Below are 54963 nucleotides of genomic sequence, written 5' to 3' on the forward strand. Positions count from 1 at the left end.
CCCGGCCCTGGCCGCCGTCAGTCGCCCCGGCCACCGTCAGTCGCGCGGGCGCAGATGGAGTGCGGCGCCGCTCGTCCCCGGTGCCTCCCGGCCCGGCAGCAGCCGCATGTCGTGGTCGTAGTCGTCGGCGAGCGACCGGAAGCGGAGCGGCTCGTCGGTGAAGAGCGCGTCCAGCCGCCGTCCGTACTCCCGGACGGCCGTCGTGTACCGCTCCTCGGGCAGCTCATTGGCACCGAACACCAGGAACGGGTCGAGCGGTGTGATCCCGGTGAACCAGAACAGGCCGTGCTGGAGCGGATGGAGCACGTCCGCCAGCCGCCCGTGGATGCCCCGGTCGGAGAAGCCCTGTTCCCGCGCCCCGGCGGTCACCGAGAGCAGCGCCCGCCGGCCGCCGAGCGCGCCCCCGCCATAGGGGAGCGGCTGCGACGGGCCGTGGCCGAACTCGTACGTGAACACCCGGTCGATCCAGCCCTTGAGGATCGCCGGCGCGGAGAACCACCAGAGCGGGAACTGAAGAATGATCGCGTCCGACCACCGCACCTTCTCCTGCTCCGCCGCGATCTCCGGGGCCAGCCGGCCGGCCAGCGTCGCCCGTCCCGAGGCACCGAGCACATCGAGCCGCCGGTCCCCGGGGTGGTCCGGGAAGTCGTCGGCGTCCACGGTGGCCTTCCACTTCATCGCGTAGAGGTCGGAGATCCGCACCTCGTGCCCGGCCGCCCGCAGCCGCTCGGCGGCGAAGGCGGTGAGCGAGGCGGTGAGCGACCGGGGTTCGGGGTGGGCGGAGACGATCAGTACGTTCTTCCCCGGCCCGCCGGGCACTCCGGTGATCCCGGCGACCCCGGTGATCCCGGTGGCGGCGTCGGCCGTGGCGTTCGCGGCATCCGTGCCGTTCGAGGTGTTCGTGCCGTTCGTGCCGTTCGTGTCGTTCGTGTTGTTCGAGGCGGGCATGTGCGTCCTGGCAACTGTCATGCCGTCACGTTCTCCCGGCCGCGAGCGGGCAGCCAGTACCTCCTTCGACCGGTGGCACGCCGGTCCTGGTACTGCCAGGGCCACCCATACTGGTCCGATGGACCTCCTCAACCAGCCCGTGTCAGCCCCCGTCACCGGCCCGGTGGGCGGCGGCGGGAGCCGGCCCGGCGACACCCGGCGGGCCCTCGGCGACTTTCTGCGCGCCCGCCGGGAGCGGCTGACGCCCGAGCACATCGGGGTGGCCGCGGGACGCCGCCGGCGGGTGCCCGGGCTGCGGCGCGAGGAGCTGGCCCAGCGCGCCGGGATCAGCGTGGACTACTACGTGCGTCTGGAGCAGGGCCGGGCCACCGCGCCCTCCCCGGAGGTGCTCGACGCGCTCGCCGCCGCGCTGGAGCTGGACGCGGCCGAGCGCCGGCACCTCGCCACCCTGGCCGACCTCCGGCGGGCCCCCGCGCCCCGGCTCCCGGTCGGCCCCCGGCTCCACCGGATCGTCGACGCCCTGGCCCTGCCGGCCTTCGCCACCGACCCGCACACCCGGGTGCGCGCCTGGAACCCCCTGGGCGCCGCGCTGATGGGCGGTCTCGCGGAACCGGGCCGGCGCGACCCCAACCAGGCCCGGTGGATCTTCCTGGATCCCGCCGCCCGGGAGGTCTTCCCGGACTGGGAGGCACGCGCCGCCGAGGCGGCGGGCCAGCTCCGGGTGGCCGCCGGCCGCTACCCCGACGACCGGGAACTGGCCGCGCTCATCACCGGACTGTCCGGGCAGAGCGCCGAGTTCCGGCGGATCTGGGGCGCCGGTGAGGTGACCATGTGCGCCGGGGGCCAGAAACGCGTCCGGCACCCGCTGACCGGGGTGCTGCACCTCGACTACGAGACCCTGCACCTGCCGGCCGGCCCCGGCGAGACCGGTCTGGTCGTGCATGTCTTCAGCCCCGCCGATGACAGCCCCGAGTCCCGCGCGCTCGCCCGCCTCGCCGCCACCCTGCCCCCGCCCGCCGGGCCCGTCCCGGACGCCGGCCGGCCGATGCCTCGCCGGGCGTCCGGGGGAGCCGAGGACTTGATGACCCGAGGAGCGCAGGACCCGATGCCCCGATGACCCGAGGAGCCGAATGACCGCCGTACCCTGTGTCGTTCTCGACATCGGCGGCGTACTGGAGCTCACCCCGGAGACGGGCTGGACGCGCCGCTGGGAGGACCGGCTGGGCCTGCCGCCGGGCACCGTGAACCAGCGGCTGGGGGACGTCTGGCGGGCGGGGAGCCTCGGCCGCGTCAGCGAGCACGACGTGGGCCACGCGGTCGCCTCCCGGCTGGGTCTCGGCATGCGCGACTGCGAGGCGTTCATGGACGACCTCTGGACCGAGTATCTCGGCACGCCGAACGAGGAGCTCATCGACTTCGTACGGGGGCTGCGCGGCCGCTGCCGGCTGGGCATTCTCAGCAACAGCTTCACCGGAGCCCGGGAGCGGGAGTCGGCGCGGTACGGGTTCGACCGGCTGGTGGACCACATCGTCTACTCGCACGAGCTCGGTGTCGCCAAGCCCGACCCGCGCGCCTACGAGGCCGTGCTGTCCGCGCTGGACGCCCGCCCCGAGGACTGCCTCTTCATCGACGACGCCCCGGCCTGCGTGGCGGGCGCCGAGGCGCTGGGCATGCGGGGCGGCCTGTTCGAGGACAACGCCGGGACCATCGCCCGTATCACCCGCCATCTGGACGCGTACGCCACCGGCCCGCGCCCCGTCAGGAGAGACCCAGCAGCCCGGCCAGGTTTCCGCCGAGCACCCGGTCCCGGAGCTCACCGGGCGGGGTGACCCGCTCCACCGTGATGCGGGCGACCACGGGGTCGCCATAAGGGGCGTCCGAGCCGAAGAACGTACGGGTGGGCAGCTCCCGGACGGCGAGACGCACGGCGAAGACCAGGAACAGACGGGTGACGCGGGCGGGGCCGGTGGCGGGAGCACGGCCGGGGGCGCGGGTCGGGAGCGGGATGGCATGCTGAGGGGCGTGGAACTGGACGACCTGGTACGGCTGCGCCGCGCGCGGGACACCATGGACCGGGAGTACGCGCTTCCGCTGGACGTGCTGGCGCTGGCGAAGGTCGCCCTCATGTCGCCCGGCCACTTCTCCCGCAGTTTCCGGGCCGCCTACGGGGAGACGCCGTACGCCTATCTGATGACCCGCCGGATCGAGCGGGCGAAGGCACTGCTGCGGCGCGGCGATCTGAGCGTGACCGAGGTCTGCTTCGCGGTCGGCTGCACCTCGCTGGGCTCCTTCAGTTCGCGCTTCACCGAGCTGGTCGGGGAGAGCCCCCGTGCCTACCGGGCCCGGTGCCATGAGGCGGGCGAGGCGGTCCCGGCGTGCGTGGCCAAGGTGTTCACCCGGCCGCTCAGAGCCGGCCGCACGGCCGGGGCCGGTCCAGAGGACTGAGCCGGTCCTGGGGGCGGCCGGGTGGCGGGCTGACCGGCCGGCGGAGCGATCAGGATCATCGATCAGGATCGGAGAAGCGGATCCGGCCGCCGGCTCGTAGCGTCGGGGCCATGGACACGACGCCGGACACCACCCCTGACAGCACCACGAACACCACGAACACCACGAACACCACGAACAACGGGGGCCCCACGGACATCAAGCTCGCCCAGTGCTTCATCGCGGTCGACGACCACGACAAGGCACTCGCCTTCTACTGCGGCGCCCTCGGTCTGGAGGTGCGCAACGACGTGGCGTTCGAGGGGATGCGCTGGGTGACCGTGGGGTCGCCGACGCAGCCGGAGGTGGAGATCGTCCTCGAACCGCCGCTGGCCGACCCGGGTGCCTCACCCGCCGACCGGAGGACCATGGCGGAGCTGCTGGCCAAGGGCCTGCTGCGCGGGGTGATCTTCTCCACCGACGACTGCGACGCCACCTTCGAGCGCGTCCGGGCCGCCGGCGGCGAGGTGCTCCAGGAGCCGATCGACCAGCCGTACGGCGTCCGGGACTGTGCCTTCCGTGATCCGGCCGGCAATATGCTCCGTTTCACCCAGCGCCGCGAGCGGTGAGCGCCACCCGCGCCGGGGCTCCCGGGCCCCGGCGCGGATGAGCACACCGGCACCCGGCGGCGCGGGACCGAGCCGGGGGACACCGGTCGTGGCCGCGCGGGCGGCCCGGCCCATCCGGTCCCGCCCACCCGAGGGGAGACACGATGAGCAGCACGGATCCACGGACGACGGCGGCGGATCCACGGACGGCGGCGGATCCGCGGTCGACCGCGCCGCACACCGCCGACAGCCACGACCTGATCCGCGTGCACGGCGCGCGTGTCAACAACCTCAAGGACATCAGCGTCGAGATCCCGAAGCGCCGGCTCACGGTGTTCACCGGGATCTCCGGCTCGGGCAAGAGCTCGCTGGTGTTCGGCACCATCGCCGCCGAGTCGCAGCGGCTGATCAACGAGACCTACAGCGCCTTCGTCCAGGGCTTCATGCCGTCGCTCGCCCGGCCCGAGGTCGATGTGCTCGAAGGACTGACCACGGCGATCATCGTGGACCAGGAGCGGATCGGCGCCGACCCCCGCTCCACGGTCGGCACCGCCACCGACGCCAGCGCCATGCTGCGGATCCTCTTCAGCAGGCTCGGGCAGCCGCAGATCGGCCCGCCCGGCGCCTTCTCCTTCAACGTTCCCTCGGTCCGGGCGAGCGGCGCGATCACGGTCGAGCGCGGGGCCGGCAAGACCGTGAAGCAGACCTTCACCCGGGTCGGCGGCATGTGCCCGCGCTGCGAGGGCCGGGGCACGGTCTCGGACATCGACCTCACCCAGCTCTACGACGACACCAAGTCGATCGCCGGGGGCGCGCTCACCATCCCCGGCTGGAAGGCGGACAGCTGGTGGACGGTCCGGATCTACGCCGAGTCGGGCTTCCTCGACGCGGACAAGCCGATCCGGGAGTTCACCGAGCAGGAGATGCGCGACTTCCTCCACCGGGAGCCGACCAAGGTGAAGGTCGAGGGCATCAACCTCACCTACGAGGGGCTGATCCCCAAGATCCGCAAGTCCTTCCTGGCCAAGGACCGGGAGGCGATGCAGCCGCACATCCGGGCGTTCGTGGACCGGGCGGTCACCTTCACCGCCTGTCCCGAGTGCGACGGCACCCGGCTCAGCGGGGCGGCCCGGTCCTCGCGGATCGGGGAGCTGAACATCGCCGACGCCTGCGCGATGCAGATCAGCGATCTGGCCGAATGGGTACGCGGCCTGACGGACCCGGCGGTGGCGCCGCTGCTCGCGGCGCTGCGCGAGACGCTGGACTCGTTCGTGGAGATCGGCCTCGGCTATCTCTCGCTCGACCGCCCGTCGGGCACCCTGTCGGGCGGCGAGGCCCAGCGCGTCAAGATGATCCGCCATCTCGGCTCCTCGCTCACCGATGTCACCTATGTCTTCGACGAGCCCACCACCGGACTGCACCCCCATGACATCCAGCGGATGAACAACCTGCTGCTCCGGCTGCGGGACAAGGGGAACACCGTGCTGGTCGTGGAGCACAAGCCGGAGGTCATCGCCATCGCCGACCATGTGGTGGACCTCGGCCCTGGGGCCGGCACGGAGGGCGGCGCCGTCTGTTTCGAGGGCACCGTGGCGGGGCTGCGCGCCGGCACCACCCTCACCGGGCGCCATCTGGACGACCGGGCGGCGCTGAAGGGGACGGTACGGAAGCCCGCCGGCGCCCTGGAGATCCGCGGCGCCACGGCGAACAACCTGCGCGAGGTCGACGTCGACCTCCCGCTGGGGGTGCTGGTCGTCGTCACCGGGGTCGCCGGTTCCGGGAAGAGTTCGCTGCTGCACGGGGAACTGCTCCGGCAGCCGGGCGCGGCGGATGCCGGGGTGGTCTCGATCGACCAGGGCGGGATCCGCGGCTCCCGGCGGAGCAACCCGGCGACCTACACCGGGCTGCTCGACCCCATCCGCAAGGCGTTCGCCAAGGCCAACGGCGTGAAGCCGGCGCTGTTCAGCGCCAACTCCGAGGGTGCCTGCCCGGCCTGCAACGGCGCCGGGGTGATCTACACCGACCTGGCGATGATGGCCGGGGTCGCCTCCACCTGCGAGGAGTGCGGGGGCAAGCGGTTCCAGGCGGCGGTACTGGAACACCGCTTCGGCGGCCGGGACATCAGCGAGGTGCTGGCGATGCCGGTGACCGAGGCCGAGGAGTTCTTCGGCGCGGGCGAGTCGCGGGTGCCCGCGGCGCACCGGATCCTGGCCCGGCTCAGTGATGTGGGGCTCGGCTACCTCAGCCTCGGCCAGCCGCTCACCACGCTCTCCGGCGGCGAGCGGCAGCGGCTGAAGCTGGCCACGCACATGGCCGAGCAGGGCGGTGTCTATGTGCTGGACGAGCCGACCGCGGGGCTGCACCTCGCGGACGTCGAGCAGTTGCTCGGCCTGCTCGACCGGCTGGTGGACTCCGGCAAGTCGGTCATCGTGATCGAGCACCACCAGGCCGTCATGGCGCACGCCGACTGGATCATCGACCTCGGCCCCGGCGCCGGCCACGACGGCGGCCGGGTCGTCTTCGAGGGCACCCCCGCCGACCTGGTCGCCGCCCGCTCCACCCTGACCGGCGAGCACCTCGCGGAGTACGTCGCCGCCACCTGACCGGCCCGCCCCCGGGTTACGGGTGCCCCGGCATCCGCCCCGGGGCCGCCGGACCGCCCGGCCCGCCCGGCGGAGGCGGGCCCGGGCACTCGCCCCCGCGCGGCCGGGGCGGGCCCGGGCACCCGCACCACGCGGAGCCCCGCGCCCACCGGCACGCGCAGGCCCGGACACGCGCCCACCGGGCGGCAGGCCCCGGACACCCGCGTCACACGGGCACCCGGCACGGGCGGGCCCGGGCCTCGCACCACCCCTGGGCCCCGGGCCCGCGGGCACCCCGGCCCCCGGCTCAGCCCCGCTCCGGCTCCACCGGCAGCCACAACTCGGCGTCGGCCTCCTTCCCGTCCGGCGAGAGCCGGGTGCGGAGGATCTCCGGGCCGGGGCGGCTGCGGTACGGGTTGGCCGGGAACCACTCGGTGAACACGTCCCGCCACAGTTCCTGGACGGCCTCCGGCATGGGCCCGGAGGCGGTGAACACGGCCCAGGTGCCGGCCGGGACGGCCAGGGCGGCCGTGCCCTCGGGGGCGTCCCCGGAGGCGGACGTGATCACCCCCTGGTAGTAGTCGAGTTCGGTGCCCTCGGCGCGGCTCGGGTCCAGATCGTCGCAGACCGCGACGATGCCCCGGGGCTCCTGGTCCGACAGCTCCGCCAGCCGCTCCGTGGTCTCCGGCGGTATCCCCCGCGTGAAGTCGATGATCGCCTGGTTCGGCCCCCTGTGCACCAGAGGTACCCGGGCCCTGGGACCCACGACGGTGAACGCCGCCCGGTCCTCGACGCGATAGCGCATGCTGCTGCTCCCTTCGACGGTGAGACGGAAGGCCAGCCGGGGCTGGGAGACGAGCGCGGCACCGGTACGGCGGGCCTCGCCCGGACCGACCCCGTGCATCGCGCGGAACGCCCGGGCGAACGACTCGCCCGAGCCGTAGCCGTAGCGCACCGCGATCACCAGCAGCGACTCACGTCCGGCGAGCACCTCGGCGCCCGCGACGGTGAGCCGCCGGCGCCGTACGTACTCCGACAGCGGCATCCCCGCCAGGGCGGAGAACATCCGGCGCAGGTGGTACTCCGAGGTGGCCGCCACCCGCGCCAGCCCGCCCACGTCGACGACCTGGTCGAGATGGCGCTCGATGTGCTCCATCGCCTGGTTGAGCCGCTCCAGCACCCCTTGGTCCTTCCCCTTCGGTGAGCACCACGCTAGAAAGCCGGCCCCCCGCCGCACCCGACATTCCCTGCCCGATCATGTCGGGTGCCCCCGGCGGTACCCCGCCGGGGGCACCCGGCGCGGCACCCGGCCGGGCCTCCGGGGGAGCGCCGGAACCGGATCCGGTGGAGCACCCCGGGGAGTGGCTCCGCTCAGGGCTCGCCACAGCCGGCCGGGCCCGTGCACGGCCCGACCGGTCCGTCCGCGTCCCGGGACACCGGTTCGCGGACCCCGCACCCCGCGCACCGGAACAGGCCGGTCACCCGCTCGTACGCGCACTCATGGCCGCCGGACCCGTCGGCACGGCGGAGTGTCCGGTCAGGTGGCCAGGTCCAGCCATTCCCCGACGGCCAGCACATGGGCGCGCCGTCCGGCGTGCGCGCGCAGTTCGTTCTCCGGGTCGGGGACCTCGGCATAGCCCGCGATCTTGTCCGGCTGCTCCGGCTCGTAGTGGATCGGCACCGCGTACCGGGCGTCGAGGATCTCCGCGGCCGCGGCGGCCTGCCTCGGGTCCAGCGCGGCGGGCAGCGGGCTCGGCGGCCGCAGGTGCGGCGCGTCGACCACGGCGCCGTTGGCGGGCAGGAACGCCGCGTCGAACGGGCTGAACCGGCGCGCGATGAGCCACCAGTAGCCGTGGAACATCGTGTCGCCGCCGTGGAAGATCCGCTGCCCGTCGGCCTCCACCACCCAGTTCAGCTGCGGGTCGCCCAGTCCGTCGACGGCCGGGACCGCGGTGACGCGGAACGGCCCGATGTCGTGGGTGGACCAGGCGTCCACGACCTGGACGGCCAGCCGGTGCCGCGCCAGTTCGCTCTCGGCCGGCAGGGTCGTCACGTTGTCCGTGTCGTCGCCGTGGCCGGGCGCCGGTCGCAGCACCGGCGCCCCCGGCGTCAGTACGTCCGCGAGCGCGGTCGCGTCGGTGTGGTCCCGGTGCAGATGGGTGACCAGCGCGGCGGCGACCTCCCCGCTCGGCGCTGCCAGCCACTCGCCGGGCTTCCACCCCGTGAACAGCGGTGAGAGGTCCCGCACATAGTCGATCACCAGTCGCCTGCCGCCCGCCTCGATCTCCAGTCCGGCCCAGCCCAGTCGTCGCACCCGCATCGCGCACTCCTTCGTCTCGGTGGCGGCAGAATTTAGCGTACGAACGTTCTCCAAGTAAATAGCGGACGCTCGTACGCTAAGCTTGCCGTCATGTCACCACGACGCTCGGCAGCCGAGGCGCGGGCCACCAAGGGCCGGATTCTCGGCCGTGCCGCCGAGATCGCCTCCGAGGAAGGGCTGGACGGCATCACCATCGGCCGGCTCGCCGAGGAGCTGGAGATGAGCAAGTCCGGAGTGCACAAGCACTTCGGCACCAAGGAGACACTGCAGATCTCCACGCTGGACAAGGCCTTCGTGGACTTCTGGCACCGGGTGGTCGAACCGGCGCTGGGAGAGCCGCCGGGCCTGCGGCGGCTGCGCGTGGTGTGCGCCAACTCCGTGGGTTATCTGGAAGCGCCGCTGCTGCCCGGCGGCTGCCTGATGACCGCGGCGCTCACCGAGTACGACGGCCGTCCCGGCCGGGTCCGCGACGCGGTGGCCGAGGTGTGGTCGCGCTGGCGGGAACAGCTCCGCGCCGACCTGGCCGCGGCGGTGGAGAAGGGTGAACTGCCCGCCGGGTTCGACATCGACCAGGCGCTGTTCGAGATCGTCGCCGCCGGGCTGGCGCTGAACGCGGCCATGCAGCTCCAGCACGACCGGTCGGCCGCGGGCCGGGCCCGCCGCGCGATCGACCGGGCCCTGAACCAGTCCTGACCGCGCGCCGGACACGGGCCGGCGGCGTCACCGTCGCGGCCACCCCCGCCGCCCGGACGCGACCGCCCGCGGCCGCCGACGGCCGCAGACCCGGACAAGCTGCCGCCGGCCCCTCGGCGGGACCCGGGGCATTCCCGTGATCCCGGCCCGGCGCGGAGCCGGCCGTGAGTACGGGCACCGCGCCACCGGCCTCGGCGCGGACGCGCCGCGCCGCTCCGCTCCCGTCGGGAACTCCGCCGGCGCCGGCCGCCGCCACAACCGGTTCCGCCGCTCCCTCGGGGATGCGGCATCCGACTACGACCAGTGGGCCGGGGCGATCGCTCGACACCTTTGCATAAGCGTGCATGACTGCGTATAGTCATGCCATCAGTGCGAGCGGACCGATGGCAGGAGAAGGGGCCGATGGCAGTACGTGTGGCAGTCGCCGGAGCGAGCGGGTACGCGGGCGGGGAGCTGCTCCGTCTGCTGCTCGGCCACCCCGGGGTGGAGATCGGCGCGCTCACCGGCCACTCCAGCGCGGGGCAGCCGCTCGGGGCGCTCCAGCCGCAGCTGGTCCCGCTGGCCGACCGGGTGCTGGAGCCGACCGGGGCCGGGGTGCTGGCCGGGCACGACGTGGTCTTCCTGGCGCTGCCGCACGGGCAGTCGGCCGCCGTCGCGGCGGAGCTGGGCGACGAGGCGCTGGTGATCGACCTGGGCGCCGACTTCCGGCTGAGCCGGGCGGCGGACTGGGAGCGGTTCTACGGCACCCCGCACGCCGGGACCTGGCCGTACGGGCTGCCCGAGCTGCCCGGGGCGCGGGCCGCGCTGGCCGGCACCCGGCGGATCGCGGTGCCGGGGTGTTACCCGACCGCCGTGTCGCTGGCGCTCTTCCCCGCGTACGCCGCCGGGCTCGCCGAGCCCGAGGCGGTGGTGGTCGCCGCCTCCGGGACCTCCGGCGCGGGCAAGGCGCTCAAGCCGCACCTGCTCGGCGCCGAGGTCATCGGCTCCATGTCCCCGTACGGCGTCGGCGGCGGCCACCGGCACACCCCGGAGATGGCGCAGAACCTGAGCGCCGCCGCCGGAGAACCGGTCGGCGTCTCCTTCACCCCGACCCTGGCCCCGATGGCCCGGGGCATCCTCGCCACCTGCACCGCCAAGGCGCGGCCGGGCGTCACCGGGGCCGACGTACGGACGGCGTACCAGAAGGCGTACGCGGACGAGCCGTTCGTCCGGCTGCTGCCCGCCGGCCAGTGGCCGGCCACCGCCTCGGTGCTCGGCTCCAACGCCGTACAGCTCCAGGTGACCCTGGACCCCGCCGCCGGCCGGATCATCGCCATCAGCGCCATCGACAACCTCACCAAGGGCACCGCGGGCGGCGCGGTGCAGAGCATGAACATCGCCCTCGGACTTCCCGAGGAGACCGGACTCACCACGATCGGAGTGGCACCGTGAGCGTCACCGCAGCGAAGGGATTCACGGCGGCGGGCATCGCCGCCGGAATCAAGGACGGCGGCAAGCCGGATCTGGCCCTCGTGGTCAACACCGGCCCCCGCCGCGCCGCCGCGGGCGTCTTCACCTCGAACCGCGTCAAGGCCGCCCCGGTGCTCTGGTCCCAGCAGGTGCTGGCCGACGGCGAGCTGACCGCCGTGGTGCTCAACTCGGGCGGCGCCAACGCCTGCACAGGGCCGCAGGGCTTCCAGGACACCCACGCCACCGCCGAGAAGGTCGCCGAAGTGCTGGAGACCGGCGCCGGCGAGGTCGCGGTCGCCTCCACCGGCCTGATCGGCGTCACCCTGCCCATGGACCGGCTGCTCCCCGGCATCGAGAAGGCGGCCGCCGAACTCTCCGGGTACGGCGGCGAGAAGGCCGCCATCGCCATCAAGACCACCGACACCGTGCACAAGACCGCCGTCGCCGCCCGGGACGGCTGGACCGTCGGCGGCATGGCCAAGGGCGCCGGCATGCTCGCCCCCGGCCTCGCCACCATGCTGGTGGTCCTCACCACCGACGCCGACCTGGACGCGGCGGTGCTCGACCGGGCGCTGCGGGACGCCACCCGGGTCACCTTCGACCGGGTCGACTCCGACGGCTGCATGTCCACCAACGACACCGTGCTGCTCCTGGCCTCCGGCGCCTCGGGCACCGCCCCGGAGTACGCCGACTTCGCGGCGGCGGTCCGGGAGGTCTGCGACGACCTCGGGCGGCAGCTGATCGGGGACGCCGAGGGCGCCTCCAAGGACATCAAGGTCGAGGTGATCAACGCCGCGACCGAGGAGGACGCCGTGGAGGTCGGCCGCTCCATCGCCCGCAACAACCTGCTCAAGTGCGCCCTGCACGGCGAGGACCCCAACTGGGGCCGGGTGCTCTCGGCCATCGGCACCACCTCGGCCGCCTTCGAACCCGACGCGCTCAATGTCGCCATCAACGGCGTCTGGGTGTGCAAGGGCGGCTCCATCGGTGACGACCGGGACCTGGTCGACATGCGCTACCGGGAGGTCCGGATCACCGCCGACCTCGCCGCCGGCTCCGCCACCGCCACCATCTGGACCAACGACCTCACCGCCGACTATGTCCACGAGAACAGCGCCTACAGCTCATGACCGCCGCCGGAACCACCCGCAAGCACACCGCGCTTCCCAAGGCGCAGACCCTCATCGAGGCACTGCCCTGGCTCACCCGCCACCACGGCAGGACCGTCGTGATCAAATTCGGTGGCAACGCCATGGTCGACGAGGAGCTGAAGGCGGCCTTCGCCCAGGACGTGGTCTTCCTCCGGCACGCCGGGCTCCGGCCCGTCGTGGTGCACGGCGGCGGCCCCCAGATCAGCGCCCAGCTCGACAAACACGGCCTGGTCAGCGAGTTCAAGGCCGGGCTGCGGGTCACCACCCCCGAGGCGATGGACGTCGTACGGATGGTGCTCGCCGGACAGGTCCAGCGCGAGCTGGTCGGGCTGCTCAACGAACACGGCCCGTTCGCCGTCGGCCTCACCGGCGAGGACGCCCACACCCTCACCGCCACCCGGCACCGGCCACTCGTCGACGGCGAACCGGTCGACATCGGCCGGGTCGGCGAGATCACCGCGATCGACACCGGCGCCATCGAGGCCCTGCTCGCGGACGGCCGCATCCCGGTCGTCTCCTCGATCGCCCGCTCCCAGGACGACGGACATGTCTACAACGTCAATGCTGATACGGCGGCTGCGGCTCTCGCTGCGGCGCTGGGCGCCGAGACCCTGATGGTCCTCACCGATGTGGAGGGGCTGTACGAGGACTGGCCGCGCAGCGACGAGGTGATCAGCCGCCTCACCGCCTCCGAGCTGGAGAAACTGCTGCCCGAGCTGTCCAGCGGAATGGTCCCCAAGATGCGCGGCTGCCTCCACGCCGTCCGCAACGGCGTCACCACCGCCCGGGTCATCGACGGCCGGGTGCAGCACTCCATCCTGCTGGAGATCTTCACCGACGAGGGCATCGGCACCATGGTCGTCCCCGACGGCCCGCCCGCGGCCGCGCCCGGGCCCGGGCGCGATGTCCCGGCCACGGCTGGTCCCGGAGCCGATGTCCCGGCCACGGCCGCACCCGACGCACAGGGGGAAGCATGACCGCCACCACCGCCTCCGGCGCCGGTACGGAGGCCGGCGGCAACTCCGCGCTGGCCGGGCGCTGGGGAGCCGCCCTGATGGACAACTACGGCACCCCCGCGCTCGCGCTCGTACGCGGGGAGGGCGCCACCGTCTGGGACGCCGACGGCACCGCGTACACCGACTTCGTCGGCGGCATCGCGGTCAACGCCCTCGGCCACGCCCATCCGGCGGTGGTGGCGGCGGTGACCGGCCAGATCCAGCGGCTCGGCCACATCTCCAACCTCTTCACCGCCGAACCCACGGTCGCCCTCGCGGAGCGGCTGCTCCGGCTCTCCGGCCGGGAGGGACGGGTCTTCTTCTGCAACTCCGGCGCCGAGGCCAATGAGGCGGCCTTCAAGATCGGCCGGCTGACCGGCCGGACCCGGATGGTCGCCACCACCGGCGGTTTCCACGGCCGCACCATGGGCGCCCTGGCCCTCACCGGGCAGCCCGCCAAACAGCGGCCGTTCCTGCCGCTGCCCGGCGAGGTCACCCATGTGCCCTACGGCGACACCGACGCCCTGCGCGCGGCCGTCACCGAGGAGACCGCGCTGCTGGTCCTGGAGCCGATCCAGGGCGAGAGCGGCGTGGTCGTCCCGCCGCCCGGCTACCTCCAGGCCGCCCGGGAGATCACCCGCGCCACCGGCACCCTGCTGGTCCTCGACGAGGTGCAGACCGGGATCGGCCGCTGCGGCCACTGGTTCGAGCACCAGGCGCACGGCGTGGAGCCCGATGTGGTCACGCTCGCCAAGGGCCTGGGCGGCGGCCTGCCGCTCGGCGCCGCGGTCGCCTTCGGCCCGGCCGCCGCGCTGCTCCGCCCCGGCCAGCACGGCACCACCTTCGGCGGCAACCCGGTCGCCTGCGCCGCCGGGCTCGCCGTCCTGGACACCCTGGGCGCCGACGGGGCGCTCGACCGTGTCAAGCGGCTCGGGGAGAGACTGCGCGCCGGGATCGAGGCCCTGGACCACCGGCTGGTCTCCCACGTCCGCGGTGCCGGACTGCTGCTGGGTATCGTGCTCACCGAGCCCCTCGCACCCCAGGTGCAGCAGGCGGCTCAGGACGCCGGCTTCCTGGTGAACGCGCCCGCCCCCGATGTCGTACGGCTGATGCCGCCGCTGATCATCGGCGATGACGCGGTGGACGCCTTCCTGCGGGCCCTGCCCGGCGTCCTCAGCAGCGTGGACGGGGAAGCACGAGCCGGAGAATGAGACGACGACGATGAGCGAGGCACAGGAGATCGAGCAGACCGGGCGGGCCGAGCGGACCGGACAGGCCGAGCAGACCGAGCAGACCGAACACGGGGGGCCGTCCGTGCCGCAGACCCGGATGGCACGCCACCGCCGGATCGTGGACATCCTCAACCGGCAACCGGTCCGCTCCCAGAGCCAGCTGGCCCGGCTGCTCGCGGACGACGGGCTGAGCGTCACCCAGGCGACGCTCTCCCGCGACCTCGACGAACTGGGCGCGGTCAAGATCCGCAACACCGGTGGTGAGCTGATCTACGCGGTGCCCAGCGAGGGCGGCTTCCGCACCCCGCAGGCGCCGCTGGGGGAGTCGGCCAAGGAGGAGCGGATGCGCCGCCTCTCCGGCGAACTGCTGATCTCCGCCGAGGCCTCCGCCAACCTGGTGGTCCTCCGCACCCCGCCCGGCGCGGCCCAGTTCCTCGCCTCCGCCATCGACCAGGCCGAACTGCACGCCATCCTCGGCACCATCGCGGGCGACGACACCCTGCTGCTCATCTCCCGCGACCCCGCCGGCGGCCAGGCCCTCGCCGACCACCTCCTCCGCCTGGCCCAGCGGGAGCGGTAGCGGGGCAGCGGGCCGTACGGGGACGAGCACCGGGCTCGTACGCCCCGGCCCCGGACGCGGCCCGGTCCGGCTCCCGGTCCCGGCGGCCGCCCGCTCAGCAGGCGGCCACCGGAACCAGCGACACCAGGCGCCCGGGCGGCACCGTGCGCAGGGACCGTACGGCGCCGGAAACTCTTGGTGCCGGTACCCGGCAGCCCGTAGGAACGCTCCGTCGAGGTCCGGTGATACCCCGGGCAGACGCCGGAGACCACGACCGTCCGACCGTCGTCGGTCACCCGCTGGGTGAAGCGGGCGGTCACCCGCCCCGGGCCCCTCGCGCGGTACGGGAGGTCCGCCTCGTGCCGGGCGCGGGGGGAATCAGCCGTCATGCCGCCGCACCCCTGTGCGTGCGCTCCATCTGCGTCCTGCCGCTCCTGCCGCACCTGCTGCTTCCGCCGCTCCGTCCCCTGCCCCGCCCGGTGCCTGTCGGGGCCACCGGCGCTCCCCGGGTGCTCCGGACCGCCCAGCGCCTCCAGTCCTCCGAGCCCGAAGATTCGGGCGGTGATCTCGTCCCGGTCGGCGTTGCGCAGGGTCTCGATCTCGTAGCCCGCGCTCTTCAGCGACGCCGCCGGCGCCCCGAGGTCCGCCGTGACCGCCTCGTCCAGCGGTGCGAAGCGGTGGGCCGCCTCCGGGACGTTGCCCACGCCGGTGAGCAACGCCTTGCGCGGTTCCGCCATGTGCCCTTCCCGTCGTGGGGGCCATGCTGCCACCGCGACGGGCGGGGGGTGCGGGATCCGGGCAACCCGGCGGCCGCGGTGCGGTGCCCGGGACCGGCCCGTCGGCGCGCGCACCCGGGCTCAGTACCGCACCAGTGCCGTCTCCCCGTCGCGCGTGCCGATCGCCAGGTGCGGGCGGGCGGCGGGGCGGGCCCAGGCGAGGAGGCGGCGCATCGTGGCGACCGGCACCGAGACGCACCCGGCGGTGGCCCCGGTGCCGTCGGCGTGCAGAAAGATGCCCGCGCCCCGGCCGCGTACCGGACGGGCGTAGTTGTAACCGATCACCAGGGCATGGGCGTACTGCCGCTCATAGGTGATCAGGTGTTCCGCCTCGGCCGCCCGGCAGTCGGCGGGCAGGCCCTCCACCCAGCGGTTGTACGCGCGGGACGCGGTGTCCTGGCACCACCAGGAGCGCTCGGTCACCCGGCGGTGCGGAAGCGCGGTGCGCGGCGGGGGCGGCTGGATGCCGAAGGCGTACGGCAGTGGGAAGAGCCCGGTCGGCGTGGTGGAGGTGCCCTGCACCCGCCGCTCGCCCGCCACCAGACCCCCGGCCCCGAAGCGCGCCGGGGCCGTACCCGCCCGGACCCAGCGGCCACCGCGCCGGTCCCACCAGGTGAGCGTCCCGGCGGTGCTGCCCGTGGTGGCCGCCTCGGCGGTGATCAGCTGGCGGCCGCCGCCGGTGTCGGCCATCCGGTCCGGCAGCGGCAGCTCCCGGGGGCCGGCCGAGGCGGGTGCGGGCGGCGCCAGCAGCGCGGCGGCGAGCAGCGGGGCGGCCAGGGCGGCCGGGCGGAGGCGCATGGCCGCCACCGTAGGCGCGGCCCGTGCCCCGTGCCGCCGGACTCCGCCGGGTGGCGGTATCCGGTCCCGCCGCCCGCCCGTGTGCCCGTTCGCCCGCCGCCGGGGCGCGGACGAGACGGCCCCGTCGGGAAGCCCCTGGGAGCCCTTTGACAATCCATACGGAGGACTGCATAGTTATACCTGTCAGCGCATGCATCGTAAGGAGAACCCCGTGACCGAGCGCGTCGTACTCGCCTACTCGGGCGGTCTGGACACCTCCGTCGCCATCGGCTGGATCGCCGAGGAGACGGGTGCCGAGGTCATCGCCGTGGCCGTGGACGTCGGCCAGGGCGGCGAGGATCTGGACGTCATCCGCAAGCGCGCGCTCGCCTGCGGTGCGGTGGAGGCCGAGGTCGCGGACGCCCGGAACGAGTTCGCCGACGAGTACTGCCTGCCGGCCATCAAGGCCAACGCCCTGTACATGGACCGCTATCCGCTGGTCTCGGCGCTCTCCCGGCCGGCCATCGTCAAGCACCTGGTCGCCGCCGCCCACAAGCACGGCGCCACCACGGTGGCCCACGGCTGCACCGGCAAGGGCAACGACCAGGTGCGGTTCGAGGCCGGCATCCAGGCGCTCGGCCCGGGGCTGAAGTGCATCGCGCCGGTCCGGGACTACGCCATGACCCGGGACAAGGCCATCGCCTTCGCGGAGCGGGCCGGGCTGCCGATCGCTACCAGCAAGAAGTCCCCGTACTCCATCGACCAGAACGTCTTCGGACGGGCCGTCGAGACCGGGTTCCTGGAGGACATCTGGAACGGCCCGATCGAGGACATCTACGAGTACACCGCCGACCCCGCCACCCCGCGTGAGGCCGACGAGGTGGTCATCACCTTCGAGGCGGGCGTCCCGGTGGCGATCGACGGCACACCGGTCACCGTCCTCCAGGCCATCCAGCAGCTCAACGAGCGGGCCGGCGCCCAGGGCATCGGCCGGATCGACATGGTCGAGGACCGGCTGGTCGGCATCAAGTCCCGCGAGGTCTACGAGGCCCCCGGCGCCATCGCGCTGATCACCGCCCACCAGGAGCTGGAGAACGTCACCGTCGAGCGCGAACTCGCCCGGTACAAGCGGCAGGTGGAGCAGCGCTGGGGCGAACTGGTCTACGACGGCCTCTGGTTCTCGCCGCTCAAGCGGGCCCTGGACGGCTTCGTGGACGAGGCCAGCCGGCATGTCTCCGGCGACATCCGGATGACCCTGCACGGCGGCCGGGCGGTGGTCACCGGCCGGAAGTCCGAGCAGTCGCTCTACGACTTCAACCTGGCGACCTACGACTCCGGCGACACCTTCGACCAGTCCAAGGCCCAGGGCTTCATCGACATCTTCGCGCTGTCGTCGAAGATCGCCGCCAAGCGTGACCTGAGCTGACCCCGGCTCGTTCGGCCGGTGTCCGGTGTCCGGTGTCCGGTGTCCGGTGTCCGGTGTCCGGTGTCCGGGGCCGGGTGCCCGGTGGCCAGTGGCCAGTGGCCAGTGGTCGGTGGTCGGTGGCCGGTGGCCGGGCGCCGGGCCTTCCGGCGCCATGACCGGCGACCCGCCGCCGGACCTCCGGGCGCGACGCCCCGGCTCTCCACCCCGACCTCAACGCTTTCGATCCCGAGATCCCGAGTTCTCATCCGGGCGGTTCCATCCGCCCGGGCCTTCCGAGGAGCTGCGCAGTGAGCACCCATCACGGTGATGTCCCCGACGGCGACGCCCCGGCCGGTGACGTCCGGCTCTGGGGCGGCCGGTTCGCCGACGGCCCCGCCGAGGCGCTGGCCCGGCTCTCGGCCTCCGTGCACTTCGACTGGCGCCTCGCGCCGTACGACATCGCCGGCTCCCGGGCCCACGCCCGCGTCCTGCACGGGGCGGGGCTGCTGACCGCCGACGAGCTGGAGCGGATGCTCGCCGGGCTCGACCGGCTGGAGCGGGACGTCGCGGACGGATCCTTCACCGGCACGGTGGCCGACGAGGACGTGCACACCGCCCTGGAGCGCGGCCTCCTGGAGCGGCTCGGCGCCGAGCTGGGCGGCAAGCTGCGGGCCGGCCGGTCCCGCAACGACCAGGTGGCCACGCTCTTCCGGATGTATCTGCGGGACCACGCCCGGACCCTCGGCGGGCTGCTGGCCGACTTCCAGGACGCCCTGGTGGGTCTCGCCGAGGCGCACCCGGACGTCGCCATGCCGGGGCGTACGCACCTCCAGCACGCCCAGCCGGTGCTCTTCGCCCACCATGTGCTCGCCCATGTCCAGGCGCTCTCCCGGGACGCCGAGCGGCTGCGCCAGTGGGACAAGCGGACGGCGGTCTCCCCGTACGGCTCCGGCGCGCTGGCCGGTTCCTCGCTCGGCCTCGATCCGCGGGCGGTCGCCCGGGACCTGGGATTCGAGCAGGGCAGTGTGGGCAACTCCATCGACGGCACCGCCTCCCGGGACTTCGTGGCGGAGTTCGCCTTCATCACGGCGATGATCGGGGTGAACCTCTCCCGGATCGCGGAGGAGGTGATCATCTGGAACACGAAGGAGTTCTCCTTCGTCACCCTGCACGACGCCTTCTCGACCGGCTCCTCGATCATGCCGCAGAAGAAGAATCCGGACATCGCGGAGCTGGCCCGGGGCAAGTCCGGCCGGTTGATCGGCAATCTGACCGGGCTGCTCGCCACCCTGAAGGCGCTGCCGCTCGCCTACAACCGGGACCTCCAGGAGGACAAGGAGCCGGTCTTCGACTCCTGCGACCAGCTGGAGATCCTGCTGCCGGCGCTCACCGGGATGATGGCCACGCTCACCGTCAACCGGCAGCGGATGGAGGAGCTGGCCCCGGCCGGGTTCTCGCTCGCCACCGACATCGCCGAGTGGCTGGTCCGGCAGGGCGTCCCGTTCCGGGTGGCGCACGAGGTGGCCGGGGAGTGCGTCAAGGAGTGCGAGGCGCTCGGCATCGAGCTGGACGAGCTCACCGACGAGCAGTTCGCGAAGATCTCCGGGCATCTGACCCCCGAGGTCCGTACCGTGCTGAGCGTCCCGGGCGCCCTGGCCTCCCGGGACGGCCGGGGCGGCACCGCGCCCTCCGCCGTGGCCGTCCAGCTCACCGAGGTCAAGGCCGATCTGGTCGTCCAGCACGCCTGGGCCGACGCGCGGAAGTAGCCGGGCGGCCCGGCGGAAGCCTCGGCGGCCGGGACGGCACGCGGACGTGACCGGGACGCCGGGACAACGGGCCGACACGGCGGAAGCGGCCCGTCCGCCCTGGCCGATAGCGGGGAAGCGGCCCGTCCGCCCCGGGTCGTCCCGGCACCCGTCGCCTCCGTGACCGGCACACTGGGCCCATGACACGCCAGGAGCCCCCGGAACGGACCCCCGACGGACACTTCGTCGTCATCGGCGGGCGGCGGTGGCGAGCGACCGATCCGGCCCTTCCGGAGGAGACCGCCGCCCGCCTGCGGAGCCACCTCATGGCGGCCCGCCGGGCGGTGGGCGCCGCCTTGCGGGCCCGGGACGAGGCGGGCGAGGCGGCCGCCCGGGCCCGGGTCCACACCGCCAAACTGGCGCTCGGGGAGCGCGGCACCCCGTGGTGGGAGCAGAGCGATCCGGCCCGGCGGCGCCGCTGGGAGCAGGGCCTCAAGGAGCTCGACGACCACCAGGACGGCGACCGCCAGGACGGCGACCCCTAGGACGGAAGCCGGACCGGGTCGGAAGCCGGACCGGACCGGGTCGGTGCGGACCGGGACGGACCGGGTCGGGTCGCACCGGGGCGGGACCTCCGGCGGAGCGCCGCCCCGGCGACCGGAGACCGGCGACTAGCGCGTCTTCTGGTCGACGTCGCGCTGGAACTGCCGGGAGCAGTCGTCCCGGTCGGCCTGGGTCTTGGCGTGCTCGACGCAGTCGCTGTAACTCTTGAACTCGTCGCTGTTCAGGACCGAGAGACCGATGGCGGCGACCACGACCGAGCCGATCAGCGCGAGCGCGCCCAGCACGATGCCCGCGACGGCCATCCCGCGGTGCCGGGCCCGGCCGCCGCGTGCCCGGCGGGCGCCGACGATGCCCAGGATCAGCGCCAGGAGGCCGAGGATCACGCCGCCGAACACCGACCAGAACAGCAGCAGGCCGATGACGCCCAGCACGAGCGCGGCGATCGCCATGCCGTTGCCGCGCACGGGAGCGGGCGCGGGTTCCTGCGGGCCGCCGGCCGGGTAGGGCTGGTACCGGCCCGGCTCGGCCGCGCCCTCCCTCGGGCCACCGCTGTAGTCCTCGAACGACATGCCGCCTCCCTGGCTGCCTGATCGCGGGTCCCGATGACCGCGCAGGTGCGGCTCCGATACCCCGATCGACGGGCCGGACACCCGCCGTCCTCCGGCCGCCCGGCCCGCCCCCCCGGCCGGCCGTGCCGCGCCGTCCCCCGGCCGCCCGGCTCGCCCCCCGGCCGCACGGCCCGCGCCGCCGTCCCCGGGCCCGGCCCGTGCCGCACCGTCCTCCGGTCGCCCCGGATCGGCCCGGGCCGGCCCGGGCCGGCCGAGGCTCGTCCGGCGCCGGGACCCCCGGGAGCGAGACGTCCGGGATACTTATGAGACACACATGTCTCATTCCGAGTAGGGTTGTCTCATGACTGTCGATCGTGAGCAGGTGCTGCGCACCGCCGCCGCCCTTCTCTCCCGCAGGGCGACCGCCACCATGGACGAGGTCGCCCGGGCCGCCGGCATCGGGCGCGCCACCCTGCACCGGCACTTCGCCGGCCGGGACGCGCTGGTCCGGGCGCTGGAGCAGCTGGGCATCGCGGAGTGCGAGGCCGCCGTCGCGGTCGCCCGGCTGGACGAGGGCAGCGCCGAGGACGCGCTGCGGCGGCTGGTGGCGGGGTTCGAACCGGTCGCCGGGCTGCTGTCCTTCCTGGTCACCGAGAACCAGCTCTTCGAGGACGGCGAGCTGAACGAGGGCTGGGCCCGGCTGGACGCCCGGATCTCCGCCCTCTTCCGGCGCGGCCAGGAGCGCGGCGAGTTCCGGATCGACCTCACCCCCGCCTGGCTCACCGAGGCGCTCTACGGCCTCGTCGGCACCTGTGCCTGGTGCGCCCAGGACGGGCGGGTCGCCGCCAAGGACTTCCAGTACATGATCACCGAGTTGCTGCTCGGTGGAGCGCGCAGGAGCGTGGAACCATGACCCGTACCGATCACACCGGCCGGACCGGCCCCTCCGGCGGGGGCGCCGACCCGGCCCACCGGCCGGGCCGCTGGCTGGCGCTCGGTGTCCTCGTCCTGGCCGTCCTGCTGGTGGCCGTCGACGCCACCGTGCTCGGCCTCGCCACCCCGTTCCTGAGCGAGGACCTCAAGCCCTCCGGCACCCAACTGCTCTGGATCGGTGACGTCTACTCCTTCGTCATCGCCGGACTGCTGGTCTCCATGGGCAGCCTCGGAGACCGGATCGGCCGCAAGAAGCTGCTGCTCAGCGGCGCGGTGGCGTTCGGAGCCGTCTCCGCCCTCAACGCCTACGCCACCAGTCCCGAGATGATGATCGTCGCCCGGGCGCTGCTCGGCGTGGCCGGCGCCACCCTGATGCCGTCCACCCTGGCGCTGATCCGCAACATCTTCCACGACCCGCGCGAGCGCAGCCTCGCCGTCGGTGTCTGGGGCGCCATGGCCTCGGCCGGCGCGGCGGTCGGCCCGGTGGTCGGCGGCTTCCTGCTGGAGCACTTCTGGTGGGGTTCGGTCTTCCTGATCAACCTGCCGGTGATGGCCGTACTGGTGCTGGTCGGCGCCAAGCTGATCCCCGAGTCGAAGAACCCGGCGCCGGGCCCCTGGGACCTGCTCAGCGTCGTCCTGTCGCTGGTCGGCATGGTCGCCGTGGTGTACGCGATCAAGGAGGCGGCCGTCCACGGCTTCCGTGCCGACGCGATCGGCGCGGCCGTGCTCGGTGTCGCCGCCCTCGTCTGGTTCGTCCGCCGTCAGCTCACCCTCCCGGCCCCGCTGCTGGACATGCGCCTCTTCCGGAACCGGGGCTTCTCCGGCGCGGTCCTCGCGGACCTGCTCACCATCCTGGGCCTCTCCGGACTGGTCTTCTTCCTCTCCCAGTTCCTCCAGTTGGTCCAGGGCCGTCATCCGCTGGAGGCCGGCCTGGCCGAACTGCCCGCCGCCGTCGGCGCGGTGGTGGCGGGCCTGGTCGCCGGCAGCGCCGCCCGCCGCTTCTCGGTGCGCTCGGTGGTCGCGGGCGGGCTCGCCGCCGTCGGCCTGGCGCTCGCCGTGCTGACCCTGCTGGACCGGAGCTCCGGCTATCCGGTGCTGGGTGCCTCGCTGCTGGTGGTGGGCCTCGGCGCGGGCTTCGCGTTCACCGTCACTGCGGACGTGATCCTCTCCAGCGTGCCCAAGGAGCAGGCGGGCTCGGCGTCGGCCGTCTCCGAGACGGCGTACGAACTCGGCGCCGCGCTCGGCATCGCGCTGCTGGGCTCCATCGTGACCGGCGTCTACCGGGGCTTCGCCCTGCCGCGCGGCGTCCCGGCCGGGGCCGCTTCGGCCGCCCATGAGTCGCTGGGCGGCGCGGTGGAGGCGTCGGCCGACCTGCCGGACGGTGCCACGGCGGGGGCGCTGCTCACCGCCGCCCAGGACGCGTTCACCGAGGGGCTGCGTACCGCGGCGGGTGTGGGCGCGGCGGTGCTGCTGGCCACCGCGGTCGCCGCCTGGTTCCTGCTCCGGGGCCAGCGGCTGGCGGACGGCGTCGAGCACCCCTGACAGTCCCGTACGGCCCCTGCCCGGCCCCGTACCCGGCCGCCGAACGCACGGACCGGGTACGGGACGGGCGTCCTGGTACGCGGAGGATCCTCCGGTACGCCAAGGGGGCCGCGCTCCACCAGGAACGCGGCCCCCTTGGTGTACCCGCCGGTTACGCGGCCTTGGCCTTGGTGGCGTACATGTCCACGTACTCCTGGCCGGAGAGCCGCATGACCTCGGCCATCACCGAGTCGGTCACCGCCCGCAGCACATAGCGGTCGCGGTCCATGCCCTCGTACCGGGAGAACTCCATCGGCTCCCCGAACCGCACCCGCACCTTGCCGGGGCGGGGGAATCCGGTGCCGCCCGGCTGGAGCTTGTCGGTGCCGATCACCGCGAACGGCACCACCGGCGCGTCCGTCATCAGCGTCAGCCGCGCGATTCCGGTACGGCCCCGGTAGAGCCGGCCGTCGGGGGAGCGGGTGCCCTCCGGGTAGATGGCGAACATCCGCCCCTCCTCCAGGATCCGCCGCCCCGTCATCAGCGCGGCCACTCCGCCGTTGGCGCCGTCCCGGTCCACCGGGACCATGCCGACCCCGGTGAAGAACCAGGCCATCAGCCGGCCCTTGAGGCCCTTGCCGGTGACGTACTCGTCCTTGCCGATGAAGCTGACCTGGCGCTCACAGATGATCGAGAGCACGAGCGAGTCGATGAAGGTGAGGTGATTGCCCGCCAGGATGACCGGCCCGGTGCCGGGAATGTTCTCCGCGCACTCCACCTGTGGGCGGAACATCAGGCGCATGACCGGGCCGAGCACTGCCTTGATGAGCGCGAAGCGGGACAACGAGTCCTCCGGTTCATCCGGTTCATCCGGTTTTCGAGTGTGAGGTACGGGCCGGCCGGGAGCGGCACGGACCGTGCAGAGGAGGACGATACTCGCGGGTCACCCCCTCCCGCACATCGGGTTCACCGAGCCCATACGCGTTGTTGACCTCCGTTTTCCACTTGTTCGCTCCGGGTCTGCCGCCCGGGAAGCCCTGGCTCCTACCATCGCCCGGACACCGGCGTACGCCGGAGACGATGGGGTAGCGAACCCCGGGACCCGCCGACGGGTCACCCGAACGGAACATCACGAGGAGCCTTCATGACACAGGGTGCGCGCGGAATCCCGGCGCGGCGGAGCGTGCTGGGAGCGGCGGTGCTCGGCTCGGCCGCCACCGTGGCAGCCGGGACGGCCGCCCCCGCCGCGGCGGCGACCGGCATCGCCGGAACGGCGGCCGGCGCCGCCGCCGGGACGGCCGCCGCCCGGAGCGGCGCGGCGAGCGGCTCGTACCGCCGGCTGCCGGTGCCGACGATCATCGCGCACCGGGGTGTCAGCGGACAGCGCCCCGAGCACACCCTGGGCTCGTACCAGCTCGCCCTGGAACTGGGCGCGCACCTCATCGAGCAGGACGTCGTGCCCACCCGGGACGGCCATCTGGTCTGCCGCCACGAGAACGACATCACCGGAACGACGGATGTGGCCGACCGCCCCGAGTTCGCCGCCCGCAAGACCACCAAGACGGTCGACGGGGCCAAGCTGACCGGCTGGTTCACCGAGGACTTCACCCTCGCCGAGCTGAAGACGCTGCGGGCCAAGGAGCGCATCCCGGCCGTCCGCCAGCGAAACACCCTCTACGACGGCCGCTGGGACGTGCCCACCCTCGAGGAGGTACTGCGCTGGGCCGAGCGGGAGGGCCGGCGGCGCGGGCACCCGGTCTGGCTGTACATCGAGACCAAGCACCCCACCTACTTCCGGAAGCTGGGTCTCGGCCTGGAGGAGCGGCTCGCCGGGCTGCTGCGCCGGTACGGGCGCCACCGCGCCGACGGCGCCACCCTGCTCCAGTCCTTCGAGCCAAGCAGCCTCCGGCGGCTGGCCGGGCTGGTCCGCACCCCCCGGGTCCTGCTGCTCGACGCGGCGGCCACCCGGCCCTGGGACTTCACCGAGGCCAAGGACCCGCGCACGGTGGCCGACCTCATCACCCCGGCCGGGCTCAAGGAGGTCGCCTCCTACGCGCAGGGCATCGGCCCCACCCTGGACCTGATCATCCCCAAGGGCGCCGACGGGCGGCTGGGCCGGCCGACCTCCCTGGTGCGGGACGCCCACGCCCGGGGGCTGATCCTCCACCCGTACACCATGCGGAACGAGAACTCCTTCCTGCCCGCCGACTTCCGGCGCGGCTCCGATCCGGCGGCGTACGGGGACGTGTTCGGCGCCTACCGGACGTATCTGGCCACCGGCATCGACGGGGTCTTCACCGACAACTGCGACACCGGCCTGCTCGCGGCGGCGGACTTCCACGAGGGGGACCGCGAGCACGGCCACTGAGCCGGACGCTCCCGCCCCGGGCCCCGGACCACCCGGGGCCCGGCCCCCTGACCACCCGGGCCCGAGCCCCCGGACCACCTGGGGCCGAGCCCCTGGACCACCCGGGGTGCGGGCCCTGGACCACCTGGGGGACCGGACATCCGGCCTCCCTGGCCCCCCGGGCCCTGGCCACCTGGGGCCCGGCCCCCCCGGGCCGCCTCCGTCCGGGGGACCCAGGCGTCAGCCGGGCAGCGCGCGCACCCCCCGGACGGGTGGTTTGCCGGCCTCATGGCAACCGGAGGCGGGGGAGCGGTCGTCCGGGCGGGCATGACAGCCCGCCAGGCGCCCCACCCCGCCTCCCGCACCGGCCCCGGCCGCACGCCCCCGGCCGCCGGACACCGCACGCCCCCGCCCACCGGGCATCGCGCACCCGCGCCCGCCGCGCTCCGGACGGCCCGCCCGGCCGCCCGCACCGGCCCGCTGCCCGAACCGTTCACCACGCTCACCCGGCTGCTCGCCGCCGAGTCGCGGGCCGAGGCGGCAGCGGCGGGCATCGACCCGGCCGACCTGGAACAGGCCGTCTGGCTCCGGCTCCTGGAGCGGCTCCACACCGGTACGGGGGTCCCCGAGCGCCCCGCCGACTGGCTGCGCCGGGCCGTACGCGCCGAGGTCCGCCGCGCCCGGCGCACCGCCGTCCAGGAACGCCCGTACGGCCCCGGCCGCGAGCCGGCGCCCGGCCCCGGGGCGGCGCAGGCCGAGGCGGAGCCCGAACCGGCCGCGCTCTCCGCCGAGCGGCGCCGGGCGCTCCGTACCGCCATCGACCGCACGCCCGTGCGGTGCCGCCGGCTGCTGACCGCGATGTTGTCGCCGAAAGACCCCACCTACCGAGAAATCGCAGGAGAGTTGGGTATCTCACAGGGAAGTCTGGGGCCGATGCGTTCCCGTTGCCTGGGATGTTTGCGCAGAATGCTCGCGGCAGGGGTTGCCGCTCCGCCGCCGAGGGAAGGGAGCGGTAGACCGACAGGGCGCATCAGATGAGCCGGAGGCATGCACACATGGGCATGAGCGTGACCATCTCAGCGGCGGGAGCGCAGGACGCCGAGCAGATCCTCAAGCTTCAGTATCTGTGCTACCAGAGCGAGGCCGAGCTCTACGGCGACTACTCCATCGAGCCGCTGGTGCAGACCCTGGCCGACCTCACGGAAGAACTCGGCCGCGGCCACGCCCTGGTGGCCCGGCTCGGGGACGAGGTGGTCGCCTCCGTGCGCGGTGAGGCCGACGAGACCGGCACGGTCACCATCGCCCATCTGATCGTCCACCCCCGGCTGCGCCGGCACGGCCTGGGCGGCCGGCTGCTGGACGCCATCGAGGCCCACTTCGCCGGCGACCCCGCGCCCGCCGCCAAGCGCTTCCAGCTCCGCGCCGGTCACCGCAGCGAGGGCAATCTGCGGCTGTACCGGAAGAAGGGGTACGCCGCCGTGGGCACCCGCGAGGTCGGCCCCCGGCTCACCCTGGTCACCCTGGAGAAGGCGGCCTGACGATCCGGCACCCGGCGGGCGCGCCGGGGCCGGTCCGCCTCGCACGGGTGCCCGGCCGTCCGGGCGTCAGGCGTCGGCCGCCAGCCGTGCGAGCGCGCGTACGGCCGGCCCGGCGTCAGACGGCGGCGGGCCGGGCGTCCTCGGCGGACGGGCGGCGCGAGCGGCGCAGCCAGAGGATGCCGGTCACGGGGAGCAGCACCGGGATGAAGACATAGCCGTAGCCGTACTTGGACCAGACCGTGGCGTCCGGGAAGGCGCCCGGGTCCAGCAGGGTCCAGGTGCCCACGGCCAGCACACCGGCCAGCTCGGCGGCGCAGCAGGCCAGCGCCGCCCGGCGGGCCGTCTCGCCGCCCCGGACCAGGGTGTAGGTGATGAAGGCGTAGACCACGGCGGCGACCGCCGACAGCGAGTACGCCAGCGGCGCCCGGTGGAACTCGGTGGCGATCTGGTAGACCGAGCGCGAGACCGCCCCCACCGACATCACGCCGTACAGCCAGACGAGCAGGATGCCCGGCCCCTTCACCAGCCGGTTGCCGCCCCCGGTGGGGCCCTTCGCCCCGGCCGTGGTGGTTCCGCTGCCGCCGTTGCCCGTGTCGTCCCCGGGTGCGGTGCCGGTCATGTCAGCCCTTCCAGATGTCGTAGAGGCGCACTTCCAGCACCGCCAGCACGATCGCGCCCGCCGCCACGGTCGCCGAACCCCAGCGGCTCCGCTCCACCAGCGACATGAACCCCGCCGCCGGGATCGCGCAGAGCGCCCCGATCAGATACGCCACGAAGATCGCCGTGCCCTCGTCGGCCCGCGCGCCCTGCGCCAGCCGTACGACGCCGACCACCAGCTGCGCCAGCGCCAGCACGGTCACCACGGCCATGCCGATGAAGTGCCAGTCCTTGGTCGGCTGGTCCCGGTAGGCGGCGAATCCGCACCAGGCGGCGAGGGCGAGGGCGGCCGCCGAGAGGGCGGCCGTCAGGGCGTCGAGCATGGGCCCGAGAGTATTACGGTCCCCGGACAGTGCTCCGCCCGGCCCCGTGCGCCGCCGCCAGTGGTCCAGTCGTCCGGGCGGGCGCCCGGGCACCGTGGCCTTGGCCACAAACCGCCCCCGCCCCGGTCCGGCCCGTCCGCCGAACCGGGGCGTCCCGGATGGGCATACCCGCAGCTCACCACCCGTGAAGTGGAGATCTGCCGGTGAGCTTTCCGGTCGGAGGGCGTCCGAATGGCGTGCGTTCGACGTCCGCTATTCGGACAAGATTCCGATGCTCGTCGGGCCTTCTGGTTTACTGACCCGCATGACCACGACGAGCAGCCGCACCCTTGCGACCGAGGCGATCACGACGCCCGGTGCTCGTTGTATGTGTCGAATGTGCGCCTTCTGAGGGCCCCTGCCTGAGCCTCGCGCCCCGAAGCGAGACCCGACAGCCGGGCCTCGTCCGCCTCCCGCCGACGGGAGCCGCGGACCGGGCCAGCCCCCGCGCACGCGCCGTCCCGGCCACCCGCCGACCCCAGCCGTGCCACGTCCGAACGACGACTCCCGTGCCGGCGGACCCCGCGCCGCGCACTCGACAGTGACGGAAACCCTGTGATCACCACCAAGGGCCTGACCAAGGTCTATGAATCGCGAGGCCGCCAGGTCACCGCTCTGGACGGCGTCGATCTGCACGTCCGCGAGGGCGAGGTCTTCGGCGTCATCGGTCAGAGCGGCGCCGGCAAGTCCTCGCTGATCCGCTGCGTCAATCTGCTGGAGCGCCCCACCGCCGGCACCGTGACGGTCGACGGCGTCGACCTCACCGCACTGGCCGGCCGGGGCCGCCGCGCGAACAAGGACCTGCGCGCCGCGCGCACCCGTATCGGCATGGTCTTCCAGCACTTCAACCTGCTGTCCTCGCGCACCGTCCAGGACAACATCGAACTGCCGCTGGAGATCCTCGGCGTCTCCGGGGCGGAGCGCTCCCGGCGCGCCCTGGAACTGCTCGACCTCGTCGGGCTCGGGGACAAGGCCCGCGCCTACCCCGCCCAGCTCTCCGGCGGACAGAAGCAGCGGGTGGGCATCGCCCGCGCGCTGGCCGGCAACCCCAAGGTCCTGCTCTCGGACGAGGCCACCAGCGCGCTCGACCCGGAGACCACCCGCTCCATCCTCCAGCTGCTGCGCGACCTCAACCAGCAGCTCGGGCTGACCGTCCTCCTCATCACCCATGAGATGGAGGTGGTCAAGACGATCTGCGACTCGGCCGCCCTGATGCGCAAGGGACGGATCGTGGAGTCCGGCGGGGTCACCGAACTGCTCGCCACCCCCGGCTCCGAGCTGGCCCGCGAGCTGTTCCCGGTCGGCGGTACGGCCTCCGGCCCGGACCGTACAGTCATCGACGTCACCTTCCACGGGGACTCCGCCACCCAGCCGGTGATCTCGCAGCTCTCCCGCACCTACAACGTCGACATCTCGATCCTCGGCGCCGCGATGGACACCGTCGCGGGCCGCCAGATCGGCCGGATGCGGATCGAGCTGCCCGGGCGGTACGAGGAGAACGTCGTCCCGGTCGGCTTCCTGCGCGAGCAGGGGCTCCAGGTCGACGTGCTCGACCCGGCCGAGCTGGCCGCCGAGGCCGCCGCCCCGACCGGCCTGGTCACCAGTGCCGCCACCACCGCCGAGGTCGTCGGCGGAACCGCGGACGGGGACACGCCCCCGGAGGCGACCACGGCCGCGGACACGGACGCCGCCCCGGGCCCGGACTCGGCCCCGGCCGCGGACACCGAGACGGAGGCCGCCCCGGAGGAGACCGCCGGGAAGGACCCGGCCGCCAGCGCGGACCGGAGTCCCGCACTCGTCAAGGAGAACGCCAAGTGAGCTGGTCGGAGATGCAGCCCCTGCTGTCCCAGGGGACCATCGACACCCTGTACATGGTGCTGTGGGCCACCGTCGTCTCGGTCCTCGGCGGGCTGCCGCTCGGGGTTCTGCTGGTCCTCACCGACAAGGGCGGACTGCTGCGGAACGCCGTGGTGAACAAGGTCGTCGGCGCGATCGTGAACATCGGCCGCTCGCTGCCGTTCATCATTCTGCTGATCGCCCTGATCCCCTTCACCACCCTGGTGGTGGGCACCTTCATCGGCCCCACCGCGATGATCGTGCCGCTGGCCATCGGCGCCATCCCGTTCTTCGCCCGGCTGGTGGAGACCGCGATCCGCGAGGTGGACCACGGTCTGGTGGAGGCGGTCCAGTCGATGGGCGGCTCCATCCCGACCATCATCCGCAAGGTGCTGCTGCCGCAGGCGCTGCCCTCGCTGGTCTCGGCGGTGACCACCACCGTGATCGTGCTCGTCGGCTACTCCGCGATGGCCGGCGCGGTCGGCGGCGAGGGCCTCGGCTCCAAGGCCATCACCTACGGCTACCAGCGCTTCGACACCCAGTTCATGCTGGTCACCGTCGTCGTACTGATCGCGATCGTCACCGTGGTGCAGCTCGTCGGCGACCTGATCGTTCGGCTGCTGGCCCGCCGGGGGCGCACCGCCTCCTGAACCCGGCCCGGGCGCCCCACCGGCACCCCGTGCCGTAACCCAAGGCTTTCCTCCCTTCCGGTACGCCGCTCCGGCGGCCCGCCGGTCACCGGACGGCCCGGCCCCGCCGGACCGTCCGCCCCGAACCCCGCACTCCTTGTCCGGGCGTTGTCCGTTCCACCAGAAAGAGGCACTTTTCGTGCGTAAGAACCTGAAGCTCACCGCGGCCGCCGCCGCGACCGCCGCGCTGGCCCTCGGCCTCACCGCCTGCGGCACCGCCTCCGACCCGGCCGCCAAGTCCGGCGGCAAGGCCGACGAGTCCAAGCCGCTCGTCGTCGCCGCGTCCCCGACGCCGCACGCCGACATCCTCAACTTCGTCAAGGACAACCTGGCCGAGAAGGCCGGCCTCAAGCTGGAGGTGAAGGAGTTCACGGACTACGTCCTGCCGAACACCGCCACCCAGCAGGGCCAGGTCGACGCCAACTACTTCCAGCACAAGCCGTACCTGGACGACTTCAACAAGAAGAACAACACCACCATCGTCCCGGTGGTCAACGTCCACCTGGAGCCCCTCGGCCTCTACTCCCGGAAGCTGAAGGACCTCAAGGAGCTGAAGGCCGGCCAGACGGTGGCCGTGCCCAACGACACCACCAACGAGGGCCGGGCGCTCAAGCTGCTCGCGGACAACGGGCTCATCACCCTCAAGCCGGGCGTCGGCGCGGGCGGCAAGCTCTCCGACATCACCGACAAGAAGGGTCTGGAGTTCAAGGAGCTGGAGGCCGCCACCGTGCCCCGCGCCCTGAACGACGTGGACGCCGCCGTGGTCAACGGCAACTACGCCATCGAGGCCAAGCTCAGCCCGGCCAAGGACGCCCTCGCCATCGAGAAGCCCGAGGGCAACCCGTACGCCAACTTCCTCGCCGTGAAGAAGGGCAACGAGCAGGACCCGCGCGTCCAGAAGCTCGCCAAGCTCCTCAACTCGCCCGAGGTGAAGAAGTACATCGAGGACCACTACAAGGACGGCTCGATCATCCCCGCCTTCGGCCCGGTCAAGTAACCCGGTCGCCCGCCCGCCCCTCCCGGCCGGGCGGCGTGACCGGACAGGCCGGCGGTCCCCTGGTCAGGGGGTGCCGCCGACGGCTCCGGCAGCGGGTTCCGCGTGCCTCTCCGGTGCGCGGGACCCGCTGAGCCGTGCCCGGCGCCGAAGGCCCCGGCGGCCCGCGAGGACCCCGGCCCGCCGGCCCCCGGAGCCCCTGGTCGGACGATCCCCCAAGCCCCAGGTCCGGCGACCCCGAAGCCCCTGGTCAGACGAGTCCGGAGCCCCCGGCCCGCCGGCCGCCGAAACCCCCGGTCCGCCGATCCCCACCCGGCCTGCGCCGGGTCCCGTTCATGCTGCATGCTGTCCGTTCACGGCCTTTACGGACGGTCGTCGTCTTCGGTCCCCGGCATGGAGCTGCGCATGACTACCACCTTTCCGGACATCTCCATCAACACGGACCGGTTGGTGCTGCGGGCCTACGAGGAGGCCGACATCCCGGCGCTGACCGAGATGATGAACGACGAGCTGATCACCGCCTGGACCTCCGCGCCGTACCCGTACACCACCGCCGACTCCGAGGAGTGGGTCCGCCGCACCGCGCCCGCCGAGCGCACCGAGGGACGCGGGGTCGTGCTCGCCGTCATCGAGTTCCTCACCCAGCGGCTCGTCGGCACCGTCCACCTCCGGGCCGTCGACTGGCGGGTCCGCGCCGCCCAGGTCGGCTGTGTCACCGCCTCCTGGGCCCGGGGCGAGGGGTACGCCACCGAGTCCCTCCTCGCCACCGCCCGGTGGCTCTTCCGCGCCCAGCGCTTCGAGCGCCTCGAACTGCGCACCGCCGCCGGCAACACCGCCTCCCAGCAGGTCGCCCAGAAGATCGGCTGCGTCAGCGAGGGCGTCCTGCGCAGCGCCTGGATAGCCCGCACGCCCACCGAGGACGGGCGCTGGACCGACACCAGGACCGATCTGATCGTCTGGAGCCTGCTGCCGGAGGACCTGGAGGGCGTCACCGGACAGCCGGCCGAGGCGCGCCGCTCCGGACACCCGGGGTTCCGGGAGTGGAACTGACGGGCCGCCGTACGGGATAGTCTCGCCCCCGTACGAAGGTCGTACGAGCCGTACCATCCGGTGCGGGACCCGCGTACGCCCCCGCACGGCCCGGACCGGCCACCGAGCCGCGCCGCACGGGAGCCCGGGAGGCCCGGAGCCGCACGGCACCGGTACCTTTCCCTCTCCCGGCCGGAGTCGTACGACCCCGGTACGCCCGCCCCGCCCGTACCACCCCCGCCCGTACCCTCCTGGGGCGGCACCACTGGCCCCCGCTTCACGAAACCTCGACAACCAGGAGACAGACGACGATGGCCGACCGGGTCACGGTGATCGGCTGGGACGGCTCCCCCCTCACCGCCGCCGCGCGGTCGGCCCTCTCCGCGGCCACTCTGGTGGCCGGCGCCGCCCATCATCTGACGCTCCCGGAGGTCCCGCCCACCGCCGAACGGGTGCGCCTGGGCAGCCTCGGCCTGGCCGCCCGCCGGATCGCCGGCCACCGGGGCACCGCCGTCGTCCTCGCCGACGGGGACCCGGGTTTCTTCGGTGTCGTCCGCACCCTGCGCGCCCCCGAACACGGCCTGGAGGTCGAGGTGGTGCCCGCCGTCTCCTCGGTCGCCGCGGCCTTCGCCCGGGCCGGGATGCCCTGGGACGACGCCCAGATCGTGGTCGCCCACACCCGTACGCTCCGCCGCGCGGTCAACGTCTGCCGCGCCCACCCCAAGGTCGCCGTCCTCACCTCGCCCGGCGCCGGGCCCGCCGAACTCGCCCTGCTCCTGGAGGGCGTCCACCGCACCTTCGTCATCTGCGAGGAACTCGGCACCGACCGTGAGCAGGTCACCGTCCTCACCTCCGAGAAGGCCGCCGATCACGCCTGGCACGACCCCAATGTGGTGATCGTCGTGGGCGGCCCGCCGGTCACCGCCTCCGGGCCCGGCTGGCTGATGGGCCGCGAGCCCGGACCGGTACGCGGCTGGGGCCTGCCCGCGCACACCTACGGGGGCGAGCTCTCCGCCGGCGAGTCCGCCGGGCTGCGCGCCGCCCAGCTCGCCCGTCTCGGGCCGCGCCCCGGCGACCTGGTCTGGGACATCGGCAGCGGGGCGGGCGCGTTCGCGGTGGAGGCCGCGCGCTTCGGGGCCGCCGTCATCGCCGTGGACGCCGAACCGGCCGCCCTGGCCCGCGCCGAGGCCGCCGCCCGGCACTTCGGCGTCCAGCTCCAGGCCGTGGCCGGCCGCGCCCCGCACGTACTGGAACGGCTGCCGGAGCCGGACGTGGTGCGCGTCGGCGGCGGGGGAGCGGCCGTGGTCGCGGCCTGCGCCGACCGGCGCCCCGAGCGGATCGTCGCCCATGCCTCCACCCGGGACGAGGCCGAGGCGCTCGCCACCGCGCTCTCCGACGGCGGGTACGCCGTCGAATCCGTGCTGCTCCAGTCCGTCGATCTGGACCCGGGGGTCTGGACGGAGCGCGACCGCTCGGTGATCTTCCTGCTCTCCGGCCGCCGCCCCGCCCCCACCGCCTAGCCCCGGCACCCCCGGCCCGGCCGCCCGGTCTCCATCGCCCGGCCCGCACCGCCCGGACCTGCCGTCCGTACCGCCCCGTGACCGTGCCGCCACGGGGCGGCGGGTAGGCTGGCCGATCGTCGTACCGCATCCGGGCAGTTCACCCGGCGGCGACCGGGGAACCGCACGACGTGGCGCAGCACACAGGTCCTCATGGCCGATCACGCCGCCATCGTGGCGGAAGCCCGCGAGAATACGTGGGGGCCGCGTGCCGACGTGCCGCGTGGCGCGCACGCTCGTTCTTACAAGCGGGCGGACGGGCGAAGGGTCTGAAGGAGCACAACCAATGGGCGAGGGGTACCGCATGACTGAGACCGGCCAGTTCCCGGGCGAGGGGCAGCCGGAGCGCGCGGGCACGGTCGGGCAGCCGGGCGTCGCCGCTCCCGGCGCCTACGCCTATCTGGACCCCTCGGACGCCGCCGATGACGACGACCTCCTGCTGATGCCGGGGTCCCAGGGCGCCTGGACCGAGGGCCAGAGCCAGACCGGCAGCATCGCCGTCCCGGCCTACGCCCAGGAGGCGCCGCGCCCCATGACTCCGGCGGAGACCGTACCGGGCGCGCACGAGACCGGCGGCCGTGACTCCGGCTCGGTGGACCTCGGCGGGGTACGGATGCCCGTGCCCGCGCAGGCCCCGGCGCCCGCCCGCCGTCCGCTCCACATGGGCCCCCCGGTGCCCGAGGCCACCAGCGGGGTGGTCCGTTCGCTCGCCGACCGGGGGCCCGCCGGCGCGCCGCATCCGATGCCGGTCCGGACGCCGGGCCCGCCGACCACCGGGCCCGAGTACCTGGACATCGACCCCGAGCAGCCGGCGCCCACCTCGGTCGCCCCCTCGCTCCAGGGTGCCGGGCCCTGGGCTCCGGAGGCCCCGGTCCTCCCGGTGCCCGAGCCGCAGCCGGTACGGGCCCCGGAGCCGGCCGTCCAGGTGGCCGGGCCCGGCCCTGTCCTCCCGGAGGCCGAGGTCGCCGGGGGTGTCGTCCCCGAGGCGGCCGGGGCCGTGGCTGTCGGAAGCGCGGCCGAGTCCGCCGCCCCGGTGGCGGAGTCCGGTGCGGTGGAGGCCGCTCCGGAGGCCGTGGCCGTGCCCGAGGAGACCGTCCCGGTGGAGGCCGCTCCGGCGCCGGTCGAGCCGGCCGCCGTGATGCCGGAGTTCGTTCCGGCCCCGGTCGAGCCCGCCGCCCCGGTGCCCGAGGCCGTGGCGCCCGGCATGCCGGCCGTGCCCGCTGTGGTGGCCGAGGCCGTTCCGGCCCCGGCCGAGGCCGCCGCCGGACCCGAGGCCGTGGCGCCGGAGGCTCCCGAGCCCGAGCCCGAGCTCGCGCCCGCGTCCGAGGCGGTGGCTCCCGAGCCCGCGCCCGAGGCTCCCGACACCCTGACCGCGCCCGGCGCGGTGGCGGAGCCGGCCCCGGCCGCCGAGCCCGCGCCGGCCCCGGCACCCGCCGCCCCGGCCGCCGGAGCCGGGCCCGAGGCGGGCGCCGAGCTCGTCGCCCCCGGGCCCGAGGCAGCGGCCGACCTCGCGGAAACGGTCGCCCCTGAACAGGTGCCCGCCCCGGCCGAGGTGCCCGCCGAACAGCCCGCCCCAGTCGGCCCGGTCGCCGCGCCGCTGCCCGAGGCCGCGGTCGCCGGTCCCGAGCCCGTCGCCCCGGTCGCCGGGCCGGCCGTCCCCGCTCAGCGCGACGGTTCCGCGCTGCCGGCCGAGGCCGGGCTGCCCGCCCAGCCGGTGGCCGAGCAGCCGGTGACCGGTGCCCCGGGAGCGGCCACCGCCCAGGCGGTCCCGGTGGCGGAGGCCCGGGTGGCCCTCGCCGTCGAAGAGCCCGCCACGGGGACGGACCCCGCCACCGGGCCCCCGGCCGTTTCCGCACCGGTGACCCCCGCGCCCGCCGGGGCCCCGGCTCCGGAGGTGCCCGTCGCGCCCGCCGCCGAGGAGCCGCAGCCGCTTCCGGAGGTGCCCGCCGCCCCGGTGGAGGCCGCCGCCGAAGGCCCGGAGGCCACCGCCGAGCCGGAGCCCGCCCCGGTACAGCCGGAGCCCGTCGCCACGCCCGCGCAGGCCGTACCGGTCGCGCAGGACGTCCCGGCCGCGCCCGAGTGGCCGCTGCCGGCCGACCAGATCGCCATGGCCGCCCCCCAGCAGCCCGCCGTACTGGCGGAGGAGCCGACCGCCACCGCCCCGGAGGCCACCCGGGCCGCCGAGCCCGACGGCCCCCGGGAGGGCACACCCGCCGAGGCGCCCCTGGCCCCCGAGGTACCCCTGGCCCCCGAGCCCACCGCCCCGGAGGACGTCGCGGCCCCCGAGGACATCCCCGTGTCCGAGGACGCCGGGGACGTCCCCCAGGACGCCCCCGGCGACGCCTCCGTACCCGCGCCCGGGTACGCGGAGGCCGAGCGGGAGGCCGTGCTCCGGGTGATGCGGGAGCGGCGCGACATCCGCAACGGCTTCCGCAGCGACCCGATCCCGCACGAGGTGCTGCTCCGGGTCCTGGAGGCGGCCCACACCGCGCCCAGCGTCGGCCACTCGCAGCCCTGGGACTTCGTGGTCATCCGCTCCGCCGAGACCCGCCGCACCATGCACGAGCTGGCCCAGCGGCAGCGCGAGGCGTACGCGAAGTCGCTGCCCAAGGGCCGGGCCAAGCAGTTCAAGGCCCTCAAGATCGAGGCCATCCTCGACACCCCGGTGAACATCGTGGTCACCGCCGACCCCACCCGGGGCGGCCGCCACACCCTCGGCCGGCACACCCAGCCGCAGATGGCCCCGTACTCCTCCGCCCTCGCCGTCGAGAACCTCTGGCTCGCCGCGCGCGCCGAGGGCCTCGGCGTCGGCTGGGTCAGCTTCTTCGACGAGCGGGAGATGGTCCGGGCGCTCGGCCTGCCCGAGCACCTGGAGGTCGTCGCGTACCTCTGCGTCGGTTACGTCGACGAGTTCCCCGACGAGCCGGAGCTGGCCCAGGCCGGCTGGTCGAAGCGCCGCCCGCTCTCCTGGGTCGTCCACGAGGAGACGTACGGCCGCCGCGCCCTGCCCGGCGAGGAGCCGCACGACCTGCTCCGGGAGACCGTCGCCCATGTCCGCCCGCTGGACGCCAAGGCGCTCGGCGAGGCCTGGGAGCGGCAGAAGCGGATGACCAAGCCGGCCGGCGCGCTCGGCATGCTGGAGATCATCTCGGCGCAGCTCTGCGGGCTCTCCCGGATGTGCCCGCCGCCCATCCCGGAGCCGGCCGCCGTCGCGATCTTCGCGGGCGACCACGGGGTGCACGCCCAGGGCGTGACCGCCTGGCCGCAGGAGGTGACCGGCCAGATGGTGGCCAACTTCCTCGGCGGCGGCGCGGTCTGCAACGCCTTCGCCAACCAGGTGGGCGCCGAGGTCTGCGTGGTGGACGTCGGCGTCGCCGGCGAGCTGCCCGCCACCCCCGGACTGCTGCCCCGCAAGGTGCGCCCGGGCACCGCCGACTTCACCACCGGCCCGGCGCTCGGCAGGGAGGAGGTGCTGGCCGCGATCGAGGTCGGCATCGAGACCGCCCGCGATCTGGTCACCGCCGGCAACAAGGCACTGATCACCGGCGAGATGGGCATCGCCAACACCACCGCGTCGGCCGCCCTGATCTCCGTCTACACCGGGGCCGACCCCGCCGAGGTCACCGGCCGGGGCACCGGCATCAACGACGAGATGCACGCCCGCAAGGTGGACGTGGTCCGCCGGGCGCTGGAGCTGCACCGGCCCGACCCGGCCGACCCGATCGGCGTGCTCGCGGCGATCGGTGGCCTCGAACACGCGGCCCTGGTCGGCTTCATCCTGGGCGGCGCCTCGCTGCGTACGCCGGTGCTGCTCGACGGGGTGAGCGCGGGCGCCGCCGCCCTGGTGGCCCGGGCCGTCGCCCCGGAGGCCCTGGCCGCCTGCATCGCGGGCCACCGCAGCGCCGAGCCCGGCCATGTGGCCGCGCTCAACAAGCTGGGCCTGCGCCCGCTGGTGGACCTGGACCTCCGGCTCGGCGAGGGCACCGGCGCCCTGCTGGCCCTGCCGGTGGTGCAGAGCGCGGCCCGCGCCATGCACGAGGTCGCCACCTTTGACTCCGCCGGGGTCACCGAGAAGTAGCGGCCCGGACCACCGCGCCCGCCCGGCCGCTCCCCGCGCGGCCGGGCGGCCGGGCGCGGCACCGGCGGGACCCGCGCCACCGCCCTGGCGGACCACCTGCCCTGGCGGATCACTCGCCCCGGCTGAACACCGCAGCGGCCGGCCACCCACGACGGAGGGCCCGTACCCGCCCCCGCCCGGGCCGTCCCGCCCGCTCCGGCTGCACGGCGGCGTACCCGCCGGCTCCCGGGAGCGCACCCGGCGCCCCACGACCCCCGCCCGTCCCGGCCCCGTAAGGTGGTCGGCAACGCGCCACCCCGTCCCACCAGCCGCTTCGCCGCCGCAGCGGCCGCCTCTCCCGCCGTACCCCCCCCGCACAGTCCCGCCGAGGAGCCGTACCGTCATGGCCGAACACGCCGAGCCGCCCGCCTACCCCGTCGGCCTCCGCCTCGCCGGGCGCCGGGTCGTCGTCCTCGGCGGCGGCCAGGTCGCCCAGCGGCGGCTGCCCGCCCTGGTCGCGGCCGGGGCCGACGTCACCCTGGTCTCGCCGTCCGCCACCCCCTCCGTGGAGGCGATGGCCGAGGCGGGCGAGATCCGCTGGGAGCGCCGCCGGTACGAGGAGGGTGACATCGGCGCCGCCTGGTACGCGCTGGTCGCCACCACCGACCGGGAGGCCAACGACCGCGCCTCGGCCGAGGCCGAGCGGACCAAGACCTGGTGCGTGCGCGCCGACGACGCCGAGGCGGCCACCGCCTGGACCCCGGCCACCGGCCGCAGCGACGGGGTGACCGTCGCCGTGCTGACCGGTCATGACCCGCGCCGCTCGGCCGCCGTGCGGGACGCGGTGGTGGAGGGGCTGCGGGACGGCTCCCTGGCCGCCCCCCAGCACCGGGCCCGGGATCCCTTCGTCGCCCTGGTCGGCGGCGGCCCCGGCGACCCGGACCTGATCACGGTCCGGGGCCGCCGGCTGCTCGCCCAGGCCGACGTGATCATCGCGGACCGGCTCGGGCCGCGCGACCTGCTCGACGAACTGCCGCCGCACGTCGAGGTGATCGACGCGGCGAAGATCCCGTACGGCCGGTTCATGGCCCAGGAGGCGATCAACCAGGCGCTGATCGACCACGCCAAGCAGGGGAAGTCGGTGGTACGCCTCAAGGGCGGCGACCCGTTCGTCTTCGGCCGTGGCATGGAGGAGGCCCAGGCGCTGGCGGAGGCCGGCATCCCGTGCACCGTGGTGCCCGGCATCTCCAGCTCCATCTCGGTGCCGGGCGCCGCCGGTATCCCGGTCACCCACCGGGGGGTGGCGCACGAGTTCACCGTGGTCAGTGGGCATGTGGCACCGGAGGACCCGCGCTCGCTGGTCGACTGGGCGGCGCTGGCCAGGCTGCGCGGCACCCTGGTCGTCCTGATGGGCGTGGACAAGATCGGCGCCATCGCGGCGGCCCTGGTGGCGCACGGCAGGGCGCCCGGCACCCCGGTCGCCCTGGTGCAGGAGGGCACCACGGCGGCCCAGCGGCGGATCGACGCCACCCTGGCGACGGTGGCCGAGCGGGTGCGGGCGGAGGAGGTGCGACCGCCGGCGGTGATCGTCATCGGGGACGTCGTCACCGAGGCCCCCGACAAGCGCACCGCCCCGGCACCCGCCCCATAGCCCACCCGGAGGCCGCCGGTACGGCCCCGACCGGCCCCGGCCCACACAGACCCACCCGCCGCACAGAACCAGGCGGAATCGGTACATAACGACAACGGCAACGACAATGAGAACGAGGCGGAGCGGAACCCCCGTGGCTGAACTCATCACCATCGACCGGCCGGACGACCCTCGCCTGTACGACTACACCGACCTCACCGACGTCGAACTGCGCCGCCGCCGCGAGCCCGCCGAGGGCCTCTTCATCGCCGAGGGCGAGAAGGTCATCCGCCGCGCCCTCCAGGCTGGTTACCCGATGCGTTCGATGCTGCTCTCCGCCAAGTGGCTCGACACCATGCGGGACGTCATCGACGCCTCACCGGCCCCGGTGTACGTGATCGATCCGGAGCTGGCCGCGCGGGTCACCGGCTACCACGTCCACCGGGGGGCGCTCGCCTCGATGGCCCGCAAGCCGCTGCCCGAGGCCGGCCGGCTGCTCGCCGGGGCCCGGCGGGTGGCGGTCATGGAGTCGGTCAACGACCACACCAACATCGGCGCCATCTTCCGCAGCGCCGCCGCCCTCGGGATGGACGCGGTCCTGCTGTCGCCGGACTGCGCCGACCCCCTCTACCGCCGCTCGGTGAAGGTCTCCATGGGGGCCGTCTTCGCCGTCCCGTACGCCCGCCTCACCGACTGGCCCAGGGATCTGAACGCGGTACGGGAAGCGGGCTTCCAACTGCTGGCGCTCACCCCCGGCGCGGAGGCCGTCGCCATGGACGAGGCCGCCCCGCACCGGCTGCCGAAGGTCGCCCTGATGCTGGGCGCGGAAGGGGACGGGCTCTCCGCCCGGGCCCTGCGGGCCGCCGACACCCGGGTGCGCATCCCGATGGCGCTCGGCGTCGACTCGCTCAATGTCGGCGCGGCGGCCGCGGTGGCGTTCTACGCGGTGGCCACCGGCCGCCCGGAGTCCTGAGCCGGCCCCCCGCCACAGGCGGAGCCGGGCCCCTCCCGCAAGAGCCCTCCTGGACCCTCCTGGAATCCCCCGGCAGCGGCCCTCAGGGCCCTCAGCCCGACAACCCCTGCGCCGCCGCGATGCCCAGCAGCACGATCAGCGTCACCACGACGAAGACGAAGAGCCGCTGGCGCAGCAGCCGGGGGTTGGCCGGCCGGAGCGGTCCGCCGCCGGGCCGGGAGCCGGGACGGCCGCCGCCCCCCGTACGGGAGGGAGTGCGCGGTCCGGCTCCCCGGGGCCCCGGATCGCGGCCCGCCGGACCCCTCGGCGGGGCGGTACGGGGGCCGCTCGCGGGGCGCGGCGGGGGAGTCCGCTGGGGCCGGCCGGGGCCGCCGCCCCGCTCGGTGTACCGCTCGTCCAGCCGGCCGGTCGGCCGGTCGTCCACCACCCGGACCGGACGCGGGGCCGGCGGCCGCCCGTCGGAGAGTCCCTGCGCCTCCCGGGCGGCGATCTCCTTGAGCCGCATGGACAGTTGCAGGGTGCTGGGACGTTCCTCCGGGTCCTTCGCCAGACAGGCCTGGACGAGCGGGGCGAGGGCGTCCGGCACCCCCAGGAGCTGCGGCTCCTCGTGCACCACCCGGTAGAGCATGACCTCGGAACTGCCGTGCCCGAAGGGGGAGTCGCCCATCGCCGCGTACGCCAGGGTGGCGCCGAGCGCGAAGACGTCGGTCGCCGGGGTCACCACCGCGCCCCGCACCTGCTCGGGCGCGAGGAAGCCGGGCGAGCCCACCGCCGTGCCGACATGGGTGAGGGTGGAGGCCCCGGTGGCCCAGGCGATCCCGAAGTCGATGATCCTGGGGCCCTTGGGGGAGAGCAGGATGTTGGAGGGCTTGAGGTCCCGGTGCACCACCCCGGCCTCATGGACGGCGACCAGGCCCTCGGAGAGCGCGGCGCCGACCGCCGCCACGTCGGCCGCCCGCAGCGGGCCCTCCTCGGCGACCTTGTCGTGCAGCGAGGGCCCCGGCACGTACTGCGTGGCGAACCAGGGGCGCTCCGCCTCCAGATCGGCGGCCACCAGCCGCGCCGTACAGCCGCCGCGGATCCGCCGCGCGGCCGACACCTCGCGGGCGAACCGCGACCTGAACTCCTGGTCCTCGGCGAGATCCGGCCGGATGACCTTGAGCGCCACCCGCTGCCCGCGCCGGTCGGAGCCCAGATAGACGACACCCATGCCGCCGGCTCCGAGCCGCCGGTGCAGCCGGAACGAGCCGACGACCCGCGGATCCTCGCGCCGGAGCCGCATCATCGCCATGTTCGTCCCCTACCTACGGCGGGGGAACCGGCCCCGCCCCGCTGACCGCGGTCGTCCGTCTGACGGGCCCCAGCTTACGTACCCCCGCCCGGGCGCGCTCATAGGCCGCGCCCTCGCGCGCGGATCGTTTGTCAGTGTCCGGCGCGAGACTTGAGGAGGGGTCAGCGACCCCGGCCCGCCGGCCTGCGGCGGAGCGCGCCGGGCCAAAGATCCACTCCCACAGGGGTATTGGATCATCGTCGACCGGCTCTCCGGGGGGCGCCGCCACCGCGTGGCACCCGGCCCGGGCGCACCGGGCGGTGGCCTCCGGGGGCGGTCACCGGGGGGACCGGGCCGCCCGAAGAGGGGGGACGAACGTGAGCGAAGTCACCCGGACCGGTGTCGTCGCGCGTCCGGCGCACGGAGCCTCCTCCCGGGACCGCCGTACGGCCGCTCCGGGCCGGCCGGTCCCGCCGGGGCGGGGCACCCGCCCCCGGCGCCCCCTCCGGGAAGACCCCCAGAAAGGCCCCGGGGCTGGCGCCCCGTCTCCACCCAGCGGAGTACACGCCGGGGCGGCGGCTCATCCTCGGGGAGGCCCGGCAAAGGGTACGCGGGCATGACGCCGACGAGGTGCCGTCTCCCTAGAGTTGAAGTCAAGCGGCGGGTGAGCACTCGTCCCCCGGGCCAGTAGCCCGCCGCCGTCAGACCGACAGGATCGACATCTGCGTCCGACAGGATCTACAGGAGAAGCAGCCATGGCGGAGACGGCATCGCGGACGATGGCCGGCGCACGCGGACGAAAGCCATTCGTCTCGTCCGGCGTCCGTCCGTCCGGCCGGCGCCATCCACTGGTCGCCACGGCAATGGTTCTTCCTCTCGCGGCACTGCTCGTGGTCGCCTTCGGCGGCTGGGACGCGGTGGTCGCACAAGCGTCGTCCGTGGGCATGATGCTGGGGCGCTGAGCGGCGCCCCGGGGTCCGGAAGAGCGGTCCGGGCCCGGGACATCCAGCCACTACCCCGTGGGGACGGGGGTGCGGCGGACGGCAGTGGTGGCCGATCGGCTGGGGAGCCGGTCGGCCACCACTTCTTGCTGCCCGCTTCCGCTGCTCCTCGCTGCCCCCTGGCGGCGTGCTCCCGCTGCTCCCCGGGCCGTACGCTCCCGCTGCCCCGCTGCCCCGCTGCCCCGCTGCCCCGCTGCCCCGCTGCCCCGCTGCCCCGCTGCCCCCGCTGCTTGCTGGCCACGGCCCTTCTCCTGCGGGCTGTCCCTCTCCCCGCGGCCTTCCCGCTGCCTTTCCGCCGCTCTCCTCCCGCACGCCGCCCTTCTCCTGCTCGCGGCCCGCCCTCCGGCGCCGCGTAGGCTCCCTCCCATGCCGCCGGAGTCCGCCACCCCCCTCCACCGGGAACTCGCCGCCGTGGCGCGGGAGGCCGCGCACCTGTCCCGGCCGCACCACCCCTGCCCGGCCTGCGCCGCCCCGCCGCGCACCCGCGGCCCGGCGGGGACCCTCACGCCCCCCGAGCCGGCCGTGCTCGCGGACCGGCCCGACGGGACGGTGGTACGGCACGGGGCCGCCGTCGCCAAGGCGCACGCGCCCGGCACCGGGGGCCCCGACCACCGCGTCCGGCTCGCCGTCGCCGGCCACCCCCGCCTGGCCGGGGTCCTGCTGCCACCGCTGGCACCGGAGGACCCGCCCGTCGGCGCCCCCCGCGACCGGCCGGTCTCGGTCTGGCCCTACGGCACCCCCGTCGACCCGGACGACCCGGCCGCCGCCCCCTGGGAGGCGGCCGGCACCCTGCTGGCGCGCCTCCACTCCGTACCGCCCGGTGCGCTGCCAGGCCCGCTGCCGCCGATGCGGGGCCCGGCCAAGGCGGCCCGGGCCATGGCGCGGCTCGCGGCGGCGGGCGACCGGCTGCCGGCCGCCGCCCCGGTGCGCGCGGCCTGGCGCCGGCTGCCCGGCTGGGCCAGGGGCGAGGCGCCCGCGCCCGGCCCGGCGGCCCTCTGCCACGGCGACTTCCACCTCGGCCAGCTCGTCCGCCACCCGGTGCCCGGCGGCCCCTGGCTGCTCATCGACGTGGACGACCTGGGCACCGGCGACCCCGCCTGGGATTTGGCCCGCCCCGCCGCCTGGTACGCCACCGGACTGCTGGCCCCGGCCGACTGGGCCCGGTTCCTCGGCGCCTACCGGGCGGCCGGCGGCCCCGCCGTACCGCCCGGCGACGACAGCGACCCCTGGCCCCGGCTCGACGCGCCCGCCAGGGCGCTCACCGTCCAGACCGCCGCGCTGGCCGTCGCCAAGTGCGCGGCGGCGGGCCGGGCCCCGGACGACGCCGAGGCCGCGATGGTCGACGCCTGCGCCCGGATCGCGGAACTGCCCGCCCGGTCCGCGCCGTCCTCCCCCACGTAGGGTGAGCCCACCATTCGTACGGCGAGGAGTTGAGCCGAGCATGCAGTGTCCGAAGTGCCACGCGCCCATGCACACGTACAACCGCAACGGCGTCCAGATCGAGCAGTGCAGCGGCTGCCGGGGGATATTCCTGGACTACGGGGAGCTGGAGGCACTGACCCGGCTGGAGTCCCAGTGGACCCAGCAGGCGCCGCCGCCCGCGCCCCCGGCCCCCGGCGGCTACCCGGCCCCCGCCGCCCCCGCCTGGGGTGCCCCGCACCACGGCGGCCACCACGGCCATCACGGGCACCACGGTCACCGGGGCTTCGGCCGGATGCTGTTCTCCTCCTGAGCCTCGCGCCCTGAGCCGCCTCGTCCCGCGCCCCGGAGGTCTTCCCACCGGGCCGCGGGACGGCGCCGCACCACGGGCACGGACACCCCGCACCCGGTCACGGCTCAGAGGCACAGGCACAGGCTCACCCGCGCACCCGGCACCGCGGGCGGAGCACGCAGAACCCCCGGCCGTCGGGGACGGCCGGGGGTTCCGGATGGTGCGCGATACTGGGATTGAACCAGTGACCTCTTCCGTGTCAGGGAAGCGCTCTCCCGCTGAGCTAATCGCGCGGGACGAGACATCGCTCTCGGCCGGACCGGACGAACCGGTACGACCGCCGAAGATCTCGAAGGTGCTGCGGTGATGCCGCGTGCGCGATACTGGGATTGAACCAGTGACCTCTTCCGTGTCAGGGAAGCGCTCTCCCGCTGAGCTAATCGCGCGGGGACCCTCGCGGGTCGGTGGACGATACTGGGATTGAACCAGTGACCTCTTCCGTGTCAGGGAAGCGCTCTCCCGCTGAGCTAATCGTCCTTGGAGGTGGAGACGGGATTTGAACCCGTGTAGACGGCTTTGCAGGCCGTTGCCTCGCCTCTCGGCCACTCCACCAGGAGCTGCGGGGGTTCGGGAAGATCCCCCACGTCGAGCGGACGACGAGATTCGAACTCGCGACCCTCACCTTGGCAAGGTGATGCTCTACCAACTGAGCCACGTCCGCTTGTCGTTTCCGGTCCGGCTGCGCGTCCCGGCGACGTGTTGAACTCTAGCGGATTCCCGGGCCAGCACAAAAACGCGTTTGCCCAGCGTGCTGCGGCCGCTCCGGCCCGGTACCCCCGCCGACCTGCGGCGGCCCCGCTCCCGGCGGCCCCGCCATAGACTCGCAACCGTGCCCGACCTCGCTCCCCTGGCCCGCTTCGGCGGCCTGCTCGCCACCGATCTGCGCGATGTCACCAGTGACCCCGCGGCGCTCGACTCCGCCGGTTTCTGGGCCGTCGCGGCGGACTTCGAGGGGCGGCTGACCTGCGCCCGCTTCGGTGACGTCCGCCCCGCCCCGGTGCCCGCGCCGCTCCCCGGGGCCTGGCGCGGACCGGCCGCGGGCGACTGGACGTCCTCGCTCGACCGCGTCGCGTACACCGCGGGTGTCCGCCGGATCCGGGAGCACATCGCGGCCGGCGAGGTCTACCAGGCCAATCTCTGCCGGGTGCTCTCGGCGCCGCTGGCCGACCCGGTCTCCGACGTCGACGCCCTGACCGCCCTGCTGGCCCGCGGCAACCCGGCCCCCTATGCCGGAACGATCCGCCTCCCGGCGCACGGGGTGGAGATCGCCACCGCCTCGCCCGAGCTCTATCTCCGCCGGGACGGCCGTACCGTCGAGTCCGGGCCGATCAAGGGCACCGGGCGGACCGCCGCCGACCTGCTGGAGAAGGACCGCGCCGAGAACGTGATGATCGTCGACCTGGTCCGCAACGACCTGGGCCGGGTCTGCGCCACCGGCACCGTGACCGTGCCCCGGCTCTGCGCCGTGGAGCCGCACCCCGGCCTGGTGCACCTGGTCTCCACGGTGCGCGGCCGGCTGGCCGACCGGGCCGGCTGGGCGGAGCTGCTGGCCGCCACCTTCCCGCCCGGCTCCGTCACCGGTGCCCCCAAGTCCAGCGCCCTGCGGATCATCGAGGCGCTGGAGCCGGCCCCGCGCGGCCCGTACTGCGGCGGCATCGGCTGGGTGGACGCCGACCGGGGCGCGGGGGAGCTGGCCGTCGGCATACGGACCTTCTGGATCGACCGGGCGGCGGGCGCCCTGCGGTTCGGCACCGGCGCCGGAATCACCTGGGGCTCCGACCCGGAGCGGGAGTGGGCCGAGACCGAGCTGAAGGCGGCCCGGTTGCTCGGGGTAGCGTCGGGCACTCATCAGGCGACCGAGGCGAGCGGAGGGACCATCCGATGAAACTCTGGGTCAACGGCGGGCTGCGGACGGCGGACGACGCCACCGTGTCCGTACTGGACCACGGGATGACCGTGGGCGACGGGATCTTCGAGACCCTCAAGGCCGAGAACGGGCGGCTCTTCGCGCTCGACCTCCACCTGGACCGGCTCGCCCGCTCCGCCCGGGGGCTCGGCCTGCCCGAGCCGGACCGGGACGAGATCCGGCGCGCCTGCGCCGCCGTCCTGGACGCCAACCCGATGCCGCTCGGCCGGCTCCGGATCACCTTCACCGGCGGCATCGCGCCGCTCGGCTCGGACCGGGGTGACGCCGGGCCGACCGTGGTCGTCGCCATCGGCGAGACCAGCCGCCGTCCGGACAGCACGGCCGTCGTCACCGTCCCCTGGACACGCAACGAGCGCGGCGCCCTGACCGGGCTGAAGACCACCTCGTACGCCGAGAACGTCGTCGCCCTCGCCCGGGCCCACGAACAGGGCGCGTCCGAGGCCCTGTTCGGCAACACGGCCGACCGGCTCTGCGAGGGCACCGGATCCAATGTCTTCGTGGTCCTGGACGGGCGGATCCACACCCCGCCGCTCTCCTCCGGCTGCCTCGCCGGCATCACCCGCGCCCTGACCGTCGAGTGGACCGGCGCCGAGGAGACCGACCTCCCGCTCGACGTGCTGGAGCGGGCCGACGAGATCTTCCTGACCTCCACCCTCCGGGACGTCCAGGCCGTCCACCGGGTCGACGGCCGCGAACTCCCGGGCGCTCCGGGCCCGGTGACCGCCAAGGCCATGCGGATCTTCACCGAGCGCGCCGCCCGGTTCGGCGGCTGAGCCACCGCCCGGGGCCGACGGGCCCGAGGATCCGGCCCGGACCCCGGCCGTGTCGCTCCCGGGCCGGGCGGGAGGCCGGGCGGGGCTTCGGGCGTCCCGGCCGCCGGGTGGAGGAAGCGGCCGGGACAAACGGGATGACGTACGCCCGGCCGGCGGGTAGAACACCCCTGATGACCACCACCCTGCGGCCGGCCGGGCCGCTTCAGCAGTCCGCCGACGGCACCGCCGCGCGGACCTTCGAGGTCTGTGTCAACAGCCGCCCCGTCGGGGAGATCGAACTCGGCACCTCCGCCGGATTCGGCCCGGCGGCCGGCGAGATCCGCTCGCTCCGGATCGACGAGGCCGACCGCCGCCGGGGGCGCGGCACCGTGGCCGCGCTCGCCGCCGAGGAGGTGCTGCGCGGCTGGCGGTGCGAACAGGTCCTCGTCTCGATCCCGGCCGCCGCCACCGCCGCCCACCACCTGGCCGCCGCCCTCGGCTACACCGAGCGCGGCCGCAATATGTCCAAGCCGCTCACCACCGCCCCCGAGCCGCTCCCGGGGCTGACCGTCCGCCCCATGACGGAGGCGGAGTTCGAGGACTTCGCGGGGGAGTCGCGGGAGGGCTTCGCCCGCGACTGGATCGAGCGCGGCGTGCCGGAGGCGCAGGCTCGGGCCAAGGCGGAGACCAGCCAGCGGGAGCTGCTGCCCGACGGCCTCGCCACCGAGGGCGCGGTCCTGCGGGTCGTCACCGGGGCGGACGGCCGAGTGGTGGGCCGGCTCTGGACCGGGGAGCGCGAGCGGAGCCCGGGGGAGCGGATGGGGTACGTGTACGACATCGAGGTCGCCGCGGACCAGCGGGGCCGGGGGATCGGCCGGGCCCTGATGGGATGCGCCGAGCGGACCGGGCTGGAGCGGGGGTACCGCCACCTCGGGCTGCATGTCTTCGCGGACAACCCGCCGGCGCTGCGGCTCTACACCTCGCTCGGGTACGAGACCACGTACATCAACAGCTACAAACCGCTGCTCTGACCGTCCCGGTGTGCCCCGGCCCCCGGCCCCGCCTCCGGGGACGGACGGGCTCAGCCGGCGGCGAGCAGCCGGTCCGCGATCGCCTCGATCCGCTCGCGCAGCCCCTCCTGGCTCTTGCCGCCGTCCAGCCGCTCCCCGCCGATCACATAGGTCGGGGTCCCGGTGACCCCGATCGCCCGGCCCTCGGCCTGATCGGCGTCGACCACCAGCAGATGCCGGCCGTCGATCAGGGCGGTGTCGAACTCCTCGGCCTCCAGGCCCAGTTCGCCGGCGGTCGCCAGCAGATACGGCTCCCCCCGGCGGCCCAGCTCGGCGGTCCCGGCGAGCAGCGCCTCCGCGTACGGCCACCCCTTGCCCTGCGCCTCGGCCTCCTCGAAGGCCTGCGCGGCGGCATAGGCGTGCCGGTGCTTCTCCAGCGGGAAGTGGCGCAGCCGTACCTCCAGGCGGTCGCCGTACCGGGCCCGCAGCGCGCGCAGGTCGCCCAGCGCGGCATGGCAGTCGGGGCACTGGAGGTCGCACCAGACGTCGAGAACGGCGGGACCGGGTGCGGGGGTGGTGGAGGCATCAGTCATGGCGGCAGTCTTTCAGCCGTCCCGCCCCCCGGCTCCATCGGCACCGGCCCGATCGGCACCGGGCCTCCGCCACCCGGTCCGGAGGGCGAAGGGCGTCCCGGAGGAGAGGAGCGGGGTGTCCCGGAGGAGGAGCGCGCCCCGGAGATCCCCCTGAGGTCTTCCGGCGCCATGGCCGCTCCGCCGCCCGGCGGTGCAGGATGGAAGGGACGTACCGCCGCACGCCCTGGAGGAGCGGATGCTTGCCGAGACCGTATGTTCCGCCGTGTCCGCGGCCGGGCTGGGCCTCGCGGCCGTCACGGCGTACCGGAAGCGGTTCCTGACCGCCGCCCGGATCGCGGGCTACGCCCTGGTCCCGGTGGGTCTTGTCCTCACCGGGGCGGTGGCGTGGCTGGCCCGTACCGCCTTCAGCCCGGCGGCCTGGACGGGCTTCGGGCTGCTGGGAGCGGCCTGGCTGCTGTTCCTGATCACCCGGGCCGTGGAGCGGCGCCGGGGCGGCTCCACCCGGGCCGAGCGCCGGGCGGCCCGGTCCGCCGGCCGGGAGGCGGTCGCCCCCGGGGCGTCGGCGCCCTCCCTGGGGGGCGGAGCCGGTCCGGCGGCGCGCCCGGCCGGGAAGCGGCCGGCCACCGAGCCGGCCGACGACTTCAGCGACATCGAGGCCATCCTCAAGAAGCACGGCATCTGATCATCTGATCCACGACGGAAGTCCGCCGGAAGCCCGCTGCGGCCCCGCCCCTTCGGAGGTGCGCCCCGGCGGTGGACGCGGGTGGACGCTGGTGGGCCCAAGCGCTCATACCGGTCGAACGCGATGTGCGTGACGTAATTCCCCACGGTGCCACGCGATGTGATGAACAGACCCCCCGATTCGGGCGTTCTGGTCGAATCCCCGGCGAGTGGACCGACATGATCGGTCCCGTTATGCACGACACCTCACGGGAGCAGCGTCCCCCCGCCACCACCGGAGAACCGCGCGGCTGCCTCTTCGCGCTCTCCCAGCCCCCTTTGATGATCTTTCTCGCCGTCATCGGCTGCCTGTTACTGATGGCCGCCGTGCACGATCTGTTCCTGCTGTGAGCCGGTCCGCCGCGCACCGGGTGTCCCGGCCGCCGGACTCAGCCCGCCGCCTCCTTGCGGCGCGCCCGGTAGGCGGCGACATGCAGCCGGTTGCCGCAGGTCCGGCTGTCGCAGTAGCGGCGGGACCGGTTCCGTGACAGATCCACGAAGGCCCGGCCGCAGTCCGGTGCCTCGCAGCGCCGCAGCCGCTCCCGCTCGCCCGCCACCACGATGAACGCCAGCGCCATCCCGCAGTCGGCGGCCAGATGGTCCGCGACCGAGGCGCCGGGGGCGAAGTAGTGGACGTGCCAGTCGTAGCCGTCGTGGTCGGTGAGCTGCGGGGTGGTGCCGGCCCCGGCGACCAGCCGGTTGACCAGCTCGGCGGCGGTCCGGGTGTCGGGGGCCGCGAAGATGGCGGCGAACCGTTTCCGCAGGTCGCGGACCGCGGTGAGATCCGGTTCCCCGAGCCGTCCGACCCCGCTGACGTCATGGCCCCGTACGAACGCGTAGAGCGAGGGGATGTCTCCGAGGCTGTCGCCGCCCGCGCTCTCCGGCGCGGTGTTGAGCAGATCGACGACGGTGTCGAGGGCGATCCGGGTGTCATGGGGGATCAGCACGCTGCACTCCCTGGCCTGCCGCGGGCGGGCGCCCGCCGGAATGCGCCGACTCTAGCGGCTGTCCGCCGGGAGGCCCGGCGCCCGCCGGTCCCGGCGTCCGGAAAGCCCCGTACACACGCCGGCGCCGGCGCCGCGGCAGAAGTCGCGGTCGCCGGCGCCGGGGTGGCCCCGGAAAGGGCCGTACGGAATTTCCGCGCGGCGCCGTCGCCCCGAGTCGGACGGCGCCGTGCGGCTCTCGGCCTGGCTCAGCTCTCGGCCAGGATGTGCGACAACTCCGTATCGAGATCGAAGTGCCGGTGCTCGGTGCCGGGCGGGACCGCCGCGTCCGTCCGCTTCAGGAACGATTCGAGGGCCCGCGCCGGAGCTTCCAGCAGCGCTTCGCCCTCCGGGGAGCTGAGGGCGATGCAGACGACGCCCTGGCCGTGGCTGCGGGACGGCCAGACGCGGACGTCGCCGGTGCCGGTGGGCCGGTGCAGGCCCTCGGCGAGAAGGTCGCGGGCGAACACCCACTCGACCGTCTCCTCGGCTCCGGTGTGGAAGGTGGCGTGTACGGCGTAGGGATCGGCCGTGTCATACCGCAGGCCCGCCGGTACAGGCAGTGAGGACTCGCTCGACACAACGAGGCGCAGGTGCAGCTCGCAGCTGACCGTGGTGTTCATAAGCGCCAGGGCCTTTCGCTCAGTGTGCGCTCGGGGATTCGCACGTCGGCCACATCGACATGCCACCTACGGTGCCGTTGTAAACCCCTCTGTCTGTTTTGTGATGGATGAGGCCCCTCTTTCGGCGGTATGCAACCGGGTTCAATAGGGCCATTTCGGTAGTACGTGCGAGCCGGGAAGTTGGGGTAGCTTGGGAATATGAATGCGGAGAGTGACGAGCGGGCAAAGGTCTCCGAATCGGCGGCCGATACGCCCGCCACGGGGGGCGTGACCACGGAGGCGCCGGTGGCCGAGGCGGCACTCGGTTCCCGGGCGCCCGAATTCATCAAACGGCGGCGCACGCTCCACCTCAGCTGGCAGGTGGGGGTCTTCCTGGTCGGCCTGGCCGTGGTGGGCGCCGGAGTGGCGATGCTCGTCCTGCCCGGTCCCGGCTGGGTGGTGATCTTCGGCGGCATGGCGATCTGGGCGACCGAGTTCGTCTGGGCGCAGCTGGTGCTCCGCTGGACCAAGCGCAAGGTCACCGAGGCGGCCCAGCGGGCCCTCGACCCCAGGGTGCGGCGCCGCAACATCATCCTCACCGCCACCGGTCTGGTGATCATCGCGGTACTGGCGGGGATCTACCTCTGGAAGTTCGGTTTCCAGCTCCCCTGGAACATCCGCCGGTGACCGGCGGCCCCGCCGGCCGGGAAGCGGCCGTGGGCGAGGCCCGGGAGTGGTCATGGGTACCCGCTGACATGCGGTAATGTTTGCGGTGCGCCCGGGCGATTAGCTCAGCGGGAGAGCGCTTCGTTCACACCGAAGAGGTCACTGGTTCGATCCCAGTATCGCCCACCGCCCGGACCGAAGGCCCTGGAGATCAGCTCGAATGATCTCCAGGGCCTTCGGCGTCTTCCCGGCCCCCTGGTCATGGACGGCAGCCCGGCGAGCAGACTGTGCCGCATGGACTGGTGCCACTATCGCTTCCACGCCGTCTGGTCGCTGCCCGCCGCACCGGACGCCGTCTTCCGGGTGCTGGCCCGCCCCGACGACTACCCCCACTGGTGGCCCCAGGTCCGGGAGGCGACCCGGCTCGGCGAGCACTCCGGCACCCTGCGCATCCGCTCGGTGCTCCCGTACGACCTCCGGATCACCGCCACCGAGCGCCGCCTGGACCCGGACGCCCGGGTGCTGGAGGCGGAGCTCGACGGGGATCTCACGGGGTGGCTGAGCTGGCGGGTGGTCCCGGACGGGGCCGGGACCGGGGCCGCCCGCGCCGTCTACGACCAGGAGGTCGAGGTCCGGCTGCCCCTGCTGCGGCGCCTGGCGGTGCCCGGCCGGCCGTTCTTCCGGGCCAATCACGCGCTGATGATGCGGTCCGGACGCAAAGGTCTCGCCGCCCTGCTGGCGGGCGGCTGACGGAATTTGAAGGAAGGGCGCCGGGGCCTGTATGGTTCAGTGCGTTCCCGGGCGATTAGCTCAGCGGGAGAGCGCTTCGTTCACACCGAAGAGGTCACTGGTTCGATCCCAGTATCGCCCACCACAGTCGCACCACCTTCCAGGGCCGCCCACCAGGGCGGCCCTTGCTGGTTCTTGGGACTGTCCCGGCCCCGCGTTCAGCGCTCCTCGGCGTGCGCGCGGCGCTCCGCCTCCAGATCCACGAGCCGGAACTCCTCCAGGCGCATCATGAGCTGCGCGGCCTGCACCCAGGGCATACGGCCGTCACCGAAGTCCAGACCGCCGACGTCGTGCGGTACCGGTGCCGGGTGGCCCGGGCGGTACAGCACACCGTGCACCCCGCTCAGCGAGCAGCGGCGCACCCGCACGGCGGCGTACTGCCTGCGCAGGTGCGGGCAGGCCCGTACCGACAGCCAGGCGCACGCCAGGCAGACCGGCGGATGCCCGGTCACCATGTCGGCCGGCCAGGCGCCCGGGTCGTCGGGGTCCTCGCTCAGCAGCCACAGCAGGCCGTCGTCGGTGGCGTCCTTCGCGGCGGGCCGGCCGCACACCTGGCACAGCAGCGCGGCCATGGCGCGCCGCTGACGCAGGAAGTGCACCTTGCCGTACAGCGGTTTGCCCTTGCCCGGCATGCTCGGCATCCGCCGCCAGAGGATGCCGTCGCCGTCCCGGTCCCACGGCCGCTCATGGAGGTAGGCCAGCCTGCCCCGGCGCATGGTGACCTCGGGCTGCGCCGCTTCGGTCTCCGCCGACCAGGCGGCGATGAACGGCACACGGTCGGTCAGGCGCAGGGTGCCGACGGGACGGCGGTCGGGGTGGCAGGGCGTGGTGAGGTGACGACCTGATGACTGCTGCATGGGCGCTTCCCTGGGAACGGGGGCTGGGAATCCCCACTGTCAGCCGCCTGCGATCACGAACACACCCTGCGCCAGGCCCAGCTTCCGCGCAGAATTTCCCGGTCCAACCAGCAAGATTTGCCGTGGTCTTGTGGCCCTGCTGTTCGGCGTTACCGTTCAAGCAGGAACCACGCGTGCGTCGTAGCAGCCTCGGGAGGACCGTTGGCCGTCAAGCCTCGTAGTCGTCGCCAGGAGCAGACGCGACATGCTCAGGAACTACGCGCACGGGGGTGGAGCTGGGTGCAGGTGGCCGCTGAATTCTGTCGCCGCTACCGCGTCAACCCCCGTGTGGCGCACCGCATTGCCCGTGGTTGGAGCCAGGGGCAGGCCGCTGCGGCATGGAACGATCGGTGGCCTGACGACCCGAAAACGTTCAAGAACTTCTCGGCGTGGGAACTGTGGCCCGCATCCACTGGGCATGCTCCGGCGCTCGCCACCCTTGATCGTCTCGCCCAGCTCTATGAATGCACGGCGGGTGATCTGCTGACAGATATGTCGGACTACGGCACCAAAGCAGATGTGCCGCAGGGCAGCGGCTTAACGGGACCGGCGGGCGCAGTCGCACCGCTCACGCTGGTTCCGGCCCTTGTTGACACGTTGGCACACTTCGCGACCGACATAAATTACGTCGAACTGGCCGAGGAGGTCGTCATGTGGGTGCAAGGCGTGCCCAGCGAAATGAACCGCCGGAAGCTGTTGCAGAAGATCAGTACGGCGCTCACGGTTGCTGCTGCCACACCGCTGCTCGATGTGGCCGACCCGGATGTGCTGGATCGCGCGGCCGCAGTGCTGGACAACCCGCGCCGGATTGACGCTGCCCTGATCACCCAGGCCGAACGCGGAATCAAGGACTTCCGCATGCTGGGTGACGTACTCGGGCCCCAGGTGGCTCTGCAGACCGCGCTCACCCAGCGGAGGGTGACCAGGGAGCTCGCCGCCAACGCGCCGAGCAACCTTCGGCCACGGGTGCTCTCGCTGTACGCCGAACTCAGCCAGCTGGTCGGCTGGGAGCTGTTCGATATCGGTGACTACCGGGCTGCGGCGTACTACTACGATGACGCTCGTACGGCCGCGCACGACGC

Annotated in this window: 50 protein-coding genes, 7 tRNA genes and 1 pseudogene (1 of these 58 only partly in view); 40 read left to right on the top strand and 18 right to left on the bottom strand. The window is 74.2% G+C overall.

Annotated features, from left to right (window positions below; genetic code table 11):
* Nucleotides 1-36 precede the first annotated feature (36 nt).
* Entirely contained in the window at nucleotides 37-969 is a 933-nt protein-coding gene (locus tag NX801_RS11025; RefSeq protein WP_258787176.1) for an NAD(P)H-dependent oxidoreductase, read from the bottom strand.
* A gap of 97 nt (nucleotides 970-1066) precedes the next feature.
* Here NX801_RS11025 and NX801_RS11030 point away from each other — a divergent pair, with 97 nt between their 5' ends.
* From NX801_RS11030 to NX801_RS11050, 5 genes are all read left to right on the top strand, one after another.
* Nucleotides 1067-2065 carry an MmyB family transcriptional regulator gene (locus tag NX801_RS11030; RefSeq protein WP_258787177.1) on the top strand — a complete coding sequence of 333 codons (999 nt, stop codon included), beginning with the start codon at nucleotides 1067-1069 and terminating at the stop codon, nucleotides 2063-2065.
* A gap of 13 nt (nucleotides 2066-2078) precedes the next feature.
* Nucleotides 2079-2777: an HAD family hydrolase gene (locus NX801_RS11035; RefSeq protein WP_258787179.1), complete on the top strand. Its 699-nt coding sequence runs from the start codon at nucleotides 2079-2081 to the stop codon at nucleotides 2775-2777.
* A gap of 181 nt (nucleotides 2778-2958) precedes the next feature.
* Nucleotides 2959-3393 (top strand): helix-turn-helix transcriptional regulator, encoded by a 435-nt coding sequence (locus NX801_RS11040; protein ID WP_258787180.1) that lies wholly within the window; start codon nucleotides 2959-2961, stop codon nucleotides 3391-3393.
* A 110-nt stretch (nucleotides 3394-3503) separates the two neighbouring features.
* On the top strand, nucleotides 3504-4001 hold the full coding sequence (locus NX801_RS11045; RefSeq protein ID WP_258787181.1) for a VOC family protein: 498 nt from the start codon (nucleotides 3504-3506) through the stop codon (nucleotides 3999-4001).
* 143 nt (nucleotides 4002-4144) lie between these two features.
* Nucleotides 4145-6583, top strand: a complete 2439-nt coding sequence (locus NX801_RS11050; protein WP_258787182.1) for an excinuclease ABC subunit UvrA — start codon at nucleotides 4145-4147, stop codon at nucleotides 6581-6583.
* A 286-nt stretch (nucleotides 6584-6869) separates the two neighbouring features.
* On the opposite strand, the gene NX801_RS11055 is transcribed toward NX801_RS11050, so the two are convergent.
* Complete coding sequence (locus tag NX801_RS11055) at nucleotides 6870-7742, bottom strand: AraC family transcriptional regulator (RefSeq protein WP_258787183.1); 873 nt, start codon at nucleotides 7740-7742, stop codon at nucleotides 6870-6872.
* 357 nt (nucleotides 7743-8099) lie between these two features.
* Nucleotides 8100-8882 (bottom strand): MBL fold metallo-hydrolase, encoded by a 783-nt coding sequence (locus tag NX801_RS11060; RefSeq protein ID WP_309505819.1) that lies wholly within the window; start codon nucleotides 8880-8882, stop codon nucleotides 8100-8102.
* A 90-nt stretch (nucleotides 8883-8972) separates the two neighbouring features.
* Here NX801_RS11060 and NX801_RS11065 point away from each other — a divergent pair, with 90 nt between their 5' ends.
* The 6 genes from NX801_RS11065 (at nucleotide 8973) to NX801_RS11090 (ending at nucleotide 14982) form a co-directional block, all read left to right on the top strand.
* On the top strand, nucleotides 8973-9575 hold the full coding sequence (locus tag NX801_RS11065) for a TetR/AcrR family transcriptional regulator (RefSeq protein ID WP_258787185.1): 603 nt from the start codon (nucleotides 8973-8975) through the stop codon (nucleotides 9573-9575).
* 402 nt (nucleotides 9576-9977) lie between these two features.
* Entirely contained in the window at nucleotides 9978-11006 is a 1029-nt protein-coding gene (argC, locus tag NX801_RS11070; protein WP_258787186.1) for an N-acetyl-gamma-glutamyl-phosphate reductase, read from the top strand.
* Nucleotides 11003-12154, top strand: coding sequence for a bifunctional glutamate N-acetyltransferase/amino-acid acetyltransferase ArgJ (gene argJ / locus NX801_RS11075; RefSeq protein ID WP_258787187.1), 1152 nt, complete (start codon nucleotides 11003-11005; stop codon nucleotides 12152-12154). The genes argC and argJ overlap by 4 nt, the downstream gene beginning before the upstream one ends.
* Nucleotides 12151-13152, top strand: coding sequence for an acetylglutamate kinase (gene argB, locus NX801_RS11080; RefSeq protein ID WP_258787188.1), 1002 nt, complete (start codon nucleotides 12151-12153; stop codon nucleotides 13150-13152). The genes argJ and argB overlap by 4 nt, the downstream gene beginning before the upstream one ends.
* A complete protein-coding gene (locus tag NX801_RS11085; RefSeq protein ID WP_258787189.1) occupies nucleotides 13149-14381 on the top strand; it encodes an acetylornithine transaminase in 1233 nt (410 codons plus the stop codon). Before argB ends, NX801_RS11085 begins: the two co-directional genes overlap by 4 nt.
* A gap of 10 nt (nucleotides 14382-14391) precedes the next feature.
* The gene (locus NX801_RS11090) at nucleotides 14392-14982 is read left to right on the top strand and encodes an arginine repressor (protein ID WP_309505817.1); all 591 of its coding nucleotides are present in this window, start codon (nucleotides 14392-14394) and stop codon (nucleotides 14980-14982) included.
* 836 nt (nucleotides 14983-15818) lie between these two features.
* Here the strand turns inward: NX801_RS11090 and NX801_RS11095 are convergent.
* Nucleotides 15819-16535, bottom strand: a complete 717-nt coding sequence (locus NX801_RS11095; protein WP_258787190.1) for a L,D-transpeptidase family protein — start codon at nucleotides 16533-16535, stop codon at nucleotides 15819-15821.
* A 211-nt stretch (nucleotides 16536-16746) separates the two neighbouring features.
* Here NX801_RS11095 and NX801_RS11100 point away from each other — a divergent pair, with 211 nt between their 5' ends.
* The 3 genes from NX801_RS11100 to NX801_RS11110 all read left to right on the top strand — a co-directional run bounded on the left by NX801_RS11100 (nucleotide 16747) and on the right by NX801_RS11110 (nucleotide 20209).
* Nucleotides 16747-17940 (top strand): argininosuccinate synthase, encoded by a 1194-nt coding sequence (locus tag NX801_RS11100; RefSeq protein ID WP_258787191.1) that lies wholly within the window; start codon nucleotides 16747-16749, stop codon nucleotides 17938-17940.
* Nucleotides 17941-18227: 287 nt separating this feature from the next.
* A complete protein-coding gene (gene argH / locus NX801_RS11105) occupies nucleotides 18228-19685 on the top strand; it encodes an argininosuccinate lyase (RefSeq protein WP_258787192.1) in 1458 nt (485 codons plus the stop codon).
* Nucleotides 19686-19864: 179 nt separating this feature from the next.
* Nucleotides 19865-20209 (top strand): hypothetical protein, encoded by a 345-nt coding sequence (locus tag NX801_RS11110; protein ID WP_258787193.1) that lies wholly within the window; start codon nucleotides 19865-19867, stop codon nucleotides 20207-20209.
* A gap of 126 nt (nucleotides 20210-20335) precedes the next feature.
* On the opposite strand, the gene NX801_RS11115 is transcribed toward NX801_RS11110, so the two are convergent.
* Entirely contained in the window at nucleotides 20336-20797 is a 462-nt protein-coding gene (locus tag NX801_RS11115) for a DUF4190 domain-containing protein (protein WP_258787194.1), read from the bottom strand.
* Between the two features lie 340 nt (nucleotides 20798-21137).
* Between NX801_RS11115 and NX801_RS11120 the strand changes: the two genes are divergently transcribed.
* Both NX801_RS11120 and NX801_RS11125 read left to right on the top strand, forming a co-directional pair.
* Complete coding sequence (locus NX801_RS11120; RefSeq protein ID WP_258787195.1) at nucleotides 21138-21689, top strand: TetR/AcrR family transcriptional regulator; 552 nt, start codon at nucleotides 21138-21140, stop codon at nucleotides 21687-21689.
* The gene (locus NX801_RS11125; RefSeq protein ID WP_258787196.1) at nucleotides 21686-23251 is read left to right on the top strand and encodes an MFS transporter; all 1566 of its coding nucleotides are present in this window, start codon (nucleotides 21686-21688) and stop codon (nucleotides 23249-23251) included. Before NX801_RS11120 ends, NX801_RS11125 begins: the two co-directional genes overlap by 4 nt.
* A 151-nt stretch (nucleotides 23252-23402) precedes the next feature.
* Here NX801_RS11125 and NX801_RS11130 read toward each other — a convergent pair whose 3' ends face one another.
* Nucleotides 23403-24032, bottom strand: a complete 630-nt coding sequence (locus NX801_RS11130; protein WP_258787308.1) for a lysophospholipid acyltransferase family protein — start codon at nucleotides 24030-24032, stop codon at nucleotides 23403-23405.
* Nucleotides 24033-24374: 342 nt separating this feature from the next.
* Between NX801_RS11130 and NX801_RS11135 the strand changes: the two genes are divergently transcribed.
* The 3 genes from NX801_RS11135 to NX801_RS11145 all read left to right on the top strand — a co-directional run bounded on the left by NX801_RS11135 (nucleotide 24375) and on the right by NX801_RS11145 (nucleotide 27115).
* Nucleotides 24375-25598 (top strand): glycerophosphodiester phosphodiesterase, encoded by a 1224-nt coding sequence (locus NX801_RS11135; protein WP_258787197.1) that lies wholly within the window; start codon nucleotides 24375-24377, stop codon nucleotides 25596-25598.
* A gap of 267 nt (nucleotides 25599-25865) precedes the next feature.
* On the top strand, nucleotides 25866-26615 hold the full coding sequence (locus NX801_RS11140) for a sigma-70 family RNA polymerase sigma factor (RefSeq protein ID WP_309505818.1): 750 nt from the start codon (nucleotides 25866-25868) through the stop codon (nucleotides 26613-26615).
* Nucleotides 26616-26632: 17 nt separating this feature from the next.
* Nucleotides 26633-27115 carry a GNAT family N-acetyltransferase gene (locus NX801_RS11145; RefSeq protein WP_258787200.1) on the top strand — a complete coding sequence of 161 codons (483 nt, stop codon included), beginning with the start codon at nucleotides 26633-26635 and terminating at the stop codon, nucleotides 27113-27115.
* Between the two features lie 115 nt (nucleotides 27116-27230).
* Here the strand turns inward: NX801_RS11145 and NX801_RS11150 are convergent, their stop codons facing one another.
* Nucleotides 27231-27734: a hypothetical protein gene (locus NX801_RS11150; protein WP_258787202.1), complete on the bottom strand. Its 504-nt coding sequence runs from the start codon at nucleotides 27732-27734 to the stop codon at nucleotides 27231-27233.
* A gap of 1 nt (nucleotide 27735) precedes the next feature.
* Nucleotides 27736-28095: a hypothetical protein gene (locus NX801_RS11155; RefSeq protein WP_258787203.1), complete on the bottom strand. Its 360-nt coding sequence runs from the start codon at nucleotides 28093-28095 to the stop codon at nucleotides 27736-27738.
* 594 nt (nucleotides 28096-28689) lie between these two features.
* Here NX801_RS11155 and NX801_RS11160 point away from each other — a divergent pair.
* From NX801_RS11160 to NX801_RS11195, 8 genes and pseudogenes are all read left to right on the top strand, one after another.
* A pseudogene (locus NX801_RS11160) lies at nucleotides 28690-29724 on the top strand (methionine ABC transporter ATP-binding protein); the annotation flags it as partial.
* 224 nt (nucleotides 29725-29948) lie between these two features.
* The gene (locus NX801_RS11165) at nucleotides 29949-30620 is read left to right on the top strand and encodes a methionine ABC transporter permease (RefSeq protein ID WP_258787205.1); all 672 of its coding nucleotides are present in this window, start codon (nucleotides 29949-29951) and stop codon (nucleotides 30618-30620) included.
* A 178-nt stretch (nucleotides 30621-30798) separates the two neighbouring features.
* On the top strand, nucleotides 30799-31656 hold the full coding sequence (locus NX801_RS11170; RefSeq protein ID WP_258787206.1) for a MetQ/NlpA family ABC transporter substrate-binding protein: 858 nt from the start codon (nucleotides 30799-30801) through the stop codon (nucleotides 31654-31656).
* Nucleotides 31657-32058: 402 nt separating this feature from the next.
* Nucleotides 32059-32703, top strand: coding sequence for a GNAT family N-acetyltransferase (locus NX801_RS11175; RefSeq protein WP_258787207.1), 645 nt, complete (start codon nucleotides 32059-32061; stop codon nucleotides 32701-32703).
* A 290-nt stretch (nucleotides 32704-32993) separates the two neighbouring features.
* Nucleotides 32994-34202 (top strand): precorrin-6y C5,15-methyltransferase (decarboxylating) subunit CbiE, encoded by a 1209-nt coding sequence (cbiE, locus tag NX801_RS11180; RefSeq protein ID WP_258787208.1) that lies wholly within the window; start codon nucleotides 32994-32996, stop codon nucleotides 34200-34202.
* 343 nt (nucleotides 34203-34545) lie between these two features.
* Nucleotides 34546-38319, top strand: coding sequence for a nicotinate-nucleotide--dimethylbenzimidazole phosphoribosyltransferase (gene cobT, locus NX801_RS11185; protein WP_258787209.1), 3774 nt, complete (start codon nucleotides 34546-34548; stop codon nucleotides 38317-38319).
* Nucleotides 38320-38701: 382 nt separating this feature from the next.
* Nucleotides 38702-39949: a uroporphyrinogen-III C-methyltransferase gene (cobA, locus tag NX801_RS11190; RefSeq protein WP_258787210.1), complete on the top strand. Its 1248-nt coding sequence runs from the start codon at nucleotides 38702-38704 to the stop codon at nucleotides 39947-39949.
* A gap of 133 nt (nucleotides 39950-40082) precedes the next feature.
* Nucleotides 40083-40901 carry a TrmH family RNA methyltransferase gene (locus NX801_RS11195; RefSeq protein WP_258787211.1) on the top strand — a complete coding sequence of 273 codons (819 nt, stop codon included), beginning with the start codon at nucleotides 40083-40085 and terminating at the stop codon, nucleotides 40899-40901.
* A gap of 91 nt (nucleotides 40902-40992) precedes the next feature.
* Here NX801_RS11195 and NX801_RS11200 read toward each other — a convergent pair whose 3' ends face one another.
* Nucleotides 40993-42192: a serine/threonine-protein kinase gene (locus tag NX801_RS11200; protein ID WP_258787213.1), complete on the bottom strand. Its 1200-nt coding sequence runs from the start codon at nucleotides 42190-42192 to the stop codon at nucleotides 40993-40995.
* A gap of 734 nt (nucleotides 42193-42926) precedes the next feature.
* Here NX801_RS11200 and NX801_RS11205 point away from each other — a divergent pair.
* The 3 genes from NX801_RS11205 to NX801_RS11215 all read left to right on the top strand — a co-directional run bounded on the left by NX801_RS11205 (nucleotide 42927) and on the right by NX801_RS11215 (nucleotide 44904).
* Nucleotides 42927-43133: a hypothetical protein gene (locus NX801_RS11205; protein WP_258787214.1), complete on the top strand. Its 207-nt coding sequence runs from the start codon at nucleotides 42927-42929 to the stop codon at nucleotides 43131-43133.
* Between the two features lie 405 nt (nucleotides 43134-43538).
* Nucleotides 43539-44573 (top strand): phosphotransferase, encoded by a 1035-nt coding sequence (locus NX801_RS11210; protein ID WP_258787216.1) that lies wholly within the window; start codon nucleotides 43539-43541, stop codon nucleotides 44571-44573.
* Between the two features lie 40 nt (nucleotides 44574-44613).
* Nucleotides 44614-44904: a TFIIB-type zinc ribbon-containing protein gene (locus tag NX801_RS11215; RefSeq protein ID WP_258787218.1), complete on the top strand. Its 291-nt coding sequence runs from the start codon at nucleotides 44614-44616 to the stop codon at nucleotides 44902-44904.
* Between the two features lie 197 nt (nucleotides 44905-45101).
* Here the strand turns inward: NX801_RS11215 and NX801_RS11220 are convergent.
* The 5 genes from NX801_RS11220 to NX801_RS11240 all read right to left on the bottom strand — a co-directional run bounded on the left by NX801_RS11220 (nucleotide 45102) and on the right by NX801_RS11240 (nucleotide 45604).
* A tRNA-Val gene (locus NX801_RS11220) sits at nucleotides 45102-45176 on the bottom strand.
* Between the two features lie 81 nt (nucleotides 45177-45257).
* Nucleotides 45258-45329: transfer RNA gene (locus tag NX801_RS11225), tRNA-Val, on the bottom strand.
* Between the two features lie 19 nt (nucleotides 45330-45348).
* Nucleotides 45349-45420: transfer RNA gene (locus NX801_RS11230), tRNA-Val, on the bottom strand.
* 1 nt (nucleotide 45421) lies between these two features.
* Nucleotides 45422-45495 (bottom strand) — tRNA-Cys (locus NX801_RS11235).
* A gap of 36 nt (nucleotides 45496-45531) precedes the next feature.
* Nucleotides 45532-45604 (bottom strand) — tRNA-Gly (locus tag NX801_RS11240).
* A 168-nt stretch (nucleotides 45605-45772) separates the two neighbouring features.
* On the opposite strand from NX801_RS11240, the gene NX801_RS11245 reads away from it, so the two are divergent.
* The 3 genes from NX801_RS11245 to NX801_RS11255 all read left to right on the top strand — a co-directional run bounded on the left by NX801_RS11245 (nucleotide 45773) and on the right by NX801_RS11255 (nucleotide 48653).
* On the top strand, nucleotides 45773-46828 hold the full coding sequence (locus NX801_RS11245; protein ID WP_258787219.1) for a chorismate-binding protein: 1056 nt from the start codon (nucleotides 45773-45775) through the stop codon (nucleotides 46826-46828).
* The gene (locus NX801_RS11250; RefSeq protein WP_258787220.1) at nucleotides 46825-47643 is read left to right on the top strand and encodes an aminotransferase class IV; all 819 of its coding nucleotides are present in this window, start codon (nucleotides 46825-46827) and stop codon (nucleotides 47641-47643) included. The genes NX801_RS11245 and NX801_RS11250 overlap by 4 nt, the downstream gene beginning before the upstream one ends.
* A gap of 170 nt (nucleotides 47644-47813) precedes the next feature.
* Nucleotides 47814-48653 carry a GNAT family N-acetyltransferase gene (locus tag NX801_RS11255; protein ID WP_258787221.1) on the top strand — a complete coding sequence of 280 codons (840 nt, stop codon included), beginning with the start codon at nucleotides 47814-47816 and terminating at the stop codon, nucleotides 48651-48653.
* 50 nt (nucleotides 48654-48703) lie between these two features.
* On the opposite strand, the gene NX801_RS11260 is transcribed toward NX801_RS11255, so the two are convergent.
* Nucleotides 48704-49225 (bottom strand): DsbA family protein, encoded by a 522-nt coding sequence (locus NX801_RS11260; protein ID WP_258787223.1) that lies wholly within the window; start codon nucleotides 49223-49225, stop codon nucleotides 48704-48706.
* A gap of 235 nt (nucleotides 49226-49460) precedes the next feature.
* Here NX801_RS11260 and NX801_RS11265 point away from each other — a divergent pair, with 235 nt between their 5' ends.
* Nucleotides 49461-49907 (top strand): hypothetical protein, encoded by a 447-nt coding sequence (locus NX801_RS11265; RefSeq protein WP_258787311.1) that lies wholly within the window; start codon nucleotides 49461-49463, stop codon nucleotides 49905-49907.
* Between the two features lie 233 nt (nucleotides 49908-50140).
* Nucleotides 50141-50296, top strand: a complete 156-nt coding sequence (locus NX801_RS11270; protein ID WP_258787224.1) for a hypothetical protein — start codon at nucleotides 50141-50143, stop codon at nucleotides 50294-50296.
* A 38-nt stretch (nucleotides 50297-50334) separates the two neighbouring features.
* Here NX801_RS11270 and NX801_RS11275 read toward each other — a convergent pair whose 3' ends face one another.
* Nucleotides 50335-50892, bottom strand: coding sequence for a CGNR zinc finger domain-containing protein (locus NX801_RS11275; protein WP_258787225.1), 558 nt, complete (start codon nucleotides 50890-50892; stop codon nucleotides 50335-50337).
* A 245-nt stretch (nucleotides 50893-51137) separates the two neighbouring features.
* Nucleotides 51138-51551, bottom strand: a complete 414-nt coding sequence (locus NX801_RS11280) for an SsgA family sporulation/cell division regulator (RefSeq protein ID WP_003959770.1) — start codon at nucleotides 51549-51551, stop codon at nucleotides 51138-51140.
* Nucleotides 51552-51749: 198 nt separating this feature from the next.
* Between NX801_RS11280 and NX801_RS11285 the strand changes: the two genes are divergently transcribed.
* The 4 genes from NX801_RS11285 to NX801_RS11300 all read left to right on the top strand — a co-directional run bounded on the left by NX801_RS11285 (nucleotide 51750) and on the right by NX801_RS11300 (nucleotide 53070).
* Nucleotides 51750-52217 carry a TIGR02611 family protein gene (locus NX801_RS11285; RefSeq protein ID WP_258787229.1) on the top strand — a complete coding sequence of 156 codons (468 nt, stop codon included), beginning with the start codon at nucleotides 51750-51752 and terminating at the stop codon, nucleotides 52215-52217.
* A 93-nt stretch (nucleotides 52218-52310) separates the two neighbouring features.
* Nucleotides 52311-52382, top strand: a tRNA-Val gene (locus NX801_RS11290).
* Nucleotides 52383-52490: 108 nt separating this feature from the next.
* Nucleotides 52491-52946, top strand: coding sequence for an SRPBCC family protein (locus tag NX801_RS11295; protein WP_258787230.1), 456 nt, complete (start codon nucleotides 52491-52493; stop codon nucleotides 52944-52946).
* A gap of 49 nt (nucleotides 52947-52995) precedes the next feature.
* Nucleotides 52996-53070, top strand: a tRNA-Val gene (locus NX801_RS11300).
* A 73-nt stretch (nucleotides 53071-53143) separates the two neighbouring features.
* Here the strand turns inward: NX801_RS11300 and NX801_RS11305 are convergent.
* Complete coding sequence (locus tag NX801_RS11305) at nucleotides 53144-53842, bottom strand: hypothetical protein (RefSeq protein ID WP_258787234.1); 699 nt, start codon at nucleotides 53840-53842, stop codon at nucleotides 53144-53146.
* 285 nt (nucleotides 53843-54127) lie between these two features.
* On the opposite strand from NX801_RS11305, the gene NX801_RS11310 reads away from it, so the two are divergent.
* Nucleotides 54128-54963, top strand: the 5' portion of a protein-coding gene (locus NX801_RS11310; protein WP_258787235.1) for an NsdA family TPR-like regulatory protein. The gene runs 637 nt beyond the window's last position; 836 of the gene's 1473 nt are visible here — the first part of the coding sequence; the start codon lies at nucleotides 54128-54130; its stop codon lies off the right edge, out of view.

The organism is Streptomyces pyxinae (assembly GCF_024756275.1).
GTDB lineage: Bacteria > Actinomycetota > Actinomycetes > Streptomycetales > Streptomycetaceae > Streptomyces > Streptomyces pyxinae.

What these genes read in the sequence shown, in the direction of transcription:
- NX801_RS11025 (WP_258787176.1), bottom strand. Translation starts at nt 969, where the DNA reads ATGACAGTTGCCAGGACGCACATGCCCGCCTCGAACAACACGAACGAC.
- NX801_RS11030 (WP_258787177.1), top strand. Translation starts at nt 1,067, where the DNA reads ATGGACCTCCTCAACCAGCCCGTGTCAGCCCCCGTCACCGGCCCGGTG.
- NX801_RS11035 (WP_258787179.1), top strand. Translation starts at nt 2,079, where the DNA reads ATGACCGCCGTACCCTGTGTCGTTCTCGACATCGGCGGCGTACTGGAG.
- NX801_RS11040 (WP_258787180.1), top strand. Translation starts at nt 2,959, where the DNA reads ATGCTGAGGGGCGTGGAACTGGACGACCTGGTACGGCTGCGCCGCGCG.
- NX801_RS11045 (WP_258787181.1), top strand. Translation starts at nt 3,504, where the DNA reads ATGGACACGACGCCGGACACCACCCCTGACAGCACCACGAACACCACG.
- NX801_RS11050 (WP_258787182.1), top strand. Translation starts at nt 4,145, where the DNA reads ATGAGCAGCACGGATCCACGGACGACGGCGGCGGATCCACGGACGGCG.
- NX801_RS11060 (WP_309505819.1), bottom strand. Translation starts at nt 8,882, where the DNA reads ATGCGGGTGCGACGACTGGGCTGGGCCGGACTGGAGATCGAGGCGGGC.
- NX801_RS11065 (WP_258787185.1), top strand. Translation starts at nt 8,973, where the DNA reads ATGTCACCACGACGCTCGGCAGCCGAGGCGCGGGCCACCAAGGGCCGG.
- argC (WP_258787186.1), top strand. Translation starts at nt 9,978, where the DNA reads ATGGCAGTACGTGTGGCAGTCGCCGGAGCGAGCGGGTACGCGGGCGGG.
- argB (WP_258787188.1), top strand. Translation starts at nt 12,151, where the DNA reads ATGACCGCCGCCGGAACCACCCGCAAGCACACCGCGCTTCCCAAGGCG.
- NX801_RS11085 (WP_258787189.1), top strand. Translation starts at nt 13,149, where the DNA reads ATGACCGCCACCACCGCCTCCGGCGCCGGTACGGAGGCCGGCGGCAAC.
- NX801_RS11090 (WP_309505817.1), top strand. Translation starts at nt 14,392, where the DNA reads ATGAGCGAGGCACAGGAGATCGAGCAGACCGGGCGGGCCGAGCGGACC.
- NX801_RS11095 (WP_258787190.1), bottom strand. Translation starts at nt 16,535, where the DNA reads ATGCGCCTCCGCCCGGCCGCCCTGGCCGCCCCGCTGCTCGCCGCCGCG.
- NX801_RS11110 (WP_258787193.1), top strand. Translation starts at nt 19,865, where the DNA reads ATGACACGCCAGGAGCCCCCGGAACGGACCCCCGACGGACACTTCGTC.
- NX801_RS11115 (WP_258787194.1), bottom strand. Translation starts at nt 20,797, where the DNA reads ATGTCGTTCGAGGACTACAGCGGTGGCCCGAGGGAGGGCGCGGCCGAG.
- NX801_RS11120 (WP_258787195.1), top strand. Translation starts at nt 21,138, where the DNA reads ATGACTGTCGATCGTGAGCAGGTGCTGCGCACCGCCGCCGCCCTTCTC.
- NX801_RS11125 (WP_258787196.1), top strand. Translation starts at nt 21,686, where the DNA reads ATGACCCGTACCGATCACACCGGCCGGACCGGCCCCTCCGGCGGGGGC.
- NX801_RS11130 (WP_258787308.1), bottom strand. Translation starts at nt 24,032, where the DNA reads ATGCGCCTGATGTTCCGCCCACAGGTGGAGTGCGCGGAGAACATTCCC.
- NX801_RS11135 (WP_258787197.1), top strand. Translation starts at nt 24,375, where the DNA reads ATGACACAGGGTGCGCGCGGAATCCCGGCGCGGCGGAGCGTGCTGGGA.
- NX801_RS11140 (WP_309505818.1), top strand. Translation starts at nt 25,866, where the DNA reads ATGGCAACCGGAGGCGGGGGAGCGGTCGTCCGGGCGGGCATGACAGCC.
- NX801_RS11145 (WP_258787200.1), top strand. Translation starts at nt 26,633, where the DNA reads ATGGGCATGAGCGTGACCATCTCAGCGGCGGGAGCGCAGGACGCCGAG.
- NX801_RS11150 (WP_258787202.1), bottom strand. Translation starts at nt 27,734, where the DNA reads ATGACCGGCACCGCACCCGGGGACGACACGGGCAACGGCGGCAGCGGA.
- NX801_RS11155 (WP_258787203.1), bottom strand. Translation starts at nt 28,095, where the DNA reads ATGCTCGACGCCCTGACGGCCGCCCTCTCGGCGGCCGCCCTCGCCCTC.
- NX801_RS11175 (WP_258787207.1), top strand. Translation starts at nt 32,059, where the DNA reads ATGACTACCACCTTTCCGGACATCTCCATCAACACGGACCGGTTGGTG.
- cbiE (WP_258787208.1), top strand. Translation starts at nt 32,994, where the DNA reads ATGGCCGACCGGGTCACGGTGATCGGCTGGGACGGCTCCCCCCTCACC.
- cobT (WP_258787209.1), top strand. Translation starts at nt 34,546, where the DNA reads ATGACTGAGACCGGCCAGTTCCCGGGCGAGGGGCAGCCGGAGCGCGCG.
- cobA (WP_258787210.1), top strand. Translation starts at nt 38,702, where the DNA reads ATGGCCGAACACGCCGAGCCGCCCGCCTACCCCGTCGGCCTCCGCCTC.
- NX801_RS11200 (WP_258787213.1), bottom strand. Translation starts at nt 42,192, where the DNA reads ATGGCGATGATGCGGCTCCGGCGCGAGGATCCGCGGGTCGTCGGCTCG.
- NX801_RS11205 (WP_258787214.1), top strand. Translation starts at nt 42,927, where the DNA reads ATGGCGGAGACGGCATCGCGGACGATGGCCGGCGCACGCGGACGAAAG.
- NX801_RS11210 (WP_258787216.1), top strand. Translation starts at nt 43,539, where the DNA reads ATGCCGCCGGAGTCCGCCACCCCCCTCCACCGGGAACTCGCCGCCGTG.
- NX801_RS11215 (WP_258787218.1), top strand. Translation starts at nt 44,614, where the DNA reads ATGCAGTGTCCGAAGTGCCACGCGCCCATGCACACGTACAACCGCAAC.
- NX801_RS11250 (WP_258787220.1), top strand. Translation starts at nt 46,825, where the DNA reads ATGAAACTCTGGGTCAACGGCGGGCTGCGGACGGCGGACGACGCCACC.
- NX801_RS11255 (WP_258787221.1), top strand. Translation starts at nt 47,814, where the DNA reads ATGACCACCACCCTGCGGCCGGCCGGGCCGCTTCAGCAGTCCGCCGAC.
- NX801_RS11260 (WP_258787223.1), bottom strand. Translation starts at nt 49,225, where the DNA reads ATGACTGATGCCTCCACCACCCCCGCACCCGGTCCCGCCGTTCTCGAC.
- NX801_RS11265 (WP_258787311.1), top strand. Translation starts at nt 49,461, where the DNA reads ATGCTTGCCGAGACCGTATGTTCCGCCGTGTCCGCGGCCGGGCTGGGC.
- NX801_RS11270 (WP_258787224.1), top strand. Translation starts at nt 50,141, where the DNA reads ATGCACGACACCTCACGGGAGCAGCGTCCCCCCGCCACCACCGGAGAA.
- NX801_RS11280 (WP_003959770.1), bottom strand. Translation starts at nt 51,551, where the DNA reads ATGAACACCACGGTCAGCTGCGAGCTGCACCTGCGCCTCGTTGTGTCG.
- NX801_RS11285 (WP_258787229.1), top strand. Translation starts at nt 51,750, where the DNA reads ATGAATGCGGAGAGTGACGAGCGGGCAAAGGTCTCCGAATCGGCGGCC.
- NX801_RS11295 (WP_258787230.1), top strand. Translation starts at nt 52,491, where the DNA reads ATGGACTGGTGCCACTATCGCTTCCACGCCGTCTGGTCGCTGCCCGCC.
- NX801_RS11305 (WP_258787234.1), bottom strand. Translation starts at nt 53,842, where the DNA reads ATGCAGCAGTCATCAGGTCGTCACCTCACCACGCCCTGCCACCCCGAC.